The following is a 55232-nucleotide window of genomic DNA, read 5'->3' as shown; positions in this document are numbered from 1 at the left end:
GGCATTTGCGATTGCGCGGCGGGGCGGCGCATGGAATATCGCTGCGCGTGCCGCATGGGCACGGCCGGCGACCGCCGGGACCGCAGATCCGTTGGAAGGACGACCTCATGAACCATTCATCCGCCGCCACGCCGCAGCCCTATGTGCCGCTCCGGCTCGCCGGGCGTCCGCTGGCGCTGAAGATCGTGGCGATCGCCCTCGGCACGCTGTTCCTCGCCGCCGCGTCCTGGATCGAGGTGCCGATGTACCCGGTGCCGATGACCATGCAGACCTTCGCGGTCACGCTGATCGGCGCGCTCTACGGCTGGCGGCTCGGCCTCGCCACCGTGCTCGCCTGGCTCGCCGAGGCGGCGATCGGCTTCCCGGTGCTGGCGGGCGGCGCCGGTGGCCTCGTCCATTTCGCCGGCCCGACCGCCGGCTATCTCGTCGCCTTCCCGCTGGCCGCCGTCCTGGTCGGCTGGCTGGCCGAGCGGGGCTGGACCGGCGCCGGGCGCGTCCTCTTCAATGTCGCGGCGATGCTAGCCGGCAACGCCTTCATCCTCGCCTTCGGCGGCCTGTGGCTGGCGGCCATGATCGGCCTCGACGACGCGATCACCTTCGGCGTCCTGCCCTTCATCCTCGGCGGCGCGCTGAAGGCGGTGCTGGCGACGGTGACGGTCGAGGTCTGCCGCCGCACCGGAGCGAAGCCGGCGCTCTGACATGACGGTCCGGCTGCGCGCCCACCACCTGCTCTGCATGCTGACCTATGTCGGCAAGGGCTACAGCGCGGCCTTCACCGACAATTACGACGCCATCGTCGAACGCCTGAGCAGCGGCGAGGACATCCTCCTCGTCGCCGGGCCTGACGACATCTGCCGGCCGCTGCTCGGCGAGGCCGAGGCGCACTGCCGCAACACAAGCGTCGTCGAACGCGACGCGCTGGCGGCGTCGGCGGTCGGCGACCTGCTCGGTCGGCCGCTCGACGCCGGTGCAAGGATCGCACTCGACCCGGCAGTGCTGGCACGCATGCGCGAAGCGTTCCGGCAGGGCACGACGCGCCGCGCCTGCTCGGAGTGCGAATGGTTCGAGCTGTGCAGCCATGTCTCCAGCAGCGGTTTTGCGGGGACGAAGCTGGTTTGCCCGGGATAGAAGCGGCTTCCCCGCCTTGACGCCTCCGCCAAATGCCACTATGGAGGCCCAACTTTTCAAGAGACCGCTTGACAAGATCGCGCGCCGTCGAGGCGAGGCAGGCCGGTCCGTACGAGAATCGAAGGTAGTAAGAAATGTCCCGTGCTTGCGAACTGACCGGCAAGGCCGTGCTCACCGGCAACAATGTCAGCCACGCCAACAACAAGAGCCGCCGCCGCTTCCTGCCCAATCTGGTCAGTGTCACGCTGATCTCGGAGGCGCTGAACCAGAACGTGCGCCTGCGCATCTCCGCCAACGCGCTGCGCTCTGTCGAGCACCGCGGCGGCCTCGACGCCTTCCTGGCCAAGGCCGACGTGGCGGAGCTGTCGCAGCGCGCCCGCCTGCTCAAGAAGCAGATCGCCAAGAAGCTGGCCGAGCAGCAGGCTGCCGCTGCCTGATCGTTTATAGGCGGGGGACGACCGCCGGAATAGGGCCCGTCATCCACGATGGCGGGCTCTGTTTTGTGAGGCATGGCCGGAGCGTCCGCCGGTTGCCGCTGGTTCCATTACCCAGGATAAAAAAATGAGAGACCGCACCACCTATCTGCCCTTCGTGGCCGCCATGGCGCTCGTCGTGGTCGCCTCCAACATCCTCGTGCAGTTCCCCGTCCAGGGCATGCTCGGCGGCCTGTCGCTGGCCGACATTTTGACCTGGGGCGCCTTCACCTATCCGGTCGCTTTCCTCGTCACCGACCTCGCCAACCGCCGCCACGGCCCGCTGTTCGCGCGCCGCGTCGTCTTCGTCGGCTTCATGCTGGCGGTCGCCTGCTCGATCCTCGTGCCGCCGCTGTTCTACCGGCTGGGCATGATCGAGTTCGACACCGCCGCCGGCCGGCTGGTGCGCATCGCCATCGCGTCCGGCGCCGCCTTCCTCACCGCGCAGCTGCTCGACGTCACCGTGTTCAACTGGCTGCGCCGGCAGAGCTGGTGGCGCGCGCCGATCTTCGGCACGCTGGCCGGCTCGGTGGTCGACACGGCGATCTTCTTCTCGATCGCCTTCTCCGCCGCCTTCGCCTTCGTCGGACCGGAGGACGCCTTCGCGCTGGAGGCCGCGCCGCTGCTGGGCAGCCTGCTGGCCGAGGCGGCGCGCTGGGTGTCGTGGGCGTTGGGCGACCTGACGGTGAAGCTGATCATCGCCGCCGTGGCGCTGATCCCCTACCGGCTGATCGCCGCCCGCTGGAGCCAGCCGGCCGCCGTGTAGCGGCCGGCTATCGCGATTTTCCGTCGACCGGCCGCGGCGCAGGCGCCTTCTGCTGCGCCCGCTGGCTGAGCCAGACGCTGGCGAGCACGGCGGCCATGCCGGCGAGCTGGGCCGGGCTGAGCGACTGGCCGAGCACCGCCCAGCCGAGGATCACCGCGGTCATCGGACTGAAGAAGCTGAGCGGCGACACCACCGAAGGCTCCAGCCGCGCGATGCCGCGGAACCACAGGATGTAGGTGAAGGCCGCGCCGATCAGGCCGAGATAGGCGAAACCCAGCAGGTTGGCGCCGGTGAGATGCGGCAGCGGCGGCTCGCTCCACAGCACGATGGGAATGAGCAGCAGGCCGCCGGCTGTGAGCTGCCAGGCGGTGAAGGTGAGCGGCGACACCGGCGGCTGCCAGCGGCGGGTGAGCACTGTGCCGGCGGCCATCGCCAGCGCGCCGACAAGCCCGGCGGCGATGCCGACCGGATCAAGCGCCGCCTGCGGCGTCAGGATGAGCAGCGCCACGCCCGCCAGCCCGCCGACCGCGGCGACTACCGACAGCGCCCGAACCGGCGAGCCGAGCAGCAGCCGCGCCAGCAGGATGACGATCAGCGGCTGGATGGCGCCCACCGTGGCCGCGACGCCGCCCGGCAGGCGGTAGGCGGAGACGAACAGCATCCACCAGAAGATCGAGAAGTTGAGCCCGCCGAGCACGAACACGCGCGCCCACCAGATGCCGTGCGGCAGCTGCCGCACCAGAACCAGCAGCAGCAGGCCCGCCGGCAGCGCCCTGAGCAGCGACACGGTGAGCGGATAGCCGGCGGGCAGAAGCTCCGTCGTCACCAGATAGGTGCTGCCCCAGATCGCCGGGGCGATCGCCGTGAGCAGGATGTCGAAGCTGCGGGGCATGAGGCGCGTCCTCGTGAATTATCTTGAGGTCAAGATAGTTCGAAAAACATCTTGACGTCAAGATATCTCGCCGGAATGATGCGGCATGGACCGCGTCGACGAAATCCTGGCGCAGTGGCAACGCGAGCGCCCCGACCTGGACGTCGCGCCGATGGGCCTGATCGGCCGCATCCGGCGGCTGTCGGCGCATCTGTCGCGCGAGATGGAGAAGACGTTTGCCGCGCACGGGCTGAACGGCGCCACCTTCGACGTGCTGGCGACGCTGCGCCGCTCCGGCCCGCCCTACGGGCTGTCGCCGGGCGATCTGCTGGCCGCCATGATGATCACCTCGGGCACGCTCACCAACCGCATCGACCAGCTCGAAAAGGCCGGGCTGGTGAAGCGGAGCCACAATCCGGAAGACGGCCGCAGCGTCATCGTCTCGCTGACCGACAAGGGGTTTTCCGCCATCGACGCCGCCGTCACCGCGCATGCGGCGACGCAGGCGCGGCTGGTGGCGTCGCTGCCGGCAGCGGACAAGGGGGCACTAGACGCCCTGCTGCGCGGCTATCTGGCCGGCTTCGAGGACGGCTCGTGAACCGTGGCGGCGAAGCTGTCCGGCCGCGAGTTCACGGCTGGCAGCCGATCAGCACGGCGCCGAGCGTAACGACGACGCAGGCCAGCAGACGCCTTGGCGTCAACGTCTCGCCGAGGAACAGCCCGCCGATCAGGGCGGCGAAGACGACGCTGGTTTCCCGCAGGGCGGCGACGGGACCGGCAGGTCCTAGGGCGAAGGCCGCCACCACCGCGCCATAGGCGAGGACCGCGACGACACCGCCGGCCAGCGCCTTCCACGTCTCCGGCGCACGCGGATCGACCGTGAGCCTGCCGCGCAGCATGAGCACCACCGCCGGCAGCATGACGCCGTAGAGCACCACCACCCAGGCGGCATAGGCCCTGCTGTCGCCGGCCATCCGCACGCCGATCGCGTCGACGGTGGCATAGCCGGCGATGATCGTGCCCGTCGCCGCGGCGAGCAGGATCGACGAGGCGGCGGCCCGCCCCTTGCCGAGCGAAAGGCTCATGATGCCGAGGGCCACCAGGACGACGCCGGCCGACTGGTACGGTCCGATCTGCTCGCCGGCGAGCAGGAAGCCGCCCAGCGTCACCAGCAGCGGCACGGTGCCGCGCACGACCGGATAGATCTGGCCGAGTTCCCCGTGCCGGTAGGCGGCGACGAGGAAGACGGTGTAGGCGACCTGCAGGACGGCGGAAAGACCGATGTAGGTCCACGCCGGACCCGCTGGAAGCGGCTGCATGAAGACGAAGGGAAGCGCCGCGAGCGTGCCGGAAAAACTCATCACCGTGACGGTCCACAGCCGGTCGGCGCCGCTGCGCAGGAAGGCGTTCCAACTCGCATGCAGGATCGCGGCGGAGAGGGCGAGCCCGACAACCGCGGCGCTCATGGATAGCCGGCCGGCGCCGCGAGCACCGCGGCCGCCGCCGCTCGGGCGCTCCGGATGGCTTCCCTTCCCTGCCCCATCTGGGCAAGCAGCGTCGCCCCCTCGATCAGCATGAACAATGCCGTGGCGGCAGCCTCGCCGCGGTCACCCGGCATGGATGCCGCGAGAATCCCGCGCAGCCGCCGTTTCAGGCCGAGCTTCTGCCTGGCAGCCGCCCGGTGCACGGGGTGGTCGCGGCTCTCGAACTCCGCCAGGGCGTGCTGGAACAGGCAGCCGTGGAAATCGGCGCCGTCGAACCAGCGCTCGTGCCAGTCGAGGATCGTCGCGATCTTCCGGTCGGGCGTGGCGGCGCTTGCCGCGAGTCCGTCGAGCTGCCGCTCGAACCGCTGCTCCCGCCATTCCAGGACGGCGACGATCAGCTCGTCCTTGCTCGGAAAGTGCCGGTACATGGTCATCTTGGCGACCCCCGCCTCGGCGATGATGCGATCGATGCCGGTCGCGTGGAATCCGCCGCGCTTGAACAGCCGATAGGCGGTCTCGATGACGTGCTGACGCTTCTGCATGACGACACCAAGAGATGAGACAGGTCTGTCTCTTTTTGCCGTGAATTCGCGGAAAGTCAAGCGCAAGCGGCCACATCCTGCGGGACAGGCCCGGCGGAGTCCGGTTCATGTGGCGGCGGCGGTACTCCGGAGGCACCGCCATCGAGCGCACTTATCGGGAGGCTTGTGCCGCGCCGGATCGGCCTCGCCGCTCGGGCCGTCAGTGCCGGTTCTGCCGCCAGGCGGCCGGCGGAGTGCCGTAGGCGCGCGAGAAGGCGCGGCTGAAGGCGGCTTCCGTGCCGTAGCCGGCCTCGTGCGCGACGACCCCGATCGGCTTGCTGGTGGTGCTCAGGGTCACGCTGGCAAGGCACAGGCGCCAATCCAGCACGTAGCGCATCGGCGACGTGGCGAGTACCGCCTCGAAGCGCTCGGCAAGCGTGCTGCGCGACACGCCCGACGCGGCGGCAAGGTCCTGCACCGACCAGTCCCGCCGGGGGTCGTCATGGATCAGGGCCAGGCAGCGCCCCAGCGACGGATCGGCGAGCGCGGCGAGCCATCCCGTCGAGCCGGTTCGGCCCGAAATGACCTGGCGCCGCAGCAGCTCGATGAAGATCGTCTCGGTCAGCCGCTCCAGCACGGACAGGCCGCCGGCGCGCGGCCGCTCGATCTCGGCGACGATCTGCGCGATCATGACCGTGAACCAGCCGGCATCGTCGCCCTCCGCCGTGCGGATGTGGATGAAGCGCGGCAATGCGTCCCTGAGCAGGCGGAAGCCCACGGCCTCGCATTGCAGGTAGCCGCAGATCAGCCGGACGCGCGGATGCTCCTGGCCATAGCGCAGGATCGGCACCTCCCGCCACGGCTTCGGCGGCAGGTCCCCGCCTGGGTCGAGCAGGCGGCCGCCGGTACCGGCGCCGACCATATGCCCGGTTCCCTGGGGAAAGGCGACGACGTCGCCCTGTCGCAGGGTCGCCCGCTCGCCCTCCAGCTCCACCCAGCACGTGCCTTCGGCGAGGATGTGGAACGGCATCACAGACGGCGGCCGGTAGGGTGACGGCGAGGCGTCCGTCTCCCAGGCGCCGCCGGGCATGAAGCAGAACTGCACCGAGCCGGAAATCCTGATTGAGCGCAGCACGTCGGAGAGGACGTCCTTGTCGGTCGCGCTGCCTGCCGAAGGGCGGGCCGGAGTTTCGATCAAATATTTCAGCAATCCGGCCAAAGACGCTTCCTATCTATTCCTGTAAATGAAGAAAAATTCAACAGAAACATGTACAAATGGAAACAACATGCAAGCAGAAAGCCGTAATCTTGTCATCCTTATGACCAAGGGCATCGACTCGGAACTGTCCTCGGTCGCGTTCACCATTGCCAATGGCGGACTGACCGCCGGCCTGAAGGTGTCGGTCTTCCTCACCAGCTCGGCCATCGATCTCGTCCGCCGCGGCGGGCAGCAGTTCACGCATGTGCCGCCGCTCGACTCGCTCGCCGCCCTGATCGCCGATTTCCAGAGCCGCGGCGGCGTCATCTGGGCCTGCCCGCCCTGCGTGAAGGCGCGCGGCTACGAACAGGCCGACCTGCTCGACGGCGTCGTCATCGTCGGCGCGAGCGCCATGCATGCGGAGATCAAGACCGGAGCGGCGACATTGTCGTTCTGAGCGGCGGACGAAGCGGCGCGACCGGCTTCCCCTCGATTCGGCTCGGGCTGCTTCCAGTGGCAGGTCCGCCCACCCTCTCCGGCGGAGGAACATTGCCCCGCCCTCCTCCTGCCGGCGCCGTGCCCGCGGACGCTCCGCCGGCTACCGGTCGATCCGGGATACGCTCGCACGGGATTGCCCTGGCTCGCGCCGGAAGGCGGCAAGTTCATCGCCTGGTGTATTTGTCGATCAGCGTCCGCGACTCGTCGAGCAGAGCCTGGCCGTCGATGTCTTTCGCCTTCATCTCGGCGATCCAGGTCTCGACGATCGGTTCGGCCGCCGCCTGCCATGGTCCGACCTCGGCGGCGCCGAGTTCGATGATCGTGTTGCCGGCGTCGAGCGCGGCTTTGCGGCCGGCGCCGTCGTCCGCCTGCATGGTTTTGCCGAACAGCGCCGACACCTCGCTGCCGGAATTGTCGTCGATGACCTTTTTGAGGTCCGCCGGAAGGCCGTCGTAACGGGCCTTGTTCATCGCCAGCACGAAGGCGGAGGTGTAGAGCGCGCGGTCGCCGCCGAATTCCGTGTGATTGGGAGCGAGTTCCGGCACTTTCAGCGGCACCGCCACCTCCCAGGGGATTACCGCGCCGTCGATCATGCCCTTTTCGAGGCCGTCGGTGATCGCCGGTATCGGCATGACGACCGGCGTTGCGCCGAGCCGGCCGATGAGCGCCGTCACCATGCGGGTCGGGGCGCGCAGCTTTCTGCCCTTCATGTCGCCGAGCGTGGCGATCGGCTGGCGCGCATGGATGACGCCGGGGCCGTGCACCCAGGCGGCAACGACATGCACGTCCTTGAACTCGGTGTCCTTCAGCCGCGACGAGAGCAGGTCCCACCAGGCGCGCGATGTCGCCTCCGCCTCCGTCATCATGAAGGGAAGCTCGAAGACCTCGGCGCTGGGAAAGCGTCCCGGCGTATAGCCCGGCAGCGCGAGCACGATATCCGCCGTTCCGTCGATCGCCTGATCGATCAGGTCGGCAGGCTTGCCGCCGAGCCGCATGGCCGGGTAGCGTTCCACCTTGATGCGCCCGCCGGACTGGCTCTCGATCCTGTCGGCCCAGGGATCGAGGATGTGCCTCGGTGCGTTGGCCTCGGCCGCCAGGAAATGGTGGAGCTTGAGCGTGATCTCCTGCGCCAGCGCCGCGCCGGCATGGAGCCATGCCGTGACGGCGAGGGCACCCGCACAGGCCGCCGACCTTCTGGAAAAGAGCTTCATGGATCCGCCTCCCCGTCGCGGACGCCACTCGCCGCACTCCGCCCGAAAATACTACCAGAAATTCGGCCGTTGCGGCGAAGCGGGGACGGACCGTTTCCATCCGGACGACTGCGGGGTTAACGCATGGTTGCAGGCTCCGTTAACCTGCTTTCGAGCTGATCGGCAACGCCCTGGCCGCGGCCGCGATCCTAGCGGTCGATCCGGGTCGACAGGATGATCGACGACAGAGTGCGCTCGACGCCGTCCAGCGCGCCGATGCGATCGATCACGAGATCGAGGTCGGCGACCGACGGCGCCTCGACGACGATGATCATGTCGAAATTGCCGCTGACCGAATGCAGCGTGCGCACCTCGGCCATGCCGCGCAGCGCGGCCGCGACGGCTGCCGACTGTTTCGGCGGCACCGTCACCAGAATATGCGCCTTGACCAAGTTCCGTTCATGCTCCGGCGACAGTTTCACGCCATAGCCGGCGATCACGCCCTGCCGCTCCAGCCGCTCGATGCGGCTTTGAACCGTGGTGCGCGACACGCCGAGCCGGCGCGCCAGCTCGGCGGTCGAGGCGCGGGCGTTCTCGCGCAGCAGGGCGATCAGGGCGCGGTCGGCTTGGGTCGTCATTTCGAGCAATCTTGTCGGCGAAATGTCCAAATGGAACCTTTATAAGTTTCCTATAGAGGCTTTCTTTCGACGGGCAAGCTGCGATGATTCCGCCGGATCGGTTGCGCGGAGGTTCGCCATGAAAGAGATCGTCATCGCCGGAGCCGGCAAGATCGGCTCGACCATCGCCGACCTGCTCGCCGCCAGCGGCGACTATCGTGTCACGGTCGTCGATCGTTCGCAGGCGCAGCTCGACGGGCTCGACACCGCGCAGCCGGTCAAGCGGCTGCGCATCGACCTCGCCGACGGCGCCGAACTCGACGCCGTGCTCGCCGGAAAGTTCGCGGTGCTGTCGGCCGCTCCCTTCCATCTGACCGTCAAGATCGCCGAAGCCGCCGCCCGCGCCGGCGTGCACTATCTCGACCTCACCGAGGACGTGGCGAGCACCCGCCGCGTCAAGGAGCTGGCGGCGACGGCAAAGAGCGCCTTCATCCCGCAATGCGGCCTGGCGCCCGGCTTCGTCTCCATCGTCGCCAACGACCTGGCAAGACGCTTCGACACGCTGGAGAGCGTGCGCATGCGCGTCGGCGCGCTGCCGCAATACCCGTCGAATGCGCTCAACTACAACCTGACCTGGAGCACCGACGGGGTCATCAACGAATATTGCGAGCCCTGCGAGGCGATCGTCGAGGGCGAGCTGGTCGAGGTGCCGCCGCTGGAGGAACGCGAGGAGTTCTCGCTCGACGGCATCACCTACGAGGCGTTCAACACCTCGGGCGGGCTGGGCACGCTGTGCGAGACCTATGCCGGCAAGGTGCGCACGCTGAACTACCGCACCATCCGCTATCCCGGCCACGCGGCGATCATGAAGGCGCTGCTCAACGACCTCGGCCTGCGCCACCGCCGCGAGGTGCTGAAGGACATCCTGGAGAACGCCCTGCCGGCGACGCTGCAGGACGTGGTGGTCATCTTCGTCACCGTCGCCGGCCGCAAGGGCGGGCGGCTGCTGCAGGAGAGCTACGCCAACAAGATCTACAGCCGCCAGATCGGCGGCGTGACGCGCAGCGCCATCCAGATCACCACCGCCTCCGGCATCGCCGCCGTGCTCGACCTGCTCGCCGGGGGCCGGCTGCCGCAGGAAGGTTTCGTCCGCCAGGAGGACATCGCGCTCGACGCGTTCCTGGCCAACCGCTTCGGCCACAACTATGCCCAGGCGAGCGCCGGGCACCTGGCGGCATAGCGCGACCACCCCTCCTCCTTGCGGGGAGGGTGGCCAGCCGAAGGCTGGCCGGGTGGGATAACCTCGGAAGCGCGGGACGCTCAGAAACTGCGCCGACCCGACACCAAAGAGGGCGTCGAGCACGGCCGTTGCGACCCCACCCGGCCAGACTTCGTCTGGCCACCCCTCAAGGGGGAGGGATTAATCGTTGTGCAGGCGGAACTCCAAGTAGAGGTTGCGCTGCAGGATCGAGTGGTTGTCGTCGGAGATGACCGACACCATGGTGGCGCCGTCGGCGCGCTGCCAGACGTCCATGCCTTCCATGTTGTCGATCTGGTAAGCCATGTCGGCCTCCAGCAGCACGGGGCCGTCGGCGACCTTTCCCCGAGCGATCGAGGCGCCGGCGATGCGGCGCAGCCGCATCTTGACGCCGTCGGCCATCCTGTAGCTGCGCTCCAGCAAGAGCAGGTCGCCGTCGGGCAGGAAGGCGCCGTCGGTGATGTCGAAGTCGCCGCTGCGCTTCACCGTGAAGATGCCCTTGTCTGGCCCTTCGATGATGGCGGCGAAGATGTTGCCGGCCTTGTCGAGGCTCTTTTCCGAGACGACGACCAGCCCGCCGCGATGCGGCCCGTCAGCCGGCGCCCGCGTCACCGTCTCGAAGCCGCGGTTCTGGCGCAGCTCGTTCTTCGGCACCAGGAAGTCGAGCTGGCGCACCGGCGCCCTCATGTCGCCGGGCTCGATGCGGAACTGGGCGATGCGGTGGTTGCGCTCGAAGCCGACCGTGGCGACGTTGCCCTCGACGTCCAGTCCTTCGGCGTCGACCTCCCATTTCCTGCCGATCGGCTGGCCGGCCTCGTCGACCATCGGCACCATGCGGAAATTCTCGACGCCGGCCGGCCGGCCCTGTGCGTCACGGGCGATCGTGCCGAAGAACCAGAAGCCGGTGTCGGCGACGCCGATGAAGTCCGATCCGGGTTTCAGGAAACGGAACGCCGACATGGCGCCGAAATCGGCGCCCCGCGCCGTCATCTCGAGCCCGCCGACGAATTCGAGAGGCCCGAACTGCTTCTGGTCGCGGCCGATGTGGAAGCGTTCGATCGGGCGCGACGTGACGTCCATGCGCTCGACAGGGGCGGGATCGGCATGGGCGGGCGCAGAAGGCAGATGGCAGATGAGAGCAGCGAGGAGCCATCCAGCCAACGCTACGTTCCTTCGCACCCCCCTCTGCCCTGCCGGACATCTCCCCCGCAAGGGGGGAGATTGGTCGTCACCGCGGCTTTCGCCAATCACCAGCCTTGCAGGAGAGACGGCAGGGTCGAAACTGCCAATCTCCCCCCTTGCGGGGGAGATGTCCGGCAGGACAGAGGGGGGTGCGACAGAGCGCGACGCCAGCCGTTCAGAGATCAATCGCGCCAAACGGAAACCAGCGCTCATCCAGCCCGCCGAAAACCGCCCGACCGGCGCATGTCGCGCGGCGTCTCCTCTTCGAACAGCCCCGCGAGCTGCTCGGTCATGGCGCCGGCAAGCTCCTCGGCGTCGACGATGGTGACGGCACGGCGGTAGTAGCGCGTCACGTCGTGGCCGATGCCGATGGCCAGCAGTTCGACCGGCGAGCGCGTCTCGATCAGCTCGATGACGCCGCGCAGGTGCCGCTCCAGATAATTGCCGGGATTGACCGACAGCGTCGAATCGTCGACCGGCGCGCCGTCCGAGATCATCATCAGGATCTTGCGCTGCTCCGGCCGCCCGATCAGGCGGTTGTGCGCCCACAGCAGCGCCTCGCCGTCGATGTTCTCCTTGAGCAGCCCCTCGCGCATCATCAGGCCGAGGTTGCGGCGGGCGCGCCGCCATGGCGTGTCGGCGCTCTTGTAGATGATGTGGCGCAAATCGTTGAGCCGGCCGGGATTGGCCGGCTTGCCGTCCTTCAGCCACTTCTCGCGCGCCTGCCCGCCCTTCCAGGCGCGGGTGGTGAAGCCGAGGATCTCGACGGACACGCCGCAGCGCTCCAGCGTGCGCGCCAGAATGTCGGCGCAGGTCGCCGCCACGGTGATCGGCCGGCCGCGCATCGAGCCGGAATTGTCGAGCACCAGCGTCACCACGGTGTCGCGGAACTTGGTGTCGCGCTCCTGCTTGAAGGACAGCGGCTGCATCGGGTCGAGCACCACCCTGACCAGGCGGGCCGGATCGAGGTAGCCCTCCTCCAGGTCGAAGTCCCAGGAGCGGTTCTGCTGCGCCATCAGGCGGCGCTGCAGCCGGTTGGCGAGCCGCCCGACCACGCCCGAGAGGTTGGCGAGCTGCTTGTCGAGGAAGGCGCGCAGCCGGTCGAGCTCCTCCTCGTCGCACAGATCCTCCGCCCCTATGGTCTCGTCGAAGGCGGTGGTGAAGACCTTGTAGTCGATCTCCTTCGGCAGGTTGGTGAACGGGTTGTCCTTGCGCCTGGCCTCGCCGGGGGTCTCGGCGTCGGCCTCCTCGTCGTCGGAGACGTCGTCCGTGTCGGCGTCGGCGGCTTCCATCTCGCCGGCCTGCTCGTCCTCGGAGGAGGCGTCGGTTTCCTCGGGCTGGGCCTGCTCGCCGGCGGAATCGTCCTCGCCGCCCTCCTCGCTGTTCTCCTCGCCCTGCGGCTCGTTCTCCTCGCTGTCGGTCTCGTCGCTCTGCTGGTCGTCGGCGAGTTCCTCGGCCATGCTCATGGAAGCGAGCATGTCGCGCACCAGCCGGGCGAAGGCCTGCTGGTCGTCGAGCTTGTCGGCGAGCCCGTCGAGCACCGCGCCGGACTTCTCCTCCACCCAGTCGCGCCACAGCGACACCATCTTCTCGCCGCTCTTGGGCACCGGCCGGCCGGTCAGCTTTTCGCGCACCATCAGCGCCAGCGCCTCTTCCAGCGGCGCTTCCGCCTGGTCGCGCACGTCCGACAGGTTGGCGCGGACGTATTTGTCCTCCAGCATGTGGCCGATATTGTCGGCGACGCCGGCCATGCGGCGCGAGCCGATCGATTCCACCCGCGCCTGCTCGACCGCGTCGAACACGGCGCGCGCCTGCTTGCCTTCGGGCGCCAGCCGCGTGTGGACGCGCGTGTCGTGGCAGGCGCGCTTCAGCGCCATCGAATCGCCCAGCCCGCGCGTCACCGCGACGTCGGCCGCTGTCGGCTTCTTGGGCAGGTCGGGCAGCCGCGCCCGGCTGCCGGCCAGCGCCGGCTTGTCCTTGGCGAAGCCGACCTCCAGCTCGCGGTCGCCGGAGATGGCGCGCATGCACACCGTCACCGCACGCTTGAACTGGTCGGTGTCGGCGCCGGGCTTCGGCTTGTTGCGGGTGTTGTCGCCGGGGCCGGCCACGAAAACCTCTCTCTAATAATCCAGCGACACGAGGGTCGCACCGTTGCGGGCGGCGTAGGCGTTCTGCGTAGCATACAGCTGGTGCGGCACGCACACACTCGCGATCTCTTCAAGCGCCCCGGGCCGCACCGTCCGGATCGTCACGGAGTACCCGACGGTCCAGGTCAGGATGCGCGGCCGCGCGTCGACGCAATAGGCATAGGCGCAACGGGTGACCCAATGCTCGCCAGGCCTGGTCGAGCAGGAAGCGCCGTTTCGGAGCAAAGTCTTCACCGTCTCGTGGCGTTCCCGCGTATCCAGCCGGGGCGGGAAGTAGCCGAGCTGGGTGGTCGTGCTCAACAGGAAATCGCCATTCGGGACGGTCGGATATGCCGCGCATCCACAGGCCAGCAGGCAGAGCAGGCTCCATCCGAACCGGCTCACTGGACGCTCCCGCTCGACTTGGCACCGCCGCGCTCTCCGCGCAAATTGTCGCCGGGGCCTGCCATCAAAATTCTTTTCGCTCCCGCCAACGCCGTACAGGCCTACTCCGCGGCCATGGAATTGCGATAAGACGGCACGGGAATAGCGTCGCCGTCGTTCACGGCTGCTTCCGCCCATTCCAATGCGGCCAGCCTTACGTCTTCTATGGCATCCATCTCCGTCTGGCCGTCACCCGTGCAACCTGGCAAGGCAGGGATAGTCGCGAGCCAGCCTCCACCTTCCGCGTCTTTCAGTGGCCGCACGGTGACTTCGTAGGCTGCCGGGTCGAACAAGGCGCCTCCCGCATCGACGAGCTTCGAACGCACGATCATGTCTCACCTTCCTCATCCAGGAACTCGACAAGCATCGCAATATACACCGGCTTGATGGGTCGGCGCGCGGGTATTGTGAGGCGGCGGCCGCCATGCGCATTGCCAACCTTGAAGTGCGAACCGCCAGCCGGCTTCATGCAGGAGACGCCGGCTTCCCTACATGCCTTCTCGACATCGCTGATCTGCCAGTCCGCCCGGGGATTGGCGCGCATGCGGTCGATCGTTTTGCCCATCGTTGCGCATCTCGCCCGCCAGCGCTGCTAGCTCAGCACCACGTTGGCCGCGCTCTCCGGCAGGTCCTGCCCGAACGAGCGCTGGTAGAATTCCGCCACGATCGGCCGCTCCAGCTCGTCGCACTTGTTGAGGAAGGTGAGCCGGAAGGCCATGCCGACGTCGCCGAAGATCTCCGCGTTCTCGGCCCAGGTGATCACCGTGCGAGGGCTCATGACGGTGGAGAGGTCGCCGTTGATGAAGGCCGAGCGGGTCATGTCGGCCACCCGCACCATCTTGTTGACGATGTCCTTGCCCTTGGCGTCGCGGTAGTGCTTGGCCTTGGCCAGCACGATCGCCACCTCGTTGTCGTGCGGCAGGTAGTTGAGCGTGGTGACGATCGACCAGCGGTCCATCTGGGCCTGGTTGATCTGCTGGGTGCCGTGGTAAAGACCGGTGGTGTCGCCCAGCCCGACCGTGTTGGCGGTGGCGAACAGGCGGAAGGCCGGATGCGGCCGGATGACGCGGCTCTGGTCGAGCAGCGTCAGGCGGCCGGAGCTTTCCAGCACGCGCTGGATGACGAACATCACGTCCGGGCGGCCGGCATCGTATTCGTCGAAGCAGAGCGCCACATTGTGCTGGTAGGCCCAGGGCAGGATGCCGTCACGGAACTCGGTGACCTGCTTGCCCTCCTTCAGCACGATCGCGTCCTTGCCGACGAGATCGATGCGGCTGACATGGCTGTCGAGGTTGACGCGCACGCAGGGCCAGTTGAGGCGGGCCGCCACCTGCTCGATATGCGTCGACTTGCCGGTGCCGTGATAGCCCGACACCATGACGCGGCGGTTGAAGGCGAAGCCGGAGAGGATCGCCAGCGTCGTCTGCCTGTCGAACAGATAGTCGGGATCGAGATCCGGCACATGCTCGCTGGGCGTCGAATAGGCCGGCACGACCATCCTGGATTCGAAGCCGAACTTCTCCTTCACGGAGACCGTCGTGTCCGGCAGGTTTGCGATGTCGCGATCGACCTTGTTCATGCTGTCTCCACGAGCGAAGCCCGGGGCCTTCGCCGGCATATGATTGTCCGCTTGTCCGCGCGCGTCTTTAGAACCTTTTCCAGCCGGTTGAAAGTTGGAAAAAGGACCAGCAGCCCGTCGGCTCAGCAACGACCCGCCTGCCTGAGCATGCGATACGCCTGGATGACCTCGCGGAAGCGTTCTTCGGAACCCCTGTCGCCGCCATTGGTATCGGGATGGTGGCGCTTGACGAGTTCCTTATAGCGCGACTTGATGGCCGCGCCAGTCGCGTCGGCTGCAAGGCCAAGCGTTTCCAGTGCCTTGGCCTCAAGCGGCCTGGCCCGGATTTCGGCTGCCGGCGCCTCGGCACGCTGCTGCGAGAACAGGTTGAACGGATCGCGCACGTTCTTGTAATAGCCGGCGCGGCCCGAACGCTTGGTCGAGAAGTCGGGCGCGAAGCGGGCGCTGCCATTGGAGGCAACCGTCCAGGTCGGCCGATGGCCGGTCAGCGCCTCCTTCTGGAAGCGCGCGATCTCCGCCGCCGGTGCCCCGGCGAAATAGTTGAAGCCCTTGTTGTATTCGCGCACGTGGTCGAAGCAGAAGCGGAAATACTCCCCCTCGCGCATGCGTCCGACCGGCGCGCGATGCGTGCCCGCCTCCTTGCAGCCGTCCCACTGGCAGAGCGGCGCGGCCGCCTTCGCCTCGGCCTGGGGGTCGGGGCGCACGCGGATCTTCTCGAAATATTTCGAAAACGTGCTCATTCGGGCTGTTATGGTGCGTTCGCAGATGCGAAACAAGAATTGACATTTCGGGAAGGATCGCCCTAACCGCTGAATCGCGGATTAAATTTGACCGGCACCCCGCTCTCGCGACCGCCGGCCATGGCGTCCACAGGAGATATAATGTCCTTGCAGGTGGTTATCGAGGCCAAGCTGACCGAAACATTCGCGCCCGAACGGCTCGAGGTCGTCAACGAAAGCCATCTGCACGCCGGCCATCACCACGTCGAATCGGGGCATCACGCCACTTTCGACGGCACCGGCGAGACGCATTTCCGCATCCGCATCGTGTCGGCCGCCTTCGCCGGCAAGAGCCGGGTCGAGCGCCACCGCGCCGTCAACGACCTGCTCGCGCCCGAACTGAAGGCCGGCCTGCACGCGCTGGCGATCGAGCCGGCGGCACCCGGCGAGAAGACGCGGTGGTAAGGGGTTCCCCGCTCTCGGCGACGGTCGCTCTCCGCTGCGTTTTCCGACCCCATTACCAGATGGTCTGCACGTACCGATAGTCCTGCAGTTTCTCGTCGACCGTAACGAGCGGCGCGCCAAACTTGCGACTGGTCGCCACAATGATCCGATCGGCGGGATCCTTGTGAAGCTCACCGGGCAGTTCCGTGCTTCTCACAGCAATCTCGTTGTCGACCGGAACGAATGTCAGCGCGTCCAGCTCGCTGGCAACGGCAAGCCATTCGGCGACATCCATGGACAGGATCAGACGTTGGCGCCTCACGAGCATGGCGATTTCCCACGCGGTTATCGAAGACACCAGCAGTTCGCCATTCGCCTGTTCCCGCTCGATGACATGACGCGCCCGAGACGACAGGCGATCGTCACCCGTCACCCACCAAACGAGGGCATGCGTATCCAGGACGATCAATTCGCGGCGTCCCAATCGTCATCGGCAACCGGATCCGTCGGCCTGTCGTAGTACAGAACCGACCCGCGGAGAATTTCCAGGGGATCGCGCATCGGCGCCATGTAGCGGCGTATCTCCAGCGTCGGCTGGCCATGATCCGTCACGATGATCGATTCGCCGCTCGTTTCGACCTGCCGAAAATACTCCAGCGCCCTGGCTTTGAACTTCGATTTCGACACGCGCGCCGTCATCGCCATCTCCTATCTGATGGGAGTCGATGGTAGCAGGAATATGACTATAGGCAATGACTATGGCCACATTCCCGAAGACGGATGAACGATGACGGCTATTCGCCCTGCGACGTGAACTGCATCGTATAGACGCCGCCCGCGATCCCGTCGGCGATCGCCGGCGAGAAGCTCAGCGGCGTGCATTTCTCCACGGCGGCGATCGCCGCGCCGACGAAGGCCTTCCGGGCGTTGTCGTCCCCCTCGACGGCGATCGCCGTCGGCTTCGGCGGCCCCATCAGGCTGCCGTCGCGCTTGAAGCTGAAGCTCAGCGTGACCGAGGACTTCCCGGCGCCCGCCGGCGCCGTCCAGCAGGCCTGCAGCGCGGCGCCGACGGCATCCATCGTCTGCAGCGGCTCAGCCCTGGAGGGCGAATTCCAGCCGAGCAGGACGCCTGCGAAGATGGCGGCGGATAGCGATGATCTTTTCATGCAATGCCTCAAGACGGATTCGCCCCCTTGAGCTTTGCAGGATGATCGGCGGGAATCCAGAACAAACTCGCGTTGCGGCTCAAGACCTGTCCGTCCTCCCGGCTTCTCTGTTCGGCAACGATGCTGGTGCGTTCCGGCTGCGCCACGGCAACGAGCTCCGCAAAGACCAGATTGACGGGCCGTGGCCGCCGGCTCTACAATTGCCGCAACGATAAGGTCTGGCGGACCATCTGCCGTTCGGACCGCGACTTTTCAGAACTTGCTTGCGCATTCGCCTGGGGCAGCCGGCTTTCTCGAGATCGCCGGCCAATGTCGGCTATCGAGGTGATGCCATGGGCAGGACGCTTGCATTTCTGGCGGTGCTGGTCACCGCGCTGCTGTCGGTCGGCCAGCTTGCGGGGGCGACGCCGGACGGCAAGCGTGTCGCGCTGGTCATCGGCAACAGCGCCTACCGGCATGCGGTAACACTGCCCAATCCGAAGGCCGACGCCGCGCTGATGGCCAAGACGCTGCGCGCCGCCGGCTTCACCGTCGTCGAGGGCTCCGATCTCGACAAGGCCGGCATGAACGCCCTGCTCGACCAGTTCACCGAGGCGGCCTACGAGGCCGAGGTGGCGCTGGTCTATTATGCCGGGCACGGGCTGCAGGTCGACGGCCACAACTATCTGATCCCGGTCGACGCGCAGCTCGAGAAAGCCGCCCAGTTGCAGACGCGCACGGTGGCCATCGACAAGATCCTGTCGGCGCTGCCGCCGGACCCCGCCGTCGCCGTCGTCATCCTCGACGCATGCCGCGACAACCCGCTGGCGCGCACGCTGGCCCGCGCCCTGCCGGCGAGCCGCTCGTCGTCGCTCGGCGCCGGCCTTGCCGCCGTGCAGGCCAATGGCGAGAGCAGCGGCTCGGGCGGGCTGCTCATCGCCTACGCCACCGATCCCGGCGCCGTCGCCTATGACGGCAAGGACGTCAACAGCCCCTACACCGCGGCGCTTGCCAGGCACCTGACGACGCCCGGCCTGGAAATCCAGAGCGCCCTGACGCGCGTGCGTGCCGAGGTCTCCGACGCCACCAAGGGCGCGCAGCGGCCGTGGCACAACGCCTCGCTTGCCCGCGAGCTCTTCCTCGGCGGCGCGGCGCCGAAGGCGACGGTGCAACCCGGACAGCAGCTCACCCTCGGCAACGACGCGGCGCCGCCCGCGGCAAAATCCGATATCGACTGGACGATCGAGCAGAAGCTTTGGGACGAGGCCTCCAAACGCAACACGGTGGCGCATTACGAACTTTACCTGCAGCAGTTTCCGAACGGCAGCTTCGCCAAGCTCGCCAGCCTGAACATCGACCAACTCAGGCAGGACGGAACGCACGTCGCGGCCCTCGCCGCGCCGGCCGGCGAGGCGACCGCCACCGCTTCGCAGATCAGGACGGCGGTGGCGATCCCGGACGAGGTGAAGCAGGCGCCGGGTACGGCCGAGACGGAAGCGCAGCTTGCGCTCGACCGGGAAGGCCGCATCGACCTGCAATTGCGGCTCGGCGCGCTCGGCCACGCCACCGGCGGCGCCGACGGGGCGCTCGGGCCCAGGTCGCGCAGTGCCATTGCCGGCTGGCAGCGGCAGAACGGCATCGCCGAGACCACCTTTCTGACGCCGCGGCAGCACATGCTGCTGGTCGTGCAGACCGACCCGCTGATGGCGAAGGTGCGCGCGCAATACGAGAGCGACAAGCGCCAGGCCGCCGAGAACCAGCGGCAGAAGGCCAAGGCGGCGGAAGCGCAGCGGCAGAAGGCTCGCAAGGCCGCCGCCGCCAAGGCGGCCGAGGAACCGAAGAAGGCCAGGAAGGTGGCCAAGCAGGCGCCGCAGCGCAAGCAGCCGACCGCGCGCAGGCAGACACGGCGGCCGGCCGAGCGCGAACTCGTCCGCGAGGTCGAGCGCGAGCCGGTGCGCGAGAGCGGCGGCATCCTCGGCTCGCCGGAAGGCGCCGCCTTCGTCGGCGGCCTCGTCGGCGGCGCCATCGGCCGCATCATCGTGGACGAGTGAGGCGCACCGGGGTCGCGCCGCCGCGGCGGGACTGAGTTACCCCCACCCTAACCCCTCCCCAGGGGGAGGGGAATTTGCAGCCGCCATATCACTCGAAACCGTCGACGATTGGCACCTGGCGGAAAAGTCAGCCGGCCCCCTCCCCCTTGTGGGGAGGGGCTAGGGGTGGGGGTAAACTGATATGCGATTGCCCTGCCAGAGAGAGCACCCGCCGACCAGCTTGGCCCAAGCCAGGCACCCGGCCCGGCGTCAGGCGCTTGACGACAATTTCATCATCACCAGGCCGGAGACGATCAGGGCCGCGGCGGCGATGCGCATGGGATTGGCCGATTCGCCCAGCACCATGATGCCGACCAGGAACGCGCCGACCGCGCCGATGCCGGTCCAGATCGTGTAGGCCGTGCCGAGCGGCAGGGTGCGCATGGCGATCGACAGCAGGCCGAAGCTGCCGATCATGGTGACGATGGTGACGACGGTCGGCGCCAGGCGCGTGAAGCCATGCGACTGCTTCATCGTGTAGGCCCAGACGATTTCCAGGATTCCGGCGGCGACGAGATAGATCCAGGCCATTTTTTCGGCCCTCCTTGCGAAAAAGGGGCCGGGTCGTCCCGGATATGCTTCCCGAAATGGGGAGGTCGTCCTCTGGTCGGGAATATAGGCATCGCCGCCACGCCCCTTCAAGGCATATCGGCTATGCACGGAGGCGAGGTCTAGTGGCCGGGATGCAGCGCGTCGTTCAGGTACATGCAGGTCAGCATGGCGAAGATGTAGGCCTGGATGACCGACATCAGCAGTTCCAGCCCGGTCAGCGCGACGGTCATCAGCAGCGGCAGGACGGCCGCGGCCATGCCGGCCGCGCCCAGTCCGCTCAGCGCGACGACGAAGCCTGCGAATACTTTCAGGGTGATGTGGCCGGCCAGCATCACAGCGAACAGGCGGACGGAGTGGCTGATCGGCCGCGACAGGTAGGACACCACCTCGATGGGAATGATGATCGGCGCCAGCACGATGGGGATGCCCGCCGGCAGGAACAGCCGGAAGAAGCCGAGCCCGTGCCGCAGCAGGCCGTAGGCGGTGACCGTCAGGAACACCAGCATCGCCAGCGCGAAGGTGACGACGATGTGGCTGGTGACCGTGAAGGCGTAAGGGAACATGCCGATGAGGTTCGCCACCAGCACGAACATGAACAGCGAGAACACCAGCGGGAAGAAGCGCATGCCCTTCTCACCGGCATTCTCGCGCAGGGTTTTTGCGACGAACTCGTACAAAAGCTCGGCGGCCGATTGCCATCTCCCCGGCACGAGGCGGCGGTGGCGCGTCGACAGAAGCAGGAACGCGCCGGCAGCGAGCACCGTCAGCACCATGTGCAGCGACGAATTGGTGAAGGCGAGCTCGGCCCCGCCGAGCTCGCCGATCGTGTAGAGCGGCTTGATTTCGAATTGCTCGATCGGTCCCGCCATCGTCGGCCCCCTTGGGTATGGGGCCGTCCCCGACGAAGCGCACCGGCATAGGTCGTCCTATGCAGGCCGGCGACTACTACAGCGGCAGACGATGTTCAACATTCGTCGCACCGGCGATGTGCGGCAAAGCGTCTACACCACCCCGCGGATGCGGAGGCGGGTGATGCGGTTCTTCTCGCGCTTCATGACGATGAAGCGCTTGCCGTGGAAGGTGAAGGCCTGCTTCTCCTCGGGGATCGACTGCGTCTCGTGGATGACCAGCCCGGCGATCGTCACCGCCTCGTCGTCCGGCAGGTTCCAGTCGAGCGCCCGGTTCAGGTCGCGGATCGGCACCGAGCCGTCGACCACCACGGAGCCGTCGGCTTCCTGCTTGACGCCCTGCACGTCGATGTCGTGCTCGTCGGCGATGTCGCCGACGATCTCCTCGATGATGTCTTCCAGCGTCACCAGCCCTTCGACCTCGCCATATTCGTCGACCACGATGGCGAAATGCGCCTTGCGCCGCAGGAAGGCGTTGAGCTGGTCCTGCAGGCTGGTGGTGTCGGGCACGAACCACGGCTTCGTCGCGATCTTCGTCAGATCGATCTGCGAGGGGTCATTGCCGACCTCGCTGAGCGCCCGCAGCAGGTCCTTGGCGTGGATCACGCCGACGATGTTGTCGAGCGAGCCGCGCCACAGCGGCATGCGCGTGTGCGGGCTCTGGATGATCTCGCGCACGATCGCCTCGGTCGGGTTGTCGGCGTTGATCGAGCGCATGGCGGTGCGATGCACCATCACGTCGGACACCTCGCGCTCGCGCAGGTCCGCCAGGGCGGCAAGGCGGTCGGGCTTCTGATCCGGCGCGGCGTCGCGCGCGGATTCGCGGGCGGCGCCGTTCGTCTCCGCCGGCAGCGGTCCCGCGCTGTCCTTGCCGACTAGCTTGAGGCCGAACGCGGCAAGCAGCGGCCGGCGCAGGAGAAGCGTCAGCAGGACGACGACGATCGCGCCGCCCGCCCCGATGAGCACGCCGTCCATCATCCGCCGAGATGCTCCCTGAGGAAGGACAAGACCTCCGAGGCCGGCACGTCCCTGGCGATGAAGCATCGGCCGATGCCGCGCGTCAGGATGAAGGTGAGCGCGCCGCGCGACACCTTCTTGTCCTGGGCGATGTAGCCGAGCAGCCGCTCGGCGTCCGGCAGTTCGCCGGGAATGTCGGAGACGCGCCGGGGCAGCCCGACGGCGGCGAGATGCGCCTCCACCCGTGCCGCGTCGTCCGGACTGGCGAGGTTCATGCGGGCGGAAAAGCGATGCGCCAGCGCCATGCCGATCGCCACGCCCTCGCCATGCACCAGGCGGGAGCCGTCATAGCCCGTCGCCGCCTCCAGCGCGTGACCGAAGGTGTGGCCGAGATTGAGCAGCGCCCTGTCGCCGGTCTCGAACTCGTCGCGCGCCACCACCTCGGCCTTGGCGCGGCAGGATTCGGCGATCGCGGCGATCCGCGCCGGCCCGCCGGCAAACACCTCGCGCCAGTTGCGCTCGAGGAAGGCGAAGAACTCAGGCCGGTCGATCAGCCCGTATTTGGCGACCTCCGCATAGCCGGCGCGGAATTCGCGCTCCGACAGCGTGTCGAGCACGTCGGTGTCGGCCAGAACCAGCCGCGGCTGCTGGAACACGCCGACGAGGTTCTTGCCGTGGGCGGTGTTGATGCCGGTCTTGCCGCCGACCGAGGAATCGACCTGCGCCAGCAGCGACGTCGGCACCTGGACGAAATTCATGCCACGCCGGACGATGCCGGCGGCGAAGCCGGCAAGGTCGCCGATGACGCCGCCGCCCGCCGCGATCACCACGTCGCCGCGCTCCAGCCGCGCCGCCAATATCTTGTCGACCGCCTCTTGCAGGAAGGCGAAACTCTTGGTCTTCTCGCCGGCCGGCAGCACGATCGGCGTGGCGGCGATGCCGGCTGCCTCGAGGCTCGCGATCAGCGCCGGCAGATGGCGCGGCGCCACGTTCTCGTCGGTGACGATTGCCGCGCGCACGCCGGGCAGGCGCGCCGCGATCTCTGCCCCGGCGCGCGCCAGCAGGCCGTGGCCGATGAGGATGTCGTAGCCGCGCTCGCCCAGCGCCACCTTCACCGTCTCGGTTCGTTCAGCGGCCATGCTCGTCCCCCTGCCCCTTACCGTCCGACTTGTGCGTCAGATAGGCGGCGAGCGCGTCGATCACTTCGCCCACGATCACCTCCTTGCGCTCGTCGCGCGTCGGCACGGTAAGGTCCGCCAGCGCATAGACGGGATAGCGGTCGTGCATAAGCCGCTCCAGCGTGGCGCGCGGATCGTCGGTCTTGAGCAGCGGCCGGTTCTGCTTCTTGGCGACGCGCGCGAACAGCACGTCGACGTCCGCCTTGAGCCAGATCGACACCGCCTGCTCGCCGATCCAGGCGCGCGTCTGCGCGTTCATGAAGGCGCCGCCGCCGGTCGACAGCACCTGCGGGCCGCTTTCCAGCACGCGGTGGATGACGCGCTGCTCCAGCGCCCGGAACTCCGGCTCGCCGTACCGCTCGAACAGTTCCGGGACGGTCATGCGCGAGACCTCTTCGATCTCGTGGTCGCTGTCGACGAAGGGCAGGCCGAGCAGCGTCGCGAGCTTGCGCCCGATCGCCGTCTTGCCGGCGCCCATCAGGCCGACGAAGACGATCGACCGGCCGCCGAGCCGCGCCACAATGTCCTCCGCCTGAAATGTCGCCGCTTCCGCCGCCATCACCGTCGTCCTGTCGTGGCGCGTATCCATAGCAAAAGCCTCGTAGCGTCAAGGCTATGGGCAAGCATGCGGCGCCGCGGGCGGCCTTGAAGCGGCCGCATCGCCACCGCATAAGCATCGGCGGAAGGAACAAGGGCCGATTCGCTCATGCCGACCCTCTCCCGCTTTCTGATGATCATCGGCGTCGCGGTGGCGCTGGCTTATGCCGCCATGTATGCGCTGGTGTTTTTCGTCGAGCCGCGGCAGGGCGAGATGATCGCGCCGGTGGCGCTCGACCGGCTGGAGCAGAAGGGGCAGCCCACCCAATGAGGAACGCCGCCGCCATCGAGGCCTTTCTCGAGATGATGAGCGCCGAGCGCGGCGCCGCCGCCAACACGCTGTCCTCCTACCGCCGCGACTTGGAGGACGCCGGCGAGGCGATCGGCGGCCTCGCCCAGGCCGATGCCGCCGGCATCCGTGACTACCTCGCCGACATTTCCGCCCGCGGCTTCGCCGCGACGTCGCAGGCGCGAAAGCTGTCGGTGCTGCGGCAGTTCTTCAAGTTCCTCTATGCCGAGGGTCTTCGCGCCGACGACCCGACCGGGACGCTCGACGCGCCGCGCAGGGATCGGCCGCTGCCGAAAACCATGAGCGAGGCCGAGACCTCGCGCCTGCTCGACCGCGCCGCGGCGGAGGCGGCCGAGCGTCCCGACGATGCAGGCGCCGCCCGCATGCATGCGCTGGTCGAGGTGCTCTACGCCACCGGCCTGCGCGTGTCGGAGCTGGTCGGCCTGCCGCTGAGCGTGGCGACCCGCGACGATCGCTTCTTCATCGTCACCGGCAAGGGCAACAAGGAGCGCATGGTGCCGCTGTCGCAGAAGGCGCGCAGCGCCATGCGCGGCTGGCTCGCCCGGCGCGCCGCCAACCCCGCCTTCGCCGAAAGCCCGCATCTCTTCCCAGCCGCCTCCGACACCGGCTATCTGCCGCGCCAAGTGTTCGGGCGCGACCTGAAGGCGCTGGCGGCGCGGGCCGGCATCGCCTCGGCAAAAATCTCGCCGCACGTCATCCGCCATGCCTTCGCCAGCCATCTGCTGCAGAACGGCGCGGACCTGCGCGCCGTCCAGCAATTGCTCGGCCATGCCGACATCTCGACCACGCAAATCTACACCCATGTGCTGGAAGAACGGCTTATGCGCCTGGTCAACGAGCATCACCCGCTTGCCGACGCGCCAAGCTGACGCTATGTGGAGGCCGCATTTGCGGCGCTGAGCCCGCCCGCCCGGGGTCACCGGCCCTTCCCGACAGGCTCGTCAGTCCGAGAGCGCATGTACAATTACCTCGATTTTGAAAAACCGATCCAGGACCTGGAAGGCAAGATCATCGAGCTGAAGAAGCTCGCCGAAAGCGGCGAGGCGGTCGATGTCGCCGAGGAGATCGCCCGGCTCGAGAAGCGCGTCAAGGACGCCTTGCGCGACATCTACAAGGCATTGACGCCCTGGCAGAAGGTGCAGGTGGCGCGTCACGTCGACCGGCCGCACTGCCTGAACTACGTCGACAAGCTGGTCACCGACTTCACGCCGCTGGCCGGCGACCGTGCCTTCGGCGACGACCACGCGATCATCGGCGGCTTCGCCCGCTTCAGGGGCCAGCCGATCGCACTGCTCGGCCAGGAGAAGGGCTCCGACACCAAGAGCCGGCTCAAGCACAATTTCGGCTCGCCGCGCCCCGAGGGCTACCGCAAGGCGGTGCGCATCATGGAACTGGCCGACCGTTTCGGCATCCCGCTGGTGACGCTGGTCGACACCGCCGGCGCCTATCCCGGCATCGATGCGGAGGAGCGCGGCCAGGCGGAGGCCATCGCGCGTTCCACCTCGGCCTGCCTGGGGCTCAAGGTGCCGTCGGTCTCCGTGGTCATCGGCGAAGGCGGCTCGGGCGGTGCCATCGCCATCGCCACCGCCAACCGCGTCTACATGCTGGAGCATGCGATCTATTCGGTGATCTCGCCGGAGGGCGCGGCCTCGATCCTCTGGCACGATTCGACGCGCTCCAAGGACGCCGCCACCTCGATGCGCATCACCGCCCAGGATCTGCTCGACCTGAAGATCATCGACGGCATCATTGCCGAGCCGACCGGCGGCGCGCATCGCAGCCCGGATACGGTGATCGCCGCCGCCGGCGACACGATCGCCAAGGCGCTGGCGGAATTCGCCGGTTCCAACATGGATTTCCGCGAGCACCGCCGCGAGAAATATCTGGCGATCGGCCGCAGCCTCTGATTGCGTCTGTCGCCCGCCGACAGGATTTCGCCACAAATGTGGCGACAGTCTCCTGCGATGAAGGGGCTGCCGGGCCCTTGGTTAAGACTTGCAGTAATCAAATTTCAAGGTTAACCGACCTAAGGTCCGGCTGACGCTCTGGCGGCGATATGCCGCCGGGCGGGATGTGACTGGATTGACGCCGATACCGATGCCGATGATTGCCAGATTGCTCCGCGCCGGATTGCTCGTTGCCGCCTTGGGCGCGGCCGGCTGTACAGAGTCGACGCTCAACGTGGCCGGCGGCCACGCCGAGGCGCCTGTCCCGCAGAAGCTCGTCAAGGTGATGCAGGCCAAGGGCATGGCCCGCAGCGCGCCGATCGTGGCGCGCGTCTTCAAGGAAGAGAACAAGGTCGAGATCTGGAAGCAGAAGTCGAACGGCCGCTACGACCTGCTTGCCTCCTACGATATCTGCAAGATGTCCGGCAAGCTCGGGCCGAAATACATCGAGGGCGACCGGCAGTCGCCCGAAGGTTTCTACCACGTGCGCCCGGCGCAGATGAACCCGAACTCGCGCTATCATCTGGCCTTCAACATCGGCTACCCCAACGCCTATGACCGGGCGCACGGCCGCACCGGCTCGAACCTGATGGTGCATGGCGCCTGCTCCTCGTCCGGCTGCTTCTCGATGAACGACGCGCAGATGACCGAGATCTACGCGCTTGCCCGCGATTCCTTCCGCGGCGGCCAGACCGAGTTCCAGATCCAGTCCTACCCCTTCCGCATGACCGCCGCCAACATGGCGCGCTACCGCGACGATCCGAACTACGCGTTCTGGAAGAACCTCAAGGAAGGTTACGACCACTTCGAGATCACCAAGGTGCCGCCCAAGGTCGATATCTGCGAGAAGCGCTACGTCTTCAACGCGGTGACCGACCCGAACGCCACGTTCTCGGCGGCCGGCGCCTGCCCGACCTTCACCCAGCCCGATTCGCTGAAGGTGGCCTACCAGTCCTACCAGACCAGCTACGAGGCCGCCTTCAGCAGCGCCGTCGGGGCAAAGCCGGTGGCGCCCAAGCCGACCATCATGGGCATCCAGGAAGCCAGGCTGGTTTCCGAATGGACGAAGAAGCGGGCCCGCGGCGAGCGCGTGACGATGGAGCCGCCGTCGCTGACCGCAGACGGCGGCGTCGTCAACACCACCACGCGCATGGGCCGCGTCGATTCGCCGGCCGGCCGAAAGATGGCGGCGATCGAGGCCGCCGAGGCCGAGAAGAAGAAACAGGCGGAAGAAAAGGCCGCCGCCAAGGCGGCGGCGCTCGCCGCCGAGCAGGCGGCGCGAGCGCCGGTTCCAGAACCCGCTCCGGCCGCCGTTCCCACCGACCCCATGCCCACCGCGGTGGCCGCGCCCGTGGCCGAGCAGCCCGGCATGCTGAGCCGCGTCGGCAAGCGGTTCACCAACCTGTTCGGCGGCTGATCCTGCAAAGCGAGAAGACGGCCGGGGTCTACGACCTCAAGGGGCTGAACTGCCCGCTGCCGGTGCTCAGGGCGCGCAAGCGGCTGGCCGGCATGCCGGCCGGCGCGCTGCTGTGGGTCGAGACCACCGACCCGCTCGCCGCCATCGACATCCCCGCCTTCTGCCAGGAGCACGCCCACCGGCTCGTCCGCACCGAGCGGACGGCTGCGGGCCACCGGTTTCTGATCGAGCGGGGGTGAGGCGGGACGGCGTGTGCAGCTTCTAAGTGTGCCTTTGGACGCTGTGCCGTGATCCCCCTCTCCGTCTCGCCCTTCGGGCTCGACACCTCTCCCCCACATTCGTGGGGGCGAGGAACCGCTGCCGCGCGGGCGGCGTTTTTCCAGCCTGGGTTCCTCGCCCCCGTGAAGCGGGGGAGAGGTGTCGAGCCCGAAGGGCGAGACGGAGAGGGGGGCTTGCAGGCCGAAAAATCAGAGTTCAGGCCCTGCCTTGGCGCGAAGCACCCCCCTGATGCTGGCCGCGCCGCTCACCGCATGAAACCCGGAATCCCCAGCGGATTGTCCCTGACCGCGGCCCGGTCCGGAGTGTCGACCGCCGGCTCCCCGGTGACGATGGCGAACAGCCGGCGGACATAATCCTCCGGCATGTCGAGCGTGATCAGCACCAGGCGCACGCCGCGCGGGCCGTCCGGCCAGGCCGGCAGCCGCGCCGGCGGGTGCAGCGTCTTCTGCACGCCGTGCACGACCAGCGGCCGCGACGGATCCTCGGCGAGTTCGACGATGCCCTTCATCCTCAGCAGCCTGTCGCCATGCACCGACATCAGAAGGTCGAGGAACATCTCGATCGCCGCATAGGGTACCGGCCGCCCATGCACCAGCGAGAAGGATTTTATCCGCTGGTCATGATGGTGATGGTGGTCATGGCCGTGGTGATGCCCATGGGCACCGTGGTCGTGATCGTGACCATCCTCCGCCGCCTCGCCCAACCAGCGCCTGACGTCGGCGGTCTTGCTGGCGGGATCGTAGAGGCCGCAGGCGAGCAGGCCGGCAGCGCCCGCCTCCGGCCCCTGCACGTCGAGGATCGCCGCGTTCGGATTGAGCGCCCTGAGCCGCCCGCGCAGGGCGTCGACGGCGGCGGCATCCGCCACCAGGTCGGCCTTGGTGATCACCAGCCGGTCGGCGACCGCGGCCTGCTTGACCGCCTCGACATGGTTGTCCAGCGTCGCCGCGCCGTTGACCGCGTCGACCAGCGTGATCACGCCATCGAGCCGGAACGCCTGCACCAGCACCGGATGCGCCATGATCGACTGCAGCACCGGCGCCGGATCGGCGAGGCCTGTCGTCTCGATGACGACACGCGCCAGCTTTTCGATCCGGCCGGTCTGCAACCGGTCGATCAGGTCGGCCAGCGTGTCGACCAGCTCGCCGCGCACCGTGCAGCACAGGCAGCCGTCGGAAAGCTGGATGACGCCGTCCGACGCCTGCTCGACCAGAAGATGGTCGATCGCCACCTCGCCGAACTCGTTGACGATGACGGCCGTGTCCTTCAGTTCGGGATCGCGCAGCAGCCGGTTGAGCAGCGTCGTCTTGCCGGCGCCGAGGAAGCCGGTCAGCACCGAGACGGGGATCGGATATGGGCTCACCGCGGCATGCCTAGCGTATGGTCGCGCCGTCGCCCTGCTCGGCGGTGCGCAGTCCCGGCACCGGCATGTCCGGACGCCAGGTCGGGATCGGCACGTCGGCATAGGCCTGCGCCTCCGCCACCGCCTTCGGCACAGGGCCCTGGGCGCCGCCCAGCCTCACCGAGACGAGCCGGCGCGGCCGCGGCAGCTCGGCGGAATAGATCGGCACTGTCCTGACGGCCCGGCCGGCCTTGATCGCCTCGCGCAGCTCCTTGTCCTTCTTCGCCCTGGCGGCCCGCACTTCCTTGGAGCAGAGCTGGTCGTACATGTTGACCGGCAGGTTCGGCGCGGCGGATGCCGGCCGCAGCTCGGCCAGCGACGGGCCGCTGCCCGGCGCCGCGGCGAAGCCGCGCGACAGCAGGTCGGCCGCCTTCTCGTCGCGCGCCTCGACCGATTCCCCGCCGACCACGATCGCCATCAGCGTGCGGCCGTTGCGGCTGGCCGACGCGACCAGGTTGAAGCCGGACGGGCAGGTATAACCCGTCTTCATGCCGTCGGCGCCGTCGTAGCGGCCGAGCAGATTGTTGTGGCTGGGAACCTCCTTGCCATCGGCAAGCAGCCCCTCGATCGAGAAATAGTCGGAATATTGCGGAAAATCACGGCGCAGCGCGACAGACAGCAGCGCCAGGTCGCGCGGCGAGGTGTACTGGCCGTCGTCATGCAGGCCGTGCGGATTGATCCAGTGCGAATCGGTCATGCCGAGCCGCCGCGATTCGGCGTTCATCATCTCGGCGAATGCGGCCTGCGAGCCGGCGACGCTCTCGCCGAGCGACATTGCGACGTCGTTGGCCGACTTCACCATGATGATCTTCAGCGCATTGTCGACAGTCAGCACCGAGCCCGGCTTGTAGCCCATCTTGCTCGGCGGCAGTTCCGACGCCTTCTTGGAGATGCGCACCGGCGAGGAGAACGTCAGCTCGCCCGACTGGATGGCGCGGAACACGACGTAGGTCGTCATCAGCTTGGTGAGCGAGGCCGGATACCAGCGGTGGAAGGCGTCGTCGCTCTCGATCACCCGCCCGGTGGCCGGGTCGAACAGGATGGAGGGGTTGGCCGCGGCCGGCGCGACGTGCAGCGCGGTCGAGGCGGCCATGCCGGCCAGCAAGGCGGAAATGAGGAGAGTGCGTCGGATCATCGTTCCGAAATAGCCTCTTGCCGTGATCGAGCATAGGTCAATAAGCTTGTCCGTCGCATCGCGCGACGGCTGGCGACGCGTTCGCGACGCCGGGACATCATTCGGTGCTATTTAGTCTATGTGACGTCAAAATGGCAAAGCCCGGGCGGCGGCAAGCTGCGCTGCTGAAACAACGAACGGAAGTGGGACTGCGACATGCCGATTCTGAACCGCGCCGCCGAGTTGCAGGACGAGGTCGCCGGCTGGCGCCGCCACCTGCACCAGAACCCCGAGCTCAACTACGACGTGTTCGAGACGGCGCGCTTCGTCGCCGAGAAGCTTGCGGCCTTCGGCTGCGACGAGGTGGCGACCGGCATCGGCCGCACCGGCGTGGTGGGTGTCATCAAGGGCCGGCTGGGCGACGGTGCCACGGTCGGCCTGCGCGCCGACATGGACGCGCTGCCGATCAGCGAGACCTCCGGCAAGCCCTACGCATCGAAGACGCCGGGCAAGATGCATGCCTGCGGCCATGACGGCCACACCGCCATGCTGCTCGGCGCGGCGAAATACCTCGCCGAGACGCGCAACTTCGCCGGATCGGTGGCGGTGATCTTCCAGCCGGCCGAGGAAGGCGGCGCAGGCGGCCTCGCCATGGTGCGCGACGGGATGATGGACCGCTTCGGCATCGAAAGGGTGTTCGGCATGCACAACATGCCCGGCCTGCCGGTCGGCCAGTTCGCCATCAAGCCGGGGCCTATCATGGCCGCGACCGCCGAATTCACCATCACCGTCAAGGGCCGCGGCGGCCATGCCGCGCTGCCGCACAAGGCGATCGACCCGATCGTGGCGGCCAGCCAGCTCGTCGTGGCGCTGCAGACGATCGTCTCGCGCTCGACCGACCCGGTCGACGCGCTGGTGGTCACGGTGACGAAGTTCCATGCCGGCGACGCCTACAACGTCATCCCCGAGCATGCCCAGATCGCCGGCACCGTGCGCACCCTGCGCAAGGAGGTGGCCACCGCCGCCGAGCAGCGCATGAGGGCGGTCTGCGACGGCATCGCCGCGACCTTCGGCGTGACCGTGACGATCGATTACGACGCCAACTACCCGGTGACGGTGAACGACGCCGAGCAGGCGGTGTTCGCCGGCGACGTCGCCGCCGAGATCGCCGGCGATCCGCATGTCCACCGCGCCATCCAGCCGCTGATGGGCGGCGAGGATTTCTCCTACATGCTGGAGGTCCGGCCCGGCGCCTTCATCTTCATCGGCAACGGCGACAGCGCCAACCTCCACCACCCCGCCTACGACTTCAACGACGAGGTCATCCCGCACGGGGTGAGCTACTGGGTCAGGCTGGCGGAGGCGTCACTGGCGGCGTGACGACGAGGGCCGGCGCCGGATAATCGCCCGCGAGCTACCCCCACCCCTAACCCCTCCCCACAAGGGGGAGCGGGACCGGCTTGCATCTCCGCCAAACATCAACCATCAACGGTTTTCCGCGGCACGGCGGCCGCAAAGCGCCCTCCCCCTTGTGGGGAGGGGTTAGGGGTGGGGGTACAATACGGCGGAATTCATCACCCCTCCCGCCAGGCCGAGCGCAATATTCGCAGCCAGTTGCCTCGGCAGATCTTGTCGAGGTCCGTGCCGGTGTAGCCCGCCCGCTCCAATGCGGCGACCAGCTTCCGCAGCCCGGCCGCGTCGCCGATCTCGGCCGGCACGGTGGCGCCGTCGAAATCCGAGCCGATCGCCACGCCGTCGATGCCGAGCCTGCCGACGAGATGGTCGATATGCCGCACCATGTCGTCGAGCGGCACGGCGGCATCCTCGCGGCCGTCCGGCCGCAGCATGGTGACGGCGAAGTTGAGCGCCACCAGGCCGTTGCTCGCGCGGATGGCATCAAGCTGGCGGTCTGTGAGGTTGCGCGCCACCGGCACCAGCGCATGCGGGTTGGAGTGGCTTGCCACCAGCGGCCGGTCGGTGATTCCCGCCACATCCCAAAACCCCTTTTCGGTGATATGCGACAGGTCGACCAGGATGCCGAGCCGGTCGCAGGCGCGCACCAGCCGCCTGCCGGCCTCGGTGAGGCCCGGGCCGGTATCGGGGCTGCGCGGATAGGCGAACGGCACGCCGTGGCCGAAGATGTTGGAACGGCTCCACACCGGCCCGAGCGAGCGCAGGCCGGCGGCATGCAGCACGTCGAGCGCGGCGAGATCGGGATCGATGGGCTCGCAGCCTTCGAGGTGGAGCACGGCGGCGAAGATCCCGTCCCGCATCGCCGCCTCGATCTCCGCCGTGGAGCGGCAGAGCCGCCAGCCGCCGGAATGTGCCAGCCGGACGGCGATCGAGGCGAACTGCAGCGCTATGTCGAGCGATGGCGCGCGCTCCAGCGGCCTCGGCAGCGGCGTGTCGTAGCGGCCGTCCGGCCCCGGCGCCTTCATCTGCAGGTCGTCGGAGGGAATGTAGATCGCGCACAATCCGCCCGCCAGGCCACCAGCCTGCGCGCGGGGCAGGTCGATATGGCCGAACGGCGACCCGTCGATGAAGTCGCGGACGGGGTCGAACCCTTCCCTCTCGCGCCGCCAGAGGCGAAGCAGGACGTCGTTGTGGCCGTCGAACACGCGCTGCATGGAGATCCTTCGGATGAGATGGCGGCATCAGGCTAATCGTTGCCGCGGCATCCGCAAGCCCGTCCGGTGGGACTGTCCGCGGTCGTCGGCCGCGCCAGGGGTTTAATCCTCGTCCTCGCCGCTGATCCAGGAATGCGGCGACACCTTCTTCTGGGTCGAGCCGTCCACGAACACCCACCAGCCGGCGTCGCCCTCGTCCCAGTCGCCGCCGGTCTGCCGCATCCGCTCCAGCGAGCGGTACTGTCCGATCGATTCGTTCTCCTGGCCGTCGGCGTCCGTCCAGACGATCCGCACCTTCGTCCCGTCCGCAGGCGCCGTGGCGATCGGTCTTGTCGTTGCCATTCCAGTCGCTCCCGTCGATCCGTATCGCACCGGCATCATCGATCCTCGGCGGCGCCGAGGCAACCCGCTCCGACCCTTGCGGGAACCGGCGGCGGAAACCGGCGATATGGTTAGCCAATCCTTAAGCGTTTGCCGCCGATACTCGCGCGGGGAAGAGAGGCGGACGAAATTCGCCTGTACGGGGCTGCACGACGATGAAGCACGATGAAGGGGGAGGCCCGAACGCCTCGGTGGAAGACACTCCGTCGGCGGCCGTCCTGGCTGGCGAAGGCGGCTGCGCCGCCCTGGATCTCCCGGCGATGGAAGCCGAGGAGTTGATCCGCGCCGGCGCCGACTGGGTCTGGGAGACCGATGCGGACCTGCGCTTCTCCTGGCTGTCGGCCGGCTATCGCGAGATCACCGGAATCGATCCCGCCGACGTGCTCGGCCGGTTCCGCTTCGATTTCCTTAACTCCGACGAGCGCAGCGGCGGCCGGGCCGCGCAGCATCTCGACGACCTGCAGGCGCGCCGCCCCTTCCGCGACTTCGTCTACGCGCTCAGGGGCGCCCGCTCGGACTGCGGCTGGATTTCCGTGACGGGGTTTCCGCGCTTCGACGACACCGGCTGTTTCCTCGGATACCGCGGCACCGCGCGCAACATCACGCGCATCGTGCAGGCGCTGGACGAATCCGACGATCATGCCGACGGCGACACCGCGACGATGGCCGTCGGTGCCAACATCGGTCACATGATGTCGGCGCTGAACGTGATGTCGGACGCCTTCTGCTACTACGACGCGCAGGACCGGCTGCGGCTGTTCAACGCGTCGATGGTCGCCATGTATCGCGGACTGGAGGATGTGATCCAGCCCGGCCTGGCCTTCGCCGAGCTCGTCGACGAGGGACTGCGGCGCGGCATCTGGAACACCGGCGGAGTGCCGGCCGCGCAGTGGCGCGAGGCGGTGCTGTCGACCCGCCTGGCGCGCTCGCAGGCACCGATCATGATCCGCTTCGCCGACGGCCGCACCATCATGCATCGCGATCTGCCGAGCGACGCCGGCGGAACGGTCGGCATCTGCACCGACATCACCGAGCTGGAGAACCAGCGCTCCGCCCTCGACGCGGCGAACAGGCAGAGCGAATATCTGCTCTCCGACCTGCAGCGCACGATCGATTCGCTCGACCTCGGCGTGGTGCTGCTCGGCGCCGACCTCAACGCCGAGATCATCAACAAGGCGTTCTACGTCATCTGGAACCTGGAGCCCGACTCGGTGGCGGTCGGCTCCCCCTTCCGCGCGCTGATGGACATCAACCGCCACAACGGCATCTACGAAGTCGCCGACGGCGAATGGGAGGCCTACGTGGCCTCGCGCACCGCCGAGATCCGGGCGGGCGACGTGGCGCCGCGCGAATTCGCCCGCGCCGACGGCAAGACCATGGTCTATTCCGTCACCGCGCTGTCGGGCGGCAAGCGGCTGGTCTCCTATTTCGACGTCACCGAGATGAAGGAGCGCGAGCGCTCGCTCCACGAATCGATGCGGCAGATCGAGCTGTTCCGCCACGTCCTCGACGAGCTGCCGGTCGCCGCCAACATCAAAGCCGCCGACCTCACCGTGGAGTATGTGAACAAGGCCTGGTGCGCGCTGACCGGTTTCACGGCCGAGCAGGCCGTCGGCCGCACCGACCGCGAGTTGTTCGGCGTCGGCGAGGCGGACGGCTTCTCCGCCGACGATGCCGGCGTGGTGACGAGCGGCAGCGTCGTGGAGACCGAGGAGGCGGTCACGCATCTCGACGGCACCGTGCGCCAGCTGATGACGCGCAAGAGCCGCGTCGTCGCCGGCGACGGCACGGTGCATGTCTGCGGCTCCAGCACCGACATCACCGACATCAAGAGGCGCGAGGCGCTGCTCAGGGAGAGCCTGCGCGAGAACGAGGTCTTCCGCGGCCTGATCGACAACGTCCCGGTGGCCATCTACGCCAAGAAGGAGGACCTGAAGCTCACCTACGTCAACAAGGGCTGGTGCGACCTGACCGGCTTCTCCAAGGATTTCGCCATCGGCCGCACCGACGTCGACATATTCGGCGCCGACGGCGAGCTTCTCGCCGAGGCCGATCGCGCCGTCTTCGCCTCGGGCGAGCTGCGCGAGATCGAGGAGACAGTGACGTCGCCGGACGGCTCGCTGCGCCACCAGGTCGCCCGCAAGGGTGCGTTCACCGCCTCCGACGGCTCGCTCTACCTGATCGGCTCGACCGTCGACGTGACGGAACAGAAGCGGCGCGAGGGACAGCTGCGCGAGGCCGAGCGGCGCGCCGTGCTCGCCGACCGCGCCAAGTCGGAATTCCTCGCCAATATGAGCCACGAGATCCGCACGCCGATGAACGGCGTGCTCGGCATGGCCGAGCTGCTGGCGCGCACCGAGCTCGATTCGAAGCAGAAGACCTTCACCGACATCATCGTAAAGTCCGGCAACGCGCTTCTCACCATCATCAACGACATCCTCGACTTCTCCAAGATCGACGCGGGCGAGCTGGTGCTCGACCCGGCCCCGTTCAACCTTCCGGAGGCGATCGAGGACGTCGCCACGCTCTTGTCGACGCGCGCCAAGGAGAAGGATCTGGAGCTGATCGTCCGCCTCGCTCCCGACCTCAACGAGACCTATGTCGGCGACGTCGGCCGCATCCGGCAGATCGTCACCAACCTCGTCGGCAACGCCATCAAGTTCACCGAGGCGGGCCACGTCCTGGTGGAAGCGGTCGCCGACGGGGACGGCGGCCTGCGCATCGCCGTCACCGATACCGGCATCGGCATTCCGGCCGACAAGCGCGACCTCGTGTTCGAGAAATTCAGCCAGGTCGATGCGTCCTCGACGCGCCGGCACGAGGGCACGGGCCTTGGCCTCGCCATCACCTCGCGCCTGGTCGAGATGATGGGCGGCTCGATCGGCGTCGATAGCGCCGAGGGCAAGGGCTCGACATTCTGGTTCACGCTGCGGCTGCCTTTCGCCGAACGGCTGAGCGAGCCGAAATGGGTGCCGGTGGACGTCACCGGCGCGCGCATCCTCGTCGTCGACGACAATCCGGGGAACCGCGCCATCCTGCTCGAGCAGATGGCGAGCTGGCGGTTCGACGCCTGCGCCGCTTCGAGCGGAGCCGAAGGGCTGGAGGTGCTGCGGGGGGTATCGCGCCTCGGACTGGCGGTCGACTGCCTGGTGCTGGATTACCAGATGCCGGGCATGTCGGGCCTCGACATGGCGCGCGCCATCCGCGCGACCACGGCCTTCGCGCAGACGCCGATCGTCATGCTGACCTCCGTTGACCAGTCGCTCGGGACGGCCGCGGTGCGCGACCTGCTGATCGACGCGCAGCTCACCAAGCCGGCCCGCTCGTCGCTCCTGCTGGAGACGCTCGTGACCACCATCCAGAGGGGCCGCCACCGCCGCGGACCCGTCGCGCCGGAGCCCCGGCCGATGGCCGCTCCGGCGGCTCCGGCGGCGGAGGCCGGGCCGAGTGAGCCGGACGCAAGCCCCTCCGCCGCCTTGCAAACGCCGTCCGCCGTGCACCGGGTCGACATCCTGGTCGCCGAGGACAACGAGGTGAACCAGCTTGTCTTCACCCAGATACTGTCGGAGACGGGCATGACCTTCCAAATCGTCGGCAATGGCCGCCTGGCGGTCGAGGCGGTCCGCGACGGCCGCCCGCGCATGGTGCTGATGGACGTGTCGATGCCGGAGATGAACGGCATGGAGGCGACCGGCGCCATCCGCGCGCTGGAGGCCGAGCGCGGCGGCCACACGCCGATCATCGGCGTCACCGCGCACGCGCTCAAGGGCGACCGCGAGCGCTGCCTCGAGGCGGGCATGGACGACTACCTGCCGAAGCCGATCAGCCCCAAGGCGCTGCAGGAGAAGATCGCCAGATGGGCCGGCATCGTCGCAGGCCGGCAGGATCAGGCCGCCTTGGGCTGAACACCCGGCCCGGGCGGCCGGCGCGTCCCTGAACACCGAAGCCCGCTCTATGCTTCCGTCATTCTTCTGTGCCATGCTGGAGGCAGGGCCACGGCGCTTCGCCGGCGGCTGCGACTTGCGGAGGAGTTATGAGGAGCGGTTTGGTGCGGATCGTCGTCGCCGTAGCGGCGGCGTTGCTGATGCTGGCTGCTATGCCGGCCGGCGCGCTCGCCCAGCAGGCGGACGCCGCGCCCCCGCCTGAAAAAGTCAAGCAACTGCTCGATCTCCTGAACGACCCCGACGTCAAGTCCTGGCTGCAGTCGCGCCCCGCCGCTCCGGCCGCCCCCGAAAGCTCCCCCGCAGCCGACGGCCTGACCGAGGTCGAGGCGCGCATCCGCAACCATATCGGCGCGCTGAAGACCGCCCTTGTCAGCTTCCCCCAGCAGCTCGCCAATGCAACCCGCGCGGCTTCCGCCGATGTCAACTCCGGCCGCCCGGGCACGGTGCTGTTCATTCTCGCCGTCCTGATCGCGGTCGGCTACGGCGCCGAGCGGCTGTTCCGCCACCTGCTGCACCGGGCCAGGCGCGATGCCCCGGGCGGCGCGGCGGAACAGCCGCTGCGGCTCCTGACCGATCTCGTTCCGCTGCTCGTGTTCACCCTGGCCAGCGCCGGCCTCTTCCTCGCCTTCGACTGGCCGCCGCTCCTGCGCAAGGTGGTCCTCACCTTTCTTGCCGCCGTCATCCTCTTCCGGCTCGTTCGCACCGTCGCCCGGCAGCTGCTGTCGCCGCAGGGCGCCGATCCCGCCTGTCCGCCGCGCATGGTCGACACCGACGATGCGAGCGCCCGCTTCTGGTTTTCCCGCGTGCAGATGTTCGCGGCGATCTTCCTCGCCGGCTGGGCGGTTGCCAGCTTGATGCCGTCGCTCGGCTTCACTCGCGAGGCCCGGCAGCTGGTGGCCTATGCCTTCGGCCTCGGGCTGCTTGCCGTCTCGATCGACTGCGTGTGGCGCCGTCCGCATTTCCGCACCGTGCCCTCGCCGATGAAGGGATGGCTGCTCACCTTCTACCTGATCATCCTGTGGTTCGTCTGGGTCGCCGAGCTCGTCGGCCTGCTGTGGCTCGGCATCTACGCCCTTCTGCTGCCTAAGGCGGTCTCCGGCGTCGGCCGCATTGCCGACACGCTCGCCGGGGGCCACGGCAGCACCACGCTCTGGGCGATGATCACCCGGGTGCTCATCGTGCGCGGCGCCCGCGCCCTGGTGATCGCGCTTGCCGTCGCCTGGCTAGCCTATGTCTGGCAGTTGACGGCCGCCGCCGTCGGCGAGAGCGAAACCGCCCGCCGCGTCGTCGGCGGCCTGCTCAACGGCATCATCATCCTGCTCGTCGCCGACCTCCTGTGGCAATTGTCGAAGGCCTTGATCGCCCATCGCATGGAGGTGACTGCCGAGCAGGGCGGCACGCCGGAGGAAATGGCGCGCCGCGGCCGGCTGCGGACCCTCTTGCCGATCTTCCGCAACGCGCTCGGCGTCTTCATCGCCATCGTGGCGGTGCTGACCATCCTTTCCGGGATGGGCATCGCCATCGCCCCGCTGATCGCCGGGGCCGGCATCTTCGGCGTGGCCATCGGCTTCGGCTCGCAGACTCTGGTGAAGGACATCATCAGCGGCGTGTTCTTCATGCTCGACGACGCCTTCCGCGTCGGCGAGTACATCCAGAGCGGCAGCTACAAGGGCACGGTGGAAGGCTTCAGCCTGCGCTCGGTGCGGCTGCGCCACCAGCGCGGGCCGATCTTCACCGTGCCGTTCGGCCAGCTCGGCGCCGTGCAGAACATGAGCCGCGACTGGGTGATCGAGAAGATGACGCTCACCGTCACCTACGATTCCGACGTCGAGCAGGCGCGCAAGATCGTCAAGAAGATCGGCCAGGAATTGGCGCAGGACCCGGAGTTCGCCGAAAACACGCTCTCGCCCCTGAAGATGCAGGGCGTCGACAGCTTCGGCGAATCGGGCATCGTGCTGCGCATGAAGCTGATGACCAAGCCCGGCACGCAGTTCACCATCAAGCGCAAGGCCCTGATGATGATCAAGAAGGCCTTCGACGAGAACGGCATCAAGCTGGCGACGCCGACCGTCCAGGTTTCCGGCGGGGCGGAAGAGGCGACCGCCGCGGCCGCCCAGGAGACGCGCCGGCGGCGGCGCAAGGCTACGGAACTCGCAGCCGCCGGCGAGTAGCTGGCGGCTCAGACGAGAAACGGGTGCACGAAGGCCAGCTTGTACGGTCCGCCGTCGACCTTTTCCGACAGGCTTCGCTCGACGATCTTGATGGCCTGCGGAAACCCCTGGTTGCCGTCCATGGTGAGGACGGTGTCGCCGCTGATCGAATGGATCATGCAGACGTGCTTCCAGTACCAGGGCCCCGGCGGCCGCTTCGATTCGTCCTCGCCCTTCCAGTCCCGGGTGTTTGCCCGCACCAGCACGATGTCCGCCCGCTTGAGGTTGGCGGGTGAATAGCCTTCGTTGGTGTCGACGCGCCACATGTTGACCGGACTGCTCGGCTTGCGGCCCCATTCGATGGCGCGCTGCGGCGACCACAGCACCTCGTTGCCGCCGCTGGCGAACGGGTTCGTCTCGCCCTTGATGAAGGCGGCCTGGTCCCAGCACCAGTAGGCGAAGGCGCCGCACCAGTTCAGCGTGTCGCTCTTCATGTAGACGCCAAAGCCGTTCTGCGAATGGCCTATGGAGATGGCGCTGTTCATCTGGTCGCGCGCGACCTCGATGACGGCGTCGCGAAGCGACAGCTTCTGGATATCGTCGCGGAGCTTGGACGTGATCTCGCCGAGCGTGTTGCCGATCTGGCGCGCATCGTTGTTGGAGACGACGGTGATCGGCAGCGGCTTGATCTGGTCGGCGCCGCCGCCCTTCGCCCGCAGCACCGTGCTGCCGACCTCCTTGGCCGTCAGCGTGACCTTGCGGATGGTCTGCTCCTTCTCCCAGGGCGTCAGGCGCGCGTCCTTGTGGATGCCGGCGTCGTCGCCCGCCTCTGCCGAGCAGTCGACGATGGTCCTGCCGTCCACCGGATCCGTCGCCACGTCGAGGCCGCCGCCCGCCACCAGATGGAACACCGTGGGCTTGCGCTTCACCGACATGACCAGCGTGTAGCGGTCCTCGTCATAGCCCGCCCGATCCCCGAAGATTCGCAAATGCGGCATCGGCCATCTCCGTCCGGAACGTCGATGGCGGTTTCATCTAGAGAGGGCTGGTAACGATATGATGCCGTGCCGCCGGAAGCCGGCAACTTGTGGTGAGGCGGTTACCTCCCCAGGCCGCGAGAAACCGTCGGCGGTTGGCGCATGCCGGAGAGAGGCTGCCGATCCCCCTCCCCTTGTTGGGAAGGGTCAGGATGGAAGGAAGCTGCAGCCGCCCGATCTTACCCGCGGTTGCGCGCCGCCAGCGTGCGCAGCCTGAGTGCGTTGAGACGGATGAAGCCGGCTGCGTCCTTCTGGTCGTAGGCGCCGCGGTCGTCCTCGAAGGTCACCAGCGCGTCCGAATAGAGCGATTTCGGCGAGCGGCGGCCGGTGACGATGACATTGCCCTTGTAGAGCTTCAGCCGCACCTCGCCCTCGACGTCCTGCTGGCTCCTGTCGATCAGCGCCTGCAGCATCTCGCGCTCCGGCGCGAACCAGAAACCGTTGTAGATGAGCTCGGCATAGCGCGGCATCAGCTCGTCCTTCAGATGCGCCGCGCCCCGGTCGAGCGTGATCGACTCGATGGCGCGGTGCGCGGCCAGCAGGATCGTGCCGCCCGGCGTCTCGTAGACGCCGCGGCTCTTCATGCCGACAAAGCGGTTCTCGACCAGGTCGAGCCGGCCGATGCCGTTATCGCGGCCGAGGTCGTTGAGCCTGGCCAGCAGCGTCGCCGGCGACAGGCTTTCGCCGTTGATCGCTACCGGGTCACCGTTCTTGAAGGTGATCGTGATCTCGGTGACGACATCGGGAGCGTCCATCGGCGAGACCGTGCGCTGATGCACGAATTCCGGCGGCTCGCTCCACGGATCCTCCAGGACCCTGCCTTCCGAGGAGGAATGCAGCAGGTTGGCGTCGACCGAGAAGGGCGCGTCGCCGCGCTTGTCCTTGGCGATCGGGATCTGGTGCTTCTCGGCGAAGTCGAGCAGGTCGGTGCGCGACTTGAACGACCAGTCGCGCCACGGCGCGATCACCTTGATATCGGGATTGAGCGCATAAGCGGAGAGCTCGAAGCGCACCTGGTCGTTGCCCTTGCCGGTGGAGCCGTGGGCGATGGCGTCGGCCCCGGTCTCCCGTGCGATCTCGACCAAATGCTTTGAGATCAGCGGCCGGGCGATCGACGTGCCGAGCAGGTACTGGCCCTCGTAGACGGCGTTGGCGCGGAACATCGGGAAGACGAAGTCGGAGACGAACTCCTCGCGGACATCGACGATGCGGATGTCCTTGATGCCCATCATCTCGGCCTTCTTGCGCGCCGGCTCGAGCTCGCCGCCCTGGCCGAGATCGGCGGTGAAGGTGACGACCTCGGCGCCGAGCTCGGTCTGCAGCCACTTCAAGATGATCGACGTGTCGAGACCGCCGGAATAGGCGAGCACGACCTTCTTGACGTCTTTCCACTTCGACATGGTGTCTCCGGAATTGCGGAAGCGGCCGGGCCGCCCTGTTTTCGGCCGGCACTATTAGCAGGAATGCCTTGGCGGGCAAGGGCTGCGGACGCTGCGATTCCCGCCTTGTAGGGCTGGCCGATCGCATATGCGTTTACTCCCACCCCTAACCCCTCCCCACAAGGGGGAGGGGAACCGGGCCGGCATCTCCGGCAGGTGCCATCGTCGATGGTTCGCGGGGCATAGCGGCCGCGAAGTCCCCCTCCCCTTGTGGGGAGGGGATAGGGGTGGGGGTACGAAGCAGCGAAAGTCCTGGTCGTCTGTAAGCGATTAACCTGCATGTCGAGGTTCGGACGCACCGCCGCGAACAGCCGTTAACGATCGCTTTGCCTCGATCGGTCACCAATAGGCCGTTCGACCAGATTTCGTGATTCTCCGCAGCCGGCACCATTTCCGCGATGACCAAGCTTCCAGCCAACCCGCAATCGCATGCGCGCAACACCTGGGCGGCCGCTCTGGCGGCCCTCGCCATCCTGCCGTTCCTGTCCGGGCAAGGTGTCGCCGCCGAAGCCTGGCAGGAGGCCGGCAGCGGCGCCGTCGCCATCCTGCCCGTCCCGACCGAAGCGGCCGCCATCACCGGCGGCTCGCTGGTCTGCGCCGAGCAGCGCTGGTCGCTCAGGCTGCGCACCGGGCCGCGCGAGACGCCCACGTCCGCCGTGCCGGCACGCCTCTCCGTCGACGCGAAGACCTATCCGATGCTGGCGGAGCAGCAGGCGAGGACGGTCACCCTGCCGCTGTCCCGCGAGATCGTGGAGGCGCTGAAGGGCGGAAGCCGCCTGACGGCGGAACTGGGCACCGACGACACGGTGGCGGCCACCTTCGCGCTGCGCGGCTCGCGCAAGGTCATCGAGGCGGTTGCGCCGCTGTGCAGCCAGGTCGACATGTCGGCCTACGCGAAGATCGAGCTTTCCGAGACCGACGCCGTCGAAACAGCCCGGTCTCTCCTCGAGGAAGAGATCGGCCTGTTCCGCGCAGCGACCACGGCGACGCCGAAGGTGGCGGCAACCCGCCTCGACCGCGGCGCGGGCAAGGAGATGCTGTTCGCCACGCTGTGCGGCTCGGCCTGGTATTACGGACGCACCGGCTGCGGCCTGTTCGGCTTCGTCCGCACCGGCCCGGTCGGGGACTGGCGCGAGGCCTACAACAGCGAAGGCCTCGCCATCTACACCGACGCCAGCACATCCAATGGCGGCTGGCCGAATCTCGTCACGCTGGATCGCTTCGACCTGGAGCCCATGCACTGGAGCTGGAACGGCGAGCGCTACGAGCCGCGCGATCCGCTGATCGCCGCCGACGAGGACCCGCGGACCGGCACGATAACGCCCTGATCTTCGTCAGCGGCGGTTCGCGAAAAGCTGCCGCCACACATCGTAGCAGGCGAACGCCAGGGTTATGGCGATGACGATCGCCAGGTCGACGCGGCCGACCCTGATGCCGACGATGCCAAGGAAGCCGACGAGGGCGAGCAGCGCCAGCAGCGCGAACAGGCGGTCCATCATCGCGGCCGGTTCCTTCCATGCCTGTCGTTCACCGCCGCCACCTCACCGCCCGTAGACCAGGTTCGGCAGCCAGAAGACCGTCTGCGGGAAGACATACATCACCACCATGCACAGGATGACGATCGCCATATAGGGCATCATGCCGCGAAAGATGTCCGTCAGCTGGACCTGCGGCGGGGCGACGCCCTTCAGGTAATAGGCTGACATCGCCATCGGCGGCGACAGGAACGCCGTCTGCAGGTTGACCGCCACCAGCATGCCGAAGAACAGCGGGTCGATGCCGAAATGCGGCAGCAGCGGCAGGAAGATCGGGATGAAGATGACGATGATCTCCGTCCATTCCAGCGGCCAGCCGAGGATGAAGATGATGATCTGCGCGACGATCAGGAACATCAGCGGCGACATGTCGAGGCCGGTGACGAAATCGCTCACCAGTTGCTGGCCGCCGAGATAGGCGAAGATCGAGGCGAAGGTGGCCGAGCCGACGAACAGCCAGCACACCATCGCCGAGGCCCGCGCGGTGAGATAGACCGATTCCTTCAGCCGCTCCCAGGTCAGCCCGCCATAGGCCGCGGCGAGCACGAGTCCGCCTGCCGCCCCCACGGCCGCCGCTTCGGACGGCGTCGCCAGGCCGAACAGGATCGACGCCAGCACGGACAGGATCAGAACCGCCATCGGGACGAAGGAGACGAGCATCATCCAGCAGATTTGCAGGAAGGTATGGTCGCCGACGTCCTCCTTGCTCGGCCGCGGCGCGATCTCCGGCTTGAGAACGGCACGGCTGACGACATAGAGGAGATAGAGGCCGGCAAGCAGGAAGCCCGGTATCATCGCCGCCGCATACATCCGCACCACCGACACGCCCGAGGTCGCGGCATAGACGATCAGCAGGATCGACGGCGGGATGAGGATGCCGAGCGTGCCGCCGGCGCAGATGACGCCGGTGGCGTAGCGCACGTCGTAGCGCGCCTTCAGCATCGACGGCAGCGCCAGCAGGCCCATCAGCGTGACGACCGCCCCGACGATGCCGCTGGCGGTCGCGAACAGCGTGCAGGTGATCAGCGCCGCCACCGCCATCGAGCCCGGAATCCGGCGGCTGGCGATGTAGAGCGCCGAAAACAGCCGGTCGATGACGTTGGCGCGCTCGACGATGTAGCCCATGAACAGGAACAGCGGGATCGACGTCAGCACGTCGTTCGACATCGTCGAATAGGTCTGGTTGACGAACAGGTCGAAGATGCGGTTGTTGAAGAAGCCGCCGATCCAGGTCTCGGCCAGCGTCCAGCCGTCGGCGCCCGCCTCGACCGCGCGGTTGTAGGCGGCCCACATGCGGCCGGCGTCGTAATAGGCGTAATACCCGACGCCCACGCCCAGCGCCATCAGGGTGAAGGCGACGGGAAAGCCGAGAAATATCGCCAGGATGAGCACCAGCAGCATGCCGACGGCGACCATGGGCTCGGTCATCGGCGTTCTCCGTCTTTGCTCGTCGGTTCCAGGCCGGGAGGAACAGGCGCCGGCTCTGCTCCCGAATGGAGCACATCGAGGCTTTTCGTCTCCAGCAGCACCTTTTCCAGTTCCTCGACGTCGCGCGCATGCGGCGGCCAGGCGCCGGTGCGCATGCAGACGATGCAGCGGAACACCTGCGCGATGCCTTGCAGGAACAGCAGGATGCCGGCCGCGACGATGACCGTCTTGAGCTGGTAGACCGGAATGTTGGCCGGGCTCATGTTGCTGACTTCGAGATAGCGCCAGGAGCGCGCCGCATATTTCCAGCCGGCGAAGATCAGCGCCAGGACGCCGGGAAAGAAGAACAGGAAATAAAGGACGAACTCGACCCTCGCCTGCGTCCGCGGCTGCCACAGCCGGTAGAGGAAGTCGCCGCGGACATGGCCGTCCCGCGACAGCGTGTAGGCCCCCGCCATCATGAACAGCGTCCCGTACAGCATGTAGGACAGGTCGAAGGCCCAGGGCGTCGGGGCACGGAAGGCATACCGCACGACGACCTCGTAGCCGACGCCGAGCGTCATGCCGAGGATGCACCAGGCGAACACTTTTCCGAACCAGGCCGACAGCCTGTCGGCGAATGCGATGTATCGTTCCACGCGCCACCGCCCGGTAAGCTGGCCAGGTTCGAGGCCGTCCGGCGCGATTCCGCCGGACGGCGCTTCAGCCGTCGATCGTCAGATCTTGCCCGGGAAATAGTGCTGATAGGCGAGCTTGTAGTCGGGCGCGTTCTGCAGGCTGTAGAAGACGACGCGCTCGCACCATGCCTTCTGGCTGTCGACCACTTTCTTGAAGAACGGGTCGTCCATCAGCGGCGGCAGGATCTTGTCCCAGGCCTCGAGCTGGGCCTTGAGCACGGTGTCCGGCGTGCGCTTGACGTTGACGCCGCTTTCGCTGGCGAGCTTCTGCAGGTCGGCGGAGTACTGGTTCATGGCGAGCGCGTAGTTGGCGAGGTGCGCGGCTTCGACGCCGTGCTTCAGGATCGCCTGCAGGTCGGGCTCGAGGCTCTCGAACTTGTCCCGGTTGAAGATGTATTCGAAGGATTCGCTCGCCTGGTGATAGGAGGCGAGCATGTAGTTCTTGGCCACGTCCTGCGCGCCGAAGCGCATGTCGGAGGTCGGATTGTTGAACTCGAAGCCGTCGATCACCCCGCGTTCCATGGCCGGCACGATCTCGCCGCCCGGAAGCTGGGCGACCGAGGCGCCCATCGACTGGAACAGGTCCGCAGCCAGGCCCACCGTGCGGTATTTCAGGCCCTGCAGCTGCGCGGCGTCGGTGATCTCGCTCTTGAACCAGCCGAGCGGCTGCGCCGGCATGCCGAAGGAGAGGAAGCCGACGACGTTGAGGCCGAGAATGTCCTGCGTCAGCTCGCGGTAGAACTCCTGGCCGCCGCCGTAATAGAGCCAGGCGATCATCTGGTTGGCGTCGCCGCCGAACACCGGTCCGGTGCCGAACAGCGAGGCGGCCTTGTTCTTGCCGTACCAGTAGACCGGGACGGTATGCGCGGCGTCGATGACTCCGTCATGGCAGCCGTCCTGCACCTGGAAGGCGCCGACGACCGCACCGGCCGGCAGCAGGTCGATCTTCAGCCGGCCTCCCGACATCGCCTGGACGCGGTCGACATATTGCTGCGCCATCTCCTGGAAGACATCGGATGCCGGCCAGGACGACTGCATCTTGAGCACGACCGGCGCCTGCGCCAGCACCGCGGGCGCGGCGAGCGTGCTGGCCGCGGCCGCGGCGCCGCCGACCGTCGAGGTTTTCAGGAATCGTCTGCGTGAGATTGCCTTCTCGGCCATTTCGCATTCCTCCCATTTGCCGTGATCTTCGTCACGCTGCCGGACCAGAATAGGCCAAGAGGCCTGCGATGCAAGACGGGGCGCCCTACAACTTAGGACTACGATGCCAGCCCTTGGCGGGTGCGGGCCGCCCGGCCGTCGTTCTGGATGAATCGGTTTACCATTGCGCACGAGTTTTCCGCCGGGAACGGCGGATTCGGCGCAGCTTCGTCCGGGTTTATTGAGCGATTAAGTCGACTTTCACCTCTTTGCGGCACGGTCGCCATAATGACCGCGCCTAGATGCGACCGTATCGGCGCCGTGTCCTTTAAATCGGTCGCTTGGGCAGGCGTCGGGTCGGTTTCATGCGGGTGATCACGTGCATCGCCACGGAGCACAATCTGTGGCTAGTGCTTCTTGCGGCCTTCATGTGCGTGGTCGGCTGCGGGGTGACCCTGGGCCTTTTCCAGCGGGCCACGAAGACCGCCGGCCTGCAGCGGCGCGGGTGGCTGTTCCTGACAGCGGTCGCCGCCGGCTCCTCGGTCTGGTGCACGCATTTCATCGCCATGCTCGCCTATGTTCCGGGCGTGCCGATCACCTTCGACCCTTTCCTGACGATGATGTCGCTGCTGATCGCCATGGTGGGCAGCGGAGCAGGTTTTGCCCTAGCCACCAACGATCGCCTGCACCTTGCTCCCGAGGTCGGCGGCGCCCTCGTCGGCGCCTCCCTCTCGGCCATGCATTTCACCGGAATGGCCGCCTATCACATGGCCGGCATCGTCGAATGGGACGCCGGACATGTAACGGCCTCGATCGTCATCGCCGTCGTGTTCTCGGCGCTGGCCGTGGGCCAGGCGGTGCGGCGGCCCCGGCGCTGGTCGCTCCACGCCGGCATCGGCATCCTCGTCCTGGCCATCGTCGGCCTGCATTTCACCGCCATGGCGGCGCTGATGGTGGAGCCGATCTCGTTCATATCCGCCGGCACCAATCCCGAAATCCTCGAGGCCATGGCGGTCGCGGTGCTGGTGGTCGGGCTGATCATCGCGGCGGCCGGCTTCGCCAGCCACCTGATCGACGAGGACGTCCGCGTCGAGAGTTTCGAGCGGCTCCAGCACCTGGCCCTCAACGATACGCTGACCGGCCTGCCCAACCGCATGTATTTCAGCGACCACCTGGACCACGAGATCGGCCGCGCCGATGACGAGACCAGGATCGCCGTGATCGTCATCGACCTCGACCGCTTCAAGGAGATCAACGACCTGCGCGGCCACGCCGCCGGCGACGAGGCCCTGAAGACGGTCGGCAGGCGGCTGAACAGGCTGCTCAGGGACGGCGAGTTCGCGGCGCGGCTGGGCGGCGATGAGTTCGCCGCGGTGAAGCGGTTCAAGGACCAGAAGGAGCTGCTCGAGCTGGTCGAGCGCCTAGAGACGGCGCTGTTCGAGCCGCTGCAGGTCGAGGATTTCGAGCTGACGACCGGAGCCAGCATCGGCGTGGCGGTCTATCCGCATGACGGGACCGACCGTGAGCGGCTGGTCGGCAACGCCGATCTGGCCATGTACCGGGCCAAGGCCGACGTGTCCCGGGCGGTGTGTTTCTACGAGCCCGGCATGGACGAGGCGGCGCGCGACCGGCGCGCGCTGGCCAACGACCTGCGCCAGGCGATCGAGCGCGGCGAGCTTGCGCTGCACTACCAGGTGCAGACCTCCGTCTCGACCGGAGAGATCCGCGGCTACGAGGCGCTGCTGCGCTGGAAGCATCCCGAGCGCGGCATGATCCCGCCGGCGGAGTTCATACCGGTCGCCGAGGAGAACGGCTCCATCCTGGCGATCGGCGAGTGGGTGCTGCGCACCGCCTGCCGCCATGCTGCCGCCTGGGACAACACGCACAAGATCGCCGTCAATCTCTCGCCGGTGCAGTTCGCCCATGTGGACCTGGCACGGCTGGTGCACGAAGTGCTGCTGGAAACGGGGCTGGCGCCGAAAAGGCTGGAGCTCGAGCTGACCGAATCGACGATCATCGCCGACAAGGCGCGCACGCTGCATGCCCTGCGCCGGATCAAGGCGCTGGGCGTGACCGTCGCGATCGACGATTTCGGCACCGGCTACTCGTCACTCGACACGCTGCGCTCGTTTCCGTTCGACAAGATCAAGCTCGACCGGTCGTTCATGGCCGACGTCGAGCGCAGCCCGCAGGCCAAGGCGATCATCCGCGCCGTGCTGACGCTCGGCCGCAGCCTCGAGATTCCGGTGCTCGCCGAGGGCGTCGAGACGCAGATGCAGCTCTCGATCCTCCAGGTGGAAGGCTGCAACGAGGCGCAGGGCTACCTGCTCGGCCGGCCGCGACCCATCGACGAGATCGACCTGGCTGAAGCGGCCGGCGACGGCGCGGCGGCCGAGCCGGTCTTCGCCGCGGGCCAGCGCCGCTACGGGTGACGGGGAAGCGAGGCACCGTCTGGCGCCGGCGGCCTGGTTCGGCTATAGCCGGCGCTTCGTCGCCATGGGCCGTGTCATGACCTTTGTCCCCGACCTTTCCATCATCCTGCAATTCGCGATCGCCACCTTCATCATCGCCATCACGCCCGGCCCAGACATGACCCTGTTCGTCGGGCGCGCGCTGTCGGAAGGCCGCGCCTCGGGCTTCGCCTGCATGCTCGGCGCGATGACCGGCATCGTCATCCACACCGCCCTGGTGGCGCTCGGCCTGTCGGCCCTGATCGTCGCCTCGCCGCAGGCCTTCCTGGTGCTGAAGATCTTCGGCGCCGGCTATCTCGTCTGGCTGGCGTGGCAGGCGATCTCCAAGGGCTCGGCCTTCTCGCCGGACGCGACACCGCGCAAGCCGCGCTCGCTCGTCCAGAACTGGGCGACCGGCCTCGGCATCAACCTGATGAACCCGAAGATCATCCTGTTCTTCATGACCTTCCTGCCGCAGTTCGTGTCGGCCAGCGATCCGGGCGCGCCGGGAAAGCTGTTCTTCCTCGGCCTCATGTTCATCGTGCTGTCGCTTCCGGTCACCGCGCCGATGGTGATCGCCGCCGACCGCTTCGCCGGCCTGCTGCGCAAGAGCCCGCGCGTTACCCGGATCGTCGACTATCTGTTCGCCGGCGTGTTTTCAGCCTTCGCCCTTAAGATTCTCACGGCGCAGGCGAAATAGGGCGACGCTTCCCGCCTCCCGCCGGCAGCGGGGCAATCGCATGGTGATTTCGCCGCTTCGTACCCCCACCCCTAACCCCTCCCCTCAAGGGGGAGGGGGACCTTGTGGCCGCCATGCGGCGCGAAACCGTCGCCGATTGACGCCTGACAGAGCCGCAAGCTGGTCCCCTCCCCCTTGAGGGGCGGGGTTAGGGGTGGGGGTAGTCTGCCGAGCAACTCCCGAGAATCTGCTGTGCGACGGACGGAGAGAAAACCCGCCTCAGCGCCACATATTGGCCGCGCCGGAATATTCCGGCAGCGGCGCGGAGCGGCCGTCCGCCCCCGACAGCGGCCATGCCTCCTCGACCACGTAGGGCCCGCCGCCGACCGAGTCGCGCGACGACATCAGCACGAAGCGGCCGACCTTGAAGGGCGCGGCCGAAAAATTGCCGCGCGCCGACAGGTAGGCCGCGACGTCGGCCGGGCTCGAATTGCGCAGCCGCGCCAGCGTGACGTGGGGTGTGAACTTGCGGGGATCGGCGGGCATGCCGATGCGCTGGCAGATGCGCTCGATCTCCGCCTGCAGCGCATTGAGGTCGGGCGAAGCGACGGCGCCGGCCCATACCGAATGCGGCTTCTTGCCGCCGAAGGCGCCGACGCCGGCGAGCCTGAGTTGGAAAGACGGCCGCCGCACCCGGTCGAGCGCGTTGGCGATCTCGTCGGCGACATGGCCTTCGACGTCGCCGATGAAGCGCAGGGTGATGTGGTAGTTCTCGACATCGATCCAGCGCGCGCCGGGCAGGCCTCCGCGCAGGAGCGACAGCGACAAGGCGGCGTCACGGGGAATTTCGAGGGCGGTGAAAAGACGCGGCATGAACAGCCTCCCTTCCTCGAATCGGAACTCGCATGCCTACGGAATCATCGAACGGCGACGACGGCAAGCGTTTTATGTGCATTGCAACAGATAACGCTTCCCCTACCGGAAGGTTTCGCCGGGCACCGGCGGGGTCAGGTCGCGCCCGTCTCCGCCAGCACCTTCTCGATGACCGGCAGGAAGCGCTCGACCATGCGGTCGACGCCGGCGGCGTTGGGGTGCATGCCATCGTCGAGCAGGAACTGCCGGTCGGCGGCGACCCCGTCGAGGAAGAACGGATAGAGGACGAGACCGTGCGCCTGCGCCAGGTCAGGATAGATCGCGTCGAACGCCTGCTGGTAGTCCGGCCCGAGATTGGGGGCGGCGCGCATGCCGGCGAGCAGCACCGTGATGCCGCGTGCCTTGAGCCGGGTGATCATGTCGTCGAGATTCCTGCGCGTGATGTCGGGAGTGACGCCGCGCAGCATGTCGTTGGCGCCAAGCTCGAGGATGACGATGTCGGTGCCGTCGGGAACCGACCAGTCGAGCCGCGCAAGACCGCCGCTGGTGGTGTCGCCCGAGACCCCGGCATTGGCGATCACGACATCGTGACCTTTCGTGTCGAGCGCGGCCTGCAGCTTTTCTGGAAAGCTTTTGCCGGCATCGAGGCCGAATCCGGCCGTCAGGCTGTCGCCGAACGCGACGATCTGGCGCGGCTCGGCCGCCGCGCCGCCGATTGTCATCATGGCTGCCGCCACCAATGCTGCCGCGGAAAGGATGAACCGTTTGAAAGCCATGCCTTAAAGCCCATATGACGAAAACGCGCCTGAAATCCTCGCCTCCATATAGGACCAAACCGTGACCGCAGAAGCCGTCATCGAACTTCGCGACGTTTCCTTGACTCTCGGCGAAGGTGCTTCGTCCGTTCACGTGCTGAAAGGGATCAGCCTCGACGTGACCGCCGGCGAGACCGCCGGCATCGTCGGCCCGTCCGGCTCCGGCAAGTCGACGCTGCTGATGGTGCTGGCGGGGCTGGAAAGCGTCGATTCCGGCACGGTCAAGATCGCCGGGCAATTGCTCAACGGCCGCAGCGAGGACGAGATCGCCGCCTTCCGCGGCCGCACCATCGGCATCGTCTTCCAGTCCTTCCACCTGATCCCCAATATGACCGCCCTGGAGAACGTCGCCGTGCCGCTGGAGCTGGCCGGCCATGCCGATCCGTTCGCCGCCGCAAGGCGCGAGCTCGCCGCGGTCGGCCTCAGCGAGCGGCTGACGCATTATCCCGGCGAGCTTTCCGGCGGCGAGCAGCAGCGCGTAGCGATCGCCCGCGCGCTGGCGCCCTCCCCGCGCATCCTCATCGCCGACGAGCCGACCGGTAATCTCGACCAGGCGACCGGCCGCCAGATCGCCGACCTGCTGTTCTCGGAAGCGCGCGAGCGCGGCACCACGCTGGTGCTGGTCACCCACGACCCGGCGCTTGCCGCCCGCTGCTCGCGCCAGATCGCCATGCGCTCGGGGCGCATCGAGACGGAAGCCGAGCGCCCCCACCTGGTCAGCGCCAATGCCTGACCGGACGCCGGCAGGCGAATGCCGCGCTCTGTCCTGCCGGACATCTCCCCCAGGAGGTGGGGCAATCGCATACGGAATTACTCCCACCCCTAACCCCTCCCCTCAAGGGGGAGGGGAACTTTGCGGCCGCCATGCCACACGAAGCCGTCGACGATTGGCGTTTGGCGGAGACGCACGCCGGTCCCCCTCCCCCTTGAGGGGAGGGGTTAGGGGTGGGGGTACGACGCGACCGAATTCCTTGCTGTTTGTGGTACATGTCCGGCAGGACAGAGGGGGGCAACGTAGGGCGCCTGCAATTCCGCAAAGGGGCGCTGCCGCATGAGCATCTTGCGCTCCTTCCGCCTCGCGCTCCGCTTCGCGCTGCGCGAGATGCGCGGCGGCCTTTCCGGCTTCCTCATCTTCCTCACCTGCATCGCGCTCGGCGTAGGCGCGATCGGCGGCGTCAATTCGGTGGCGCAGGCGATCTCGTCCGGCGTCGCCACCGAGGGCCAGGCGCTGCTCGGCGGCGACATCCGCTTCGCCCTCAACCAGCGCGAGGCGACGCCAGACGAGCGCGCCTTCCTCGACAGGCTCGGCACGCTGGCCGTCAGCGCCGGCATGCGTTCGATGGCGCGCCTGGAGGACGGCTCCGACCAGGCCCTGGTCGAGGCCAAGGCGGTTGACGCCGCCTATCCGCTCTACGGCACGCTCGTCACCCGGCCCGCCCTGCCCGCGCCGGATCTGTTCGCCGAAGAGGACGGGGTCTACGGCGCCGCCGCGGCCGATCTCCTGTTCGAGCGGCTCGGCCTCGAGCCGGGCAGCCGCATCAAGCTCGGCGGCGCCACCTTCGAGCTGCGCGCCGTGCTCGCCTCCGAGCCCGACGCCATCTCCGACGGTTTTGGCTTCGCCCCCCGGCTTCTGGTCTCGTTGGAGGGCCTGCGCGCCTCCGGCCTGGTGCAGCCAGGCAGCCTGGTCGAGCACCAGTACAAGGTCCGCCTGCCCGCCGGCAGCGGCGAGGCCGACCTTGCCGCGATCCGCGCCGAGGCGGCCGAAAAATTCCCGGAAGCCGGCTGGAGCATCCGCACCCGCACCAGCGCGGCCCCGGCGCTCTCCTCCAACATCGAGCGCTTTTCGCAGTTCCTCACTTTGGTCGGGCTGACGGCGCTGGTGGTCGGCGGCGTCGGGGTGGCCAACGCGGTCGGCGCCTATCTCGACGGCAAGCGCGGCGTCATCGCCACCTTCAAGAGCCTCGGCGCCTCCGGCGGCTTCGTCTTCGCGCTCTATCTCGCGCAGATCCTGATCATCGCCGGCTTCGGCGTCGTCATCGGCCTGGCGCTCGCCGCGCTCATGCCCTTCGCCGCCAGCGCGGCCCTTTCCTCCTTCATCCCGGTGCCGGCCGAGGGCGGCGTCTATCCCGGCGCGCTGGCGCTGGCCGCCGGCTTCGGCGTGCTGGTGACGCTTGCCTTCGCCGTCCTGCCGCTGGGGCGCGCCCGCGCCGTGCCGGCGACGGCCCTGTTCCGCGAGATGGGGATCGGCGGCCGCGGTCTTCCACGCTGGCCCTATGTGGCGCTGGCGATCGGCATCGCCGTCCTGCTTGCGGCGCTGTCCATCTGGTTCGCCACCGACCGTCGCATCGCCACGATCTTCGTCGGCGCCGCCGTGGCCGCCTTCATCGTGCTGCGCGGCGTCGGCCTCGGCGTGCAATGGCTGGCGCGCCGGGCGCCGCGGCTGCGCTCCACCGCGCTGCGGCTCGCCGTCGGCAACATCCACCGCCCCGGCGCGCTGACGCCCTCTGTCGTGCTGTCGCTCGGCCTCGGCCTGACCCTGCTGGTGACGCTGGCGCTGATCGACGGCGACCTGCGGCGCCAGATCTCCGGCAGCCTGCCGGAGCAGGCGCCGAACTTCTTCTTCGTCGACATCCAGGCGGCCGACGTCGACGCCTTCTCCAGTCTGGTCACCGGGCTGGCGCCGGACGGCAAGCTGGTGCGGGTGCCGATGCTACGCGGCCGCGTCATGGCGCTGAACGGCGTCGACGTGCAGAAGATCACGGTGCCGCCGGAGGGCGCCTGGGTGCTGCGCGGCGACCGCGGCATCACCTATGCGGCGAATATTCCGGAGAACGCGACGCTCAGCGCCGGCGCCTGGTGGCCGCGGGACTACGCCGGCGAGCCGCTGGTCTCGTTCTCCTCGGAAGAAGCCGGCCAGCTCGGCTTGAAGATCGGCGACACGGTGACGGTCAACGTGCTCGGCCGCAACATCACCGCAAGGATCGCCAGCCTGCGCGACGTGCAGTGGGAATCCATGGGCATCAACTTCGTGATGGTGTTCTCGCCCAACACCTTCGCCGGCGCGCCGCATGCCTGGCTCGCTACCCTGATGGCGCCCGACGCCACGCTGGCCGAGGAGGCGCAGGTGCTGAACCAGGTCACCCGCGCCTATCCGGCCGTCACCACGGTCCGGGTCAAGGACGCGCTCGACATCGTCAACCGGCTGGTGGCGCAGCTCGGCACGGCGATCCGCGCCGCGGCAAGCGTCGCCCTGCTCGCCTCCGTGCTGGTGCTTGCCGGCGCGCTCGCCGCCGGCAACCGCGCGCGCATCCACGACGCCGTGGTGCTGAAGACGCTCGGCGCCACGCGGCGCACGCTGATCGCCGCCTTCTCGCTCGAATACATGCTGATCGGCCTGGCCACCGCCGTCTTCGCGCTGGTCGCCGGCGGCGTGGCGGCGTGGTTCGTGGTGACCAGGGTGATGACCCTGCCGTCCAGTTTCTCGCCGGCGGTGGCCGTGTCGACCGTGGCGATCGCGCTGGTGCTCACCGTCGGCATCGGCCTGATCGGCACCTGGCGGGTGCTCGGGCACAAGGCGGCGCCGGTGTTGCGGGAACTGTAGGCGGTAGGGCTGTAGGGCAGTAGGGCAGTAGGGCAGTAGGGCAGTAGGGCAGTAGGGCAGTAGGGC

General features: G+C 67.8%; 55 protein-coding genes. 22 read left to right on the top strand and 33 right to left on the bottom strand.

The genetic code is table 11. The features are described from left to right. The first annotated feature begins 107 nt into the window (after positions 1-107). The 4 genes from AC5JDC_RS14015 to AC5JDC_RS14000 all read left to right on the top strand — a co-directional run bounded on the left by AC5JDC_RS14015 (position 108) and on the right by AC5JDC_RS14000 (position 2367). Positions 108-698 carry a biotin transporter BioY gene (locus tag AC5JDC_RS14015; protein ID WP_495841956.1) on the top strand — a complete coding sequence of 197 codons (591 nt, stop codon included), beginning with the start codon at positions 108-110 and terminating at the stop codon, positions 696-698. Between the two features lies 1 nt (position 699). Beyond that, positions 700-1128, top strand: a complete 429-nt coding sequence (locus AC5JDC_RS14010; RefSeq protein ID WP_495841954.1) for a DUF1284 domain-containing protein — start codon at positions 700-702, stop codon at positions 1126-1128. A 134-nt stretch (positions 1129-1262) separates the two neighbouring features. Further along, entirely contained in the window at positions 1263-1565 is a 303-nt protein-coding gene (gene rpmB / locus AC5JDC_RS14005) for a 50S ribosomal protein L28 (RefSeq protein WP_495841952.1), read from the top strand. 124 nt (positions 1566-1689) lie between these two features. Next, on the top strand, positions 1690-2367 hold the full coding sequence (locus AC5JDC_RS14000) for a queuosine precursor transporter (RefSeq protein WP_495841951.1): 678 nt from the start codon (positions 1690-1692) through the stop codon (positions 2365-2367). 7 nt (positions 2368-2374) lie between these two features. On the opposite strand, the gene AC5JDC_RS13995 is transcribed toward AC5JDC_RS14000, so the two are convergent. Further along, a complete protein-coding gene (locus AC5JDC_RS13995; RefSeq protein WP_495841949.1) occupies positions 2375-3259 on the bottom strand; it encodes an EamA family transporter in 885 nt (294 codons plus the stop codon). A gap of 85 nt (positions 3260-3344) precedes the next feature. Here AC5JDC_RS13995 and AC5JDC_RS13990 point away from each other — a divergent pair, with 85 nt between their 5' ends. Continuing rightward, positions 3345-3836: a MarR family winged helix-turn-helix transcriptional regulator gene (locus AC5JDC_RS13990; RefSeq protein WP_495841947.1), complete on the top strand. Its 492-nt coding sequence runs from the start codon at positions 3345-3347 to the stop codon at positions 3834-3836. Positions 3837-3867: 31 nt separating this feature from the next. On the opposite strand, the gene AC5JDC_RS13985 is transcribed toward AC5JDC_RS13990, so the two are convergent. The 3 genes from AC5JDC_RS13985 to AC5JDC_RS13975 form a co-directional block, all read right to left on the bottom strand. After that, positions 3868-4704 carry an EamA family transporter gene (locus tag AC5JDC_RS13985; RefSeq protein ID WP_495841945.1) on the bottom strand — a complete coding sequence of 279 codons (837 nt, stop codon included), beginning with the start codon at positions 4702-4704 and terminating at the stop codon, positions 3868-3870. Next, positions 4701-5264, bottom strand: coding sequence for a TetR/AcrR family transcriptional regulator (locus AC5JDC_RS13980; protein WP_495841942.1), 564 nt, complete (start codon positions 5262-5264; stop codon positions 4701-4703). Before AC5JDC_RS13980 ends, AC5JDC_RS13985 begins: the two co-directional genes overlap by 4 nt. Positions 5265-5463: 199 nt before the next feature. After that, positions 5464-6453 carry an AraC family transcriptional regulator gene (locus AC5JDC_RS13975; protein WP_495841975.1) on the bottom strand — a complete coding sequence of 330 codons (990 nt, stop codon included), beginning with the start codon at positions 6451-6453 and terminating at the stop codon, positions 5464-5466. Positions 6454-6529: 76 nt separating this feature from the next. On the opposite strand from AC5JDC_RS13975, the gene AC5JDC_RS13970 reads away from it, so the two are divergent. Next, entirely contained in the window at positions 6530-6898 is a 369-nt protein-coding gene (locus AC5JDC_RS13970; RefSeq protein ID WP_495841940.1) for a DsrE family protein, read from the top strand. Between the two features lie 205 nt (positions 6899-7103). Here the strand turns inward: AC5JDC_RS13970 and AC5JDC_RS13965 are convergent, their stop codons facing one another. Together AC5JDC_RS13965 and AC5JDC_RS13960 are read right to left on the bottom strand one after the other, a co-directional pair. Continuing rightward, positions 7104-8150 (bottom strand): TRAP transporter substrate-binding protein, encoded by a 1047-nt coding sequence (locus AC5JDC_RS13965; RefSeq protein ID WP_495841938.1) that lies wholly within the window; start codon positions 8148-8150, stop codon positions 7104-7106. Positions 8151-8338: 188 nt separating this feature from the next. Then, positions 8339-8767, bottom strand: coding sequence for an Lrp/AsnC family transcriptional regulator (locus AC5JDC_RS13960; protein ID WP_106775600.1), 429 nt, complete (start codon positions 8765-8767; stop codon positions 8339-8341). A gap of 118 nt (positions 8768-8885) precedes the next feature. Between AC5JDC_RS13960 and AC5JDC_RS13955 the strand changes: the two genes are divergently transcribed. After that, positions 8886-9986 (top strand): saccharopine dehydrogenase family protein, encoded by a 1101-nt coding sequence (locus AC5JDC_RS13955; RefSeq protein ID WP_495841936.1) that lies wholly within the window; start codon positions 8886-8888, stop codon positions 9984-9986. A gap of 180 nt (positions 9987-10166) precedes the next feature. Here the strand turns inward: AC5JDC_RS13955 and AC5JDC_RS13950 are convergent, their stop codons facing one another. The 7 genes from AC5JDC_RS13950 to AC5JDC_RS13920 all read right to left on the bottom strand — a co-directional run bounded on the left by AC5JDC_RS13950 (position 10167) and on the right by AC5JDC_RS13920 (position 16075). Then, complete coding sequence (locus AC5JDC_RS13950; protein ID WP_495841934.1) at positions 10167-11165, bottom strand: esterase-like activity of phytase family protein; 999 nt, start codon at positions 11163-11165, stop codon at positions 10167-10169. A gap of 230 nt (positions 11166-11395) precedes the next feature. Next, positions 11396-13294, bottom strand: a complete 1899-nt coding sequence (gene cobT / locus AC5JDC_RS13945) for a cobaltochelatase subunit CobT (RefSeq protein ID WP_106775085.1) — start codon at positions 13292-13294, stop codon at positions 11396-11398. A 12-nt stretch (positions 13295-13306) separates the two neighbouring features. Next, positions 13307-13717: a hypothetical protein gene (locus AC5JDC_RS13940; protein ID WP_106775084.1), complete on the bottom strand. Its 411-nt coding sequence runs from the start codon at positions 13715-13717 to the stop codon at positions 13307-13309. 101 nt (positions 13718-13818) lie between these two features. Continuing rightward, complete coding sequence (locus AC5JDC_RS13935; protein WP_495841931.1) at positions 13819-14088, bottom strand: type II toxin-antitoxin system HicB family antitoxin; 270 nt, start codon at positions 14086-14088, stop codon at positions 13819-13821. Next, a complete protein-coding gene (locus AC5JDC_RS13930) occupies positions 14085-14321 on the bottom strand; it encodes a type II toxin-antitoxin system HicA family toxin (protein ID WP_495841929.1) in 237 nt (78 codons plus the stop codon). The genes AC5JDC_RS13935 and AC5JDC_RS13930 overlap by 4 nt, the downstream gene beginning before the upstream one ends. 27 nt (positions 14322-14348) lie before the next feature. Continuing rightward, positions 14349-15335, bottom strand: coding sequence for a cobaltochelatase subunit CobS (gene cobS / locus AC5JDC_RS13925; protein WP_106775083.1), 987 nt, complete (start codon positions 15333-15335; stop codon positions 14349-14351). A 122-nt stretch (positions 15336-15457) separates the two neighbouring features. After that, the gene (locus AC5JDC_RS13920) at positions 15458-16075 is read right to left on the bottom strand and encodes a J domain-containing protein (RefSeq protein ID WP_495841927.1); all 618 of its coding nucleotides are present in this window, start codon (positions 16073-16075) and stop codon (positions 15458-15460) included. Between the two features lie 141 nt (positions 16076-16216). On the opposite strand from AC5JDC_RS13920, the gene AC5JDC_RS13915 reads away from it, so the two are divergent. Next, positions 16217-16519, top strand: a complete 303-nt coding sequence (locus tag AC5JDC_RS13915) for a BolA family protein (protein ID WP_495841925.1) — start codon at positions 16217-16219, stop codon at positions 16517-16519. 52 nt (positions 16520-16571) lie between these two features. Here the strand turns inward: AC5JDC_RS13915 and AC5JDC_RS13910 are convergent, their stop codons facing one another. From AC5JDC_RS13910 to tolA, 3 genes are all read right to left on the bottom strand, one after another. Continuing rightward, a complete protein-coding gene (locus AC5JDC_RS13910; protein WP_495841923.1) occupies positions 16572-16967 on the bottom strand; it encodes a type II toxin-antitoxin system VapC family toxin in 396 nt (131 codons plus the stop codon). After that, the gene (locus tag AC5JDC_RS13905; RefSeq protein ID WP_495841921.1) at positions 16964-17197 is read right to left on the bottom strand and encodes a type II toxin-antitoxin system Phd/YefM family antitoxin; all 234 of its coding nucleotides are present in this window, start codon (positions 17195-17197) and stop codon (positions 16964-16966) included. The genes AC5JDC_RS13910 and AC5JDC_RS13905 overlap by 4 nt, the downstream gene beginning before the upstream one ends. Before the next feature lie 95 nt (positions 17198-17292). Then, entirely contained in the window at positions 17293-17664 is a 372-nt protein-coding gene (gene tolA, locus AC5JDC_RS13900; protein ID WP_495841919.1) for a cell envelope integrity protein TolA, read from the bottom strand. Between the two features lie 332 nt (positions 17665-17996). Between tolA and AC5JDC_RS13895 the strand changes: the two genes are divergently transcribed. Further along, entirely contained in the window at positions 17997-19694 is a 1698-nt protein-coding gene (locus tag AC5JDC_RS13895; RefSeq protein WP_495841917.1) for a caspase family protein, read from the top strand. A 249-nt stretch (positions 19695-19943) separates the two neighbouring features. Here AC5JDC_RS13895 and sugE read toward each other — a convergent pair whose 3' ends face one another. From sugE to AC5JDC_RS13870, 5 genes are all read right to left on the bottom strand, one after another. Further along, positions 19944-20264 carry a quaternary ammonium compound efflux SMR transporter SugE gene (gene sugE, locus AC5JDC_RS13890; RefSeq protein WP_106775077.1) on the bottom strand — a complete coding sequence of 107 codons (321 nt, stop codon included), beginning with the start codon at positions 20262-20264 and terminating at the stop codon, positions 19944-19946. A 140-nt stretch (positions 20265-20404) separates the two neighbouring features. Next, positions 20405-21154, bottom strand: a complete 750-nt coding sequence (locus AC5JDC_RS13885; protein WP_495841915.1) for a F0F1 ATP synthase subunit A — start codon at positions 21152-21154, stop codon at positions 20405-20407. A gap of 132 nt (positions 21155-21286) precedes the next feature. After that, complete coding sequence (locus AC5JDC_RS13880; protein ID WP_495841913.1) at positions 21287-22171, bottom strand: transporter associated domain-containing protein; 885 nt, start codon at positions 22169-22171, stop codon at positions 21287-21289. Then, positions 22168-23289: a 3-dehydroquinate synthase gene (gene aroB / locus AC5JDC_RS13875; protein ID WP_495841911.1), complete on the bottom strand. Its 1122-nt coding sequence runs from the start codon at positions 23287-23289 to the stop codon at positions 22168-22170. Before aroB ends, AC5JDC_RS13880 begins: the two co-directional genes overlap by 4 nt. Further along, positions 23279-23887 carry a shikimate kinase gene (locus AC5JDC_RS13870; protein WP_106775091.1) on the bottom strand — a complete coding sequence of 203 codons (609 nt, stop codon included), beginning with the start codon at positions 23885-23887 and terminating at the stop codon, positions 23279-23281. Before AC5JDC_RS13870 ends, aroB begins: the two co-directional genes overlap by 11 nt. A 147-nt stretch (positions 23888-24034) precedes the next feature. On the opposite strand from AC5JDC_RS13870, the gene AC5JDC_RS13865 reads away from it, so the two are divergent. From AC5JDC_RS13865 to AC5JDC_RS13845, 5 genes are all read left to right on the top strand, one after another. Then, positions 24035-24196: a hypothetical protein gene (locus AC5JDC_RS13865; protein WP_495841910.1), complete on the top strand. Its 162-nt coding sequence runs from the start codon at positions 24035-24037 to the stop codon at positions 24194-24196. Continuing rightward, entirely contained in the window at positions 24193-25104 is a 912-nt protein-coding gene (locus tag AC5JDC_RS13860; protein WP_495841908.1) for a site-specific tyrosine recombinase XerD, read from the top strand. Before AC5JDC_RS13865 ends, AC5JDC_RS13860 begins: the two co-directional genes overlap by 4 nt. Positions 25105-25191: 87 nt before the next feature. Continuing rightward, positions 25192-26142 (top strand): acetyl-CoA carboxylase carboxyltransferase subunit alpha, encoded by a 951-nt coding sequence (locus AC5JDC_RS13855; RefSeq protein WP_106775071.1) that lies wholly within the window; start codon positions 25192-25194, stop codon positions 26140-26142. A gap of 196 nt (positions 26143-26338) precedes the next feature. Beyond that, positions 26339-27598 (top strand): L,D-transpeptidase family protein, encoded by a 1260-nt coding sequence (locus AC5JDC_RS13850; RefSeq protein WP_495841906.1) that lies wholly within the window; start codon positions 26339-26341, stop codon positions 27596-27598. Then, positions 27595-27837 carry a sulfurtransferase TusA family protein gene (locus AC5JDC_RS13845; protein WP_495841973.1) on the top strand — a complete coding sequence of 81 codons (243 nt, stop codon included), beginning with the start codon at positions 27595-27597 and terminating at the stop codon, positions 27835-27837. The genes AC5JDC_RS13850 and AC5JDC_RS13845 overlap by 4 nt, the downstream gene beginning before the upstream one ends. A gap of 284 nt (positions 27838-28121) precedes the next feature. Here the strand turns inward: AC5JDC_RS13845 and AC5JDC_RS13840 are convergent, their stop codons facing one another. Both AC5JDC_RS13840 and AC5JDC_RS13835 read right to left on the bottom strand, forming a co-directional pair. Beyond that, positions 28122-29237, bottom strand: a complete 1116-nt coding sequence (locus tag AC5JDC_RS13840; protein ID WP_495841904.1) for a CobW family GTP-binding protein — start codon at positions 29235-29237, stop codon at positions 28122-28124. A gap of 10 nt (positions 29238-29247) precedes the next feature. Beyond that, positions 29248-30411, bottom strand: coding sequence for a D-alanyl-D-alanine carboxypeptidase family protein (locus AC5JDC_RS13835; RefSeq protein WP_495841902.1), 1164 nt, complete (start codon positions 30409-30411; stop codon positions 29248-29250). 195 nt (positions 30412-30606) lie between these two features. On the opposite strand from AC5JDC_RS13835, the gene AC5JDC_RS13830 reads away from it, so the two are divergent. Then, on the top strand, positions 30607-31770 hold the full coding sequence (locus AC5JDC_RS13830; RefSeq protein ID WP_495841900.1) for a M20 aminoacylase family protein: 1164 nt from the start codon (positions 30607-30609) through the stop codon (positions 31768-31770). 194 nt (positions 31771-31964) lie between these two features. On the opposite strand, the gene AC5JDC_RS13825 is transcribed toward AC5JDC_RS13830, so the two are convergent. Together AC5JDC_RS13825 and AC5JDC_RS13820 are read right to left on the bottom strand one after the other, a co-directional pair. After that, positions 31965-33017: a dipeptidase gene (locus AC5JDC_RS13825; protein ID WP_495841898.1), complete on the bottom strand. Its 1053-nt coding sequence runs from the start codon at positions 33015-33017 to the stop codon at positions 31965-31967. Positions 33018-33119: 102 nt separating this feature from the next. Beyond that, complete coding sequence (locus AC5JDC_RS13820) at positions 33120-33359, bottom strand: hypothetical protein (protein ID WP_106775066.1); 240 nt, start codon at positions 33357-33359, stop codon at positions 33120-33122. Positions 33360-33553: 194 nt separating this feature from the next. Between AC5JDC_RS13820 and AC5JDC_RS13815 the strand changes: the two genes are divergently transcribed. Together AC5JDC_RS13815 and AC5JDC_RS13810 are read left to right on the top strand one after the other, a co-directional pair. Further along, the gene (locus AC5JDC_RS13815; RefSeq protein ID WP_495841896.1) at positions 33554-37303 is read left to right on the top strand and encodes a response regulator; all 3750 of its coding nucleotides are present in this window, start codon (positions 33554-33556) and stop codon (positions 37301-37303) included. A 143-nt stretch (positions 37304-37446) separates the two neighbouring features. Beyond that, the gene (locus AC5JDC_RS13810; RefSeq protein ID WP_495841894.1) at positions 37447-39513 is read left to right on the top strand and encodes a mechanosensitive ion channel family protein; all 2067 of its coding nucleotides are present in this window, start codon (positions 37447-37449) and stop codon (positions 39511-39513) included. Between the two features lie 8 nt (positions 39514-39521). Here AC5JDC_RS13810 and AC5JDC_RS13805 read toward each other — a convergent pair whose 3' ends face one another. Next, positions 39522-40490 (bottom strand): hypothetical protein, encoded by a 969-nt coding sequence (locus AC5JDC_RS13805; RefSeq protein WP_495841892.1) that lies wholly within the window; start codon positions 40488-40490, stop codon positions 39522-39524. Positions 40491-40708: 218 nt separating this feature from the next. Next, positions 40709-41929 carry an argininosuccinate synthase gene (locus AC5JDC_RS13800; protein ID WP_106775062.1) on the bottom strand — a complete coding sequence of 407 codons (1221 nt, stop codon included), beginning with the start codon at positions 41927-41929 and terminating at the stop codon, positions 40709-40711. Between the two features lie 437 nt (positions 41930-42366). Here AC5JDC_RS13800 and AC5JDC_RS13795 point away from each other — a divergent pair, with 437 nt between their 5' ends. Continuing rightward, positions 42367-43296 carry a hypothetical protein gene (locus tag AC5JDC_RS13795; RefSeq protein ID WP_495841890.1) on the top strand — a complete coding sequence of 310 codons (930 nt, stop codon included), beginning with the start codon at positions 42367-42369 and terminating at the stop codon, positions 43294-43296. A gap of 6 nt (positions 43297-43302) precedes the next feature. Here the strand turns inward: AC5JDC_RS13795 and AC5JDC_RS13790 are convergent, their stop codons facing one another. The 4 genes from AC5JDC_RS13790 to AC5JDC_RS13775 all read right to left on the bottom strand — a co-directional run bounded on the left by AC5JDC_RS13790 (position 43303) and on the right by AC5JDC_RS13775 (position 46769). Further along, positions 43303-43467: a hypothetical protein gene (locus AC5JDC_RS13790; protein ID WP_165816218.1), complete on the bottom strand. Its 165-nt coding sequence runs from the start codon at positions 43465-43467 to the stop codon at positions 43303-43305. A gap of 42 nt (positions 43468-43509) precedes the next feature. Next, positions 43510-44931 carry a TRAP transporter large permease gene (locus tag AC5JDC_RS13785; protein WP_106775060.1) on the bottom strand — a complete coding sequence of 474 codons (1422 nt, stop codon included), beginning with the start codon at positions 44929-44931 and terminating at the stop codon, positions 43510-43512. After that, positions 44928-45569: a TRAP transporter small permease subunit gene (locus AC5JDC_RS13780; protein WP_495841887.1), complete on the bottom strand. Its 642-nt coding sequence runs from the start codon at positions 45567-45569 to the stop codon at positions 44928-44930. Before AC5JDC_RS13780 ends, AC5JDC_RS13785 begins: the two co-directional genes overlap by 4 nt. 78 nt (positions 45570-45647) lie before the next feature. Beyond that, the gene (locus AC5JDC_RS13775; protein ID WP_495841885.1) at positions 45648-46769 is read right to left on the bottom strand and encodes a TRAP transporter substrate-binding protein; all 1122 of its coding nucleotides are present in this window, start codon (positions 46767-46769) and stop codon (positions 45648-45650) included. 344 nt (positions 46770-47113) lie between these two features. Here AC5JDC_RS13775 and AC5JDC_RS13770 point away from each other — a divergent pair, with 344 nt between their 5' ends. Next, complete coding sequence (locus AC5JDC_RS13770) at positions 47114-49180, top strand: putative bifunctional diguanylate cyclase/phosphodiesterase (RefSeq protein ID WP_495841883.1); 2067 nt, start codon at positions 47114-47116, stop codon at positions 49178-49180. 76 nt (positions 49181-49256) lie between these two features. Further along, the gene (locus AC5JDC_RS13765; protein ID WP_495841881.1) at positions 49257-49898 is read left to right on the top strand and encodes a LysE family translocator; all 642 of its coding nucleotides are present in this window, start codon (positions 49257-49259) and stop codon (positions 49896-49898) included. A 258-nt stretch (positions 49899-50156) separates the two neighbouring features. Here AC5JDC_RS13765 and thpR read toward each other — a convergent pair whose 3' ends face one another. After that, positions 50157-50750, bottom strand: a complete 594-nt coding sequence (gene thpR / locus AC5JDC_RS13760) for an RNA 2',3'-cyclic phosphodiesterase (RefSeq protein WP_106775056.1) — start codon at positions 50748-50750, stop codon at positions 50157-50159. A 134-nt stretch (positions 50751-50884) separates the two neighbouring features. Continuing rightward, entirely contained in the window at positions 50885-51526 is a 642-nt protein-coding gene (locus tag AC5JDC_RS13755; protein ID WP_495841879.1) for an arylesterase, read from the bottom strand. Positions 51527-51587: 61 nt separating this feature from the next. Here AC5JDC_RS13755 and AC5JDC_RS13750 point away from each other — a divergent pair, with 61 nt between their 5' ends. Beyond that, positions 51588-52298, top strand: a complete 711-nt coding sequence (locus AC5JDC_RS13750; protein ID WP_495841877.1) for an ABC transporter ATP-binding protein — start codon at positions 51588-51590, stop codon at positions 52296-52298. Positions 52299-52616: 318 nt separating this feature from the next. Beyond that, complete coding sequence (locus AC5JDC_RS13745) at positions 52617-55166, top strand: ABC transporter permease (RefSeq protein WP_495841875.1); 2550 nt, start codon at positions 52617-52619, stop codon at positions 55164-55166. Positions 55167-55232 lie beyond the last annotated feature (66 nt).

It is taken from the genome of Kumtagia sp. (assembly GCF_059502445.1).
Note: the sequence above shows the minus strand (reverse complement) of the source record. Positions and strands in the feature narration are given on the sequence as shown.

Bases quoted from the DNA above. Each gene is read 5' to 3' on its own strand.
- AC5JDC_RS14015 (WP_495841956.1), top strand. From the start codon at position 108: ATGAACCATTCATCCGCCGCCACGCCGCAGCCCTATGTGCCGCTCCGG.
- AC5JDC_RS14010 (WP_495841954.1), top strand. From the start codon at position 700: ATGACGGTCCGGCTGCGCGCCCACCACCTGCTCTGCATGCTGACCTAT.
- rpmB (WP_495841952.1), top strand. From the start codon at position 1,263: ATGTCCCGTGCTTGCGAACTGACCGGCAAGGCCGTGCTCACCGGCAAC.
- AC5JDC_RS14000 (WP_495841951.1), top strand. From the start codon at position 1,690: ATGAGAGACCGCACCACCTATCTGCCCTTCGTGGCCGCCATGGCGCTC.
- AC5JDC_RS13995 (WP_495841949.1), bottom strand. From the start codon at position 3,259: ATGCCCCGCAGCTTCGACATCCTGCTCACGGCGATCGCCCCGGCGATC.
- AC5JDC_RS13990 (WP_495841947.1), top strand. From the start codon at position 3,345: ATGGACCGCGTCGACGAAATCCTGGCGCAGTGGCAACGCGAGCGCCCC.
- AC5JDC_RS13985 (WP_495841945.1), bottom strand. From the start codon at position 4,704: ATGAGCGCCGCGGTTGTCGGGCTCGCCCTCTCCGCCGCGATCCTGCAT.
- AC5JDC_RS13980 (WP_495841942.1), bottom strand. From the start codon at position 5,264: ATGCAGAAGCGTCAGCACGTCATCGAGACCGCCTATCGGCTGTTCAAG.
- AC5JDC_RS13970 (WP_495841940.1), top strand. From the start codon at position 6,530: ATGCAAGCAGAAAGCCGTAATCTTGTCATCCTTATGACCAAGGGCATC.
- AC5JDC_RS13965 (WP_495841938.1), bottom strand. From the start codon at position 8,150: ATGAAGCTCTTTTCCAGAAGGTCGGCGGCCTGTGCGGGTGCCCTCGCC.
- AC5JDC_RS13960 (WP_106775600.1), bottom strand. From the start codon at position 8,767: ATGACGACCCAAGCCGACCGCGCCCTGATCGCCCTGCTGCGCGAGAAC.
- AC5JDC_RS13955 (WP_495841936.1), top strand. From the start codon at position 8,886: ATGAAAGAGATCGTCATCGCCGGAGCCGGCAAGATCGGCTCGACCATC.
- AC5JDC_RS13935 (WP_495841931.1), bottom strand. From the start codon at position 14,088: ATGATCGTGCGTTCGAAGCTCGTCGATGCGGGAGGCGCCTTGTTCGAC.
- AC5JDC_RS13930 (WP_495841929.1), bottom strand. From the start codon at position 14,321: ATGGGCAAAACGATCGACCGCATGCGCGCCAATCCCCGGGCGGACTGG.
- cobS (WP_106775083.1), bottom strand. From the start codon at position 15,335: ATGAACAAGGTCGATCGCGACATCGCAAACCTGCCGGACACGACGGTC.
- AC5JDC_RS13920 (WP_495841927.1), bottom strand. From the start codon at position 16,075: ATGAGCACGTTTTCGAAATATTTCGAGAAGATCCGCGTGCGCCCCGAC.
- AC5JDC_RS13915 (WP_495841925.1), top strand. From the start codon at position 16,217: ATGTCCTTGCAGGTGGTTATCGAGGCCAAGCTGACCGAAACATTCGCG.
- AC5JDC_RS13905 (WP_495841921.1), bottom strand. From the start codon at position 17,197: ATGACGGCGCGCGTGTCGAAATCGAAGTTCAAAGCCAGGGCGCTGGAG.
- tolA (WP_495841919.1), bottom strand. From the start codon at position 17,664: ATGAAAAGATCATCGCTATCCGCCGCCATCTTCGCAGGCGTCCTGCTC.
- AC5JDC_RS13895 (WP_495841917.1), top strand. From the start codon at position 17,997: ATGGGCAGGACGCTTGCATTTCTGGCGGTGCTGGTCACCGCGCTGCTG.
- sugE (WP_106775077.1), bottom strand. From the start codon at position 20,264: ATGGCCTGGATCTATCTCGTCGCCGCCGGAATCCTGGAAATCGTCTGG.
- AC5JDC_RS13885 (WP_495841915.1), bottom strand. From the start codon at position 21,154: ATGGCGGGACCGATCGAGCAATTCGAAATCAAGCCGCTCTACACGATC.
- AC5JDC_RS13880 (WP_495841913.1), bottom strand. From the start codon at position 22,171: ATGATGGACGGCGTGCTCATCGGGGCGGGCGGCGCGATCGTCGTCGTC.
- aroB (WP_495841911.1), bottom strand. From the start codon at position 23,289: ATGGCCGCTGAACGAACCGAGACGGTGAAGGTGGCGCTGGGCGAGCGC.
- AC5JDC_RS13870 (WP_106775091.1), bottom strand. From the start codon at position 23,887: ATGGCGGCGGAAGCGGCGACATTTCAGGCGGAGGACATTGTGGCGCGG.
- AC5JDC_RS13865 (WP_495841910.1), top strand. From the start codon at position 24,035: ATGCCGACCCTCTCCCGCTTTCTGATGATCATCGGCGTCGCGGTGGCG.
- AC5JDC_RS13860 (WP_495841908.1), top strand. From the start codon at position 24,193: ATGAGGAACGCCGCCGCCATCGAGGCCTTTCTCGAGATGATGAGCGCC.
- AC5JDC_RS13855 (WP_106775071.1), top strand. From the start codon at position 25,192: ATGTACAATTACCTCGATTTTGAAAAACCGATCCAGGACCTGGAAGGC.
- AC5JDC_RS13850 (WP_495841906.1), top strand. From the start codon at position 26,339: ATGATTGCCAGATTGCTCCGCGCCGGATTGCTCGTTGCCGCCTTGGGC.
- AC5JDC_RS13835 (WP_495841902.1), bottom strand. From the start codon at position 30,411: ATGATCCGACGCACTCTCCTCATTTCCGCCTTGCTGGCCGGCATGGCC.
- AC5JDC_RS13830 (WP_495841900.1), top strand. From the start codon at position 30,607: ATGCCGATTCTGAACCGCGCCGCCGAGTTGCAGGACGAGGTCGCCGGC.
- AC5JDC_RS13825 (WP_495841898.1), bottom strand. From the start codon at position 33,017: ATGCAGCGCGTGTTCGACGGCCACAACGACGTCCTGCTTCGCCTCTGG.
- AC5JDC_RS13820 (WP_106775066.1), bottom strand. From the start codon at position 33,359: ATGGCAACGACAAGACCGATCGCCACGGCGCCTGCGGACGGGACGAAG.
- AC5JDC_RS13815 (WP_495841896.1), top strand. From the start codon at position 33,554: ATGAAGCACGATGAAGGGGGAGGCCCGAACGCCTCGGTGGAAGACACT.
- AC5JDC_RS13805 (WP_495841892.1), bottom strand. From the start codon at position 40,490: ATGCCGCATTTGCGAATCTTCGGGGATCGGGCGGGCTATGACGAGGAC.
- AC5JDC_RS13800 (WP_106775062.1), bottom strand. From the start codon at position 41,929: ATGTCGAAGTGGAAAGACGTCAAGAAGGTCGTGCTCGCCTATTCCGGC.
- AC5JDC_RS13795 (WP_495841890.1), top strand. From the start codon at position 42,367: ATGACCAAGCTTCCAGCCAACCCGCAATCGCATGCGCGCAACACCTGG.
- AC5JDC_RS13790 (WP_165816218.1), bottom strand. From the start codon at position 43,467: ATGATGGACCGCCTGTTCGCGCTGCTGGCGCTGCTCGCCCTCGTCGGC.
- AC5JDC_RS13785 (WP_106775060.1), bottom strand. From the start codon at position 44,931: ATGACCGAGCCCATGGTCGCCGTCGGCATGCTGCTGGTGCTCATCCTG.
- AC5JDC_RS13775 (WP_495841885.1), bottom strand. From the start codon at position 46,769: ATGGCCGAGAAGGCAATCTCACGCAGACGATTCCTGAAAACCTCGACG.
- AC5JDC_RS13770 (WP_495841883.1), top strand. From the start codon at position 47,114: ATGCGGGTGATCACGTGCATCGCCACGGAGCACAATCTGTGGCTAGTG.
- AC5JDC_RS13765 (WP_495841881.1), top strand. From the start codon at position 49,257: ATGACCTTTGTCCCCGACCTTTCCATCATCCTGCAATTCGCGATCGCC.
- thpR (WP_106775056.1), bottom strand. From the start codon at position 50,750: ATGCCGCGTCTTTTCACCGCCCTCGAAATTCCCCGTGACGCCGCCTTG.
- AC5JDC_RS13755 (WP_495841879.1), bottom strand. From the start codon at position 51,526: ATGGCTTTCAAACGGTTCATCCTTTCCGCGGCAGCATTGGTGGCGGCA.
- AC5JDC_RS13745 (WP_495841875.1), top strand. From the start codon at position 52,617: ATGAGCATCTTGCGCTCCTTCCGCCTCGCGCTCCGCTTCGCGCTGCGC.